Source organism: Gordonia sp. UBA7860, from assembly GCF_002500165.1.
Taxonomy (GTDB): domain Bacteria; phylum Actinomycetota; class Actinomycetes; order Mycobacteriales; family Mycobacteriaceae; genus Gordonia; species Gordonia sputi.
The window spans coordinates 1-54052 of the sequence record NZ_DLSO01000158.1 but is presented as its reverse complement, the minus strand read 5'-3'; the positions used below and the strand labels follow the sequence as shown (position 1 = coordinate 54052).

49 protein-coding genes, 1 pseudogene and 1 riboswitch are annotated in these 54052 nt (G+C 66.2%); of the genes and pseudogenes, 20 read left to right on the top strand and 30 right to left on the bottom strand.

The genetic code is table 11. The features are described 5' to 3' along the window. From B3T59_RS19955 to B3T59_RS19930, 6 genes and pseudogenes are all read right to left on the bottom strand, one after another. A pseudogene (locus tag B3T59_RS19955) lies at positions 1–647 on the bottom strand (cell division protein FtsI); the annotation flags it as partial. Between the two features lie 21 nt (positions 648–668). After that, positions 669–1544, bottom strand: coding sequence for a hypothetical protein (locus tag B3T59_RS19950; protein WP_251722502.1), 876 nt, complete (start codon positions 1542–1544; stop codon positions 669–671). Continuing rightward, complete coding sequence (gene rsmH / locus B3T59_RS19945; RefSeq protein ID WP_251722547.1) at positions 1541–2494, bottom strand: 16S rRNA (cytosine(1402)-N(4))-methyltransferase RsmH; 954 nt, start codon at positions 2492–2494, stop codon at positions 1541–1543. Before rsmH ends, B3T59_RS19950 begins: the two co-directional genes overlap by 4 nt. A 373-nt stretch (positions 2495–2867) precedes the next feature. After that, a complete protein-coding gene (gene mraZ / locus B3T59_RS19940; RefSeq protein ID WP_005176306.1) occupies positions 2868–3311 on the bottom strand; it encodes a division/cell wall cluster transcriptional repressor MraZ in 444 nt (147 codons plus the stop codon). A 690-nt stretch (positions 3312–4001) separates the two neighbouring features. Then, positions 4002–4391, bottom strand: coding sequence for a DUF3040 domain-containing protein (locus B3T59_RS19935; RefSeq protein ID WP_064861945.1), 390 nt, complete (start codon positions 4389–4391; stop codon positions 4002–4004). Between the two features lie 269 nt (positions 4392–4660). Beyond that, positions 4661–5179, bottom strand: coding sequence for an SAV_6107 family HEPN domain-containing protein (locus B3T59_RS19930; RefSeq protein ID WP_251722501.1), 519 nt, complete (start codon positions 5177–5179; stop codon positions 4661–4663). A 324-nt stretch (positions 5180–5503) separates the two neighbouring features. On the opposite strand from B3T59_RS19930, the gene B3T59_RS19925 reads away from it, so the two are divergent. The 4 genes from B3T59_RS19925 (at position 5504) to B3T59_RS19910 (ending at position 9094) form a co-directional block, all read left to right on the top strand. Continuing rightward, positions 5504–6193, top strand: a complete 690-nt coding sequence (locus B3T59_RS19925; RefSeq protein WP_251722500.1) for a GNAT family N-acetyltransferase — start codon at positions 5504–5506, stop codon at positions 6191–6193. Beyond that, positions 6190–7818, top strand: a complete 1629-nt coding sequence (locus B3T59_RS19920) for a phytoene desaturase family protein (protein WP_251722499.1) — start codon at positions 6190–6192, stop codon at positions 7816–7818. Before B3T59_RS19925 ends, B3T59_RS19920 begins: the two co-directional genes overlap by 4 nt. 35 nt (positions 7819–7853) lie before the next feature. Further along, the gene (locus B3T59_RS19915) at positions 7854–8816 is read left to right on the top strand and encodes an LppM family (lipo)protein (protein WP_287004937.1); all 963 of its coding nucleotides are present in this window, start codon (positions 7854–7856) and stop codon (positions 8814–8816) included. A 146-nt stretch (positions 8817–8962) separates the two neighbouring features. Then, the gene (locus tag B3T59_RS19910; RefSeq protein ID WP_287004936.1) at positions 8963–9094 is read left to right on the top strand and encodes a hypothetical protein; all 132 of its coding nucleotides are present in this window, start codon (positions 8963–8965) and stop codon (positions 9092–9094) included. Here B3T59_RS19910 and B3T59_RS19905 read toward each other — a convergent pair. Continuing rightward, positions 9091–10077 carry a methylenetetrahydrofolate reductase gene (locus B3T59_RS19905; RefSeq protein ID WP_376782642.1) on the bottom strand — a complete coding sequence of 329 codons (987 nt, stop codon included), beginning with the start codon at positions 10075–10077 and terminating at the stop codon, positions 9091–9093. The two genes, B3T59_RS19910 and B3T59_RS19905, sit on opposite strands and share 4 nt — an antisense overlap. On the opposite strand from B3T59_RS19905, the gene B3T59_RS19900 reads away from it, so the two are divergent. Both B3T59_RS19900 and B3T59_RS19895 read left to right on the top strand, forming a co-directional pair. Continuing rightward, the gene (locus B3T59_RS19900) at positions 10078–11229 is read left to right on the top strand and encodes a polyprenyl synthetase family protein (RefSeq protein WP_251722497.1); all 1152 of its coding nucleotides are present in this window, start codon (positions 10078–10080) and stop codon (positions 11227–11229) included. Between the two features lie 19 nt (positions 11230–11248). Further along, positions 11249–12787 carry an alpha-(1->6)-mannopyranosyltransferase A gene (locus B3T59_RS19895; RefSeq protein ID WP_287004934.1) on the top strand — a complete coding sequence of 513 codons (1539 nt, stop codon included), beginning with the start codon at positions 11249–11251 and terminating at the stop codon, positions 12785–12787. Here the strand turns inward: B3T59_RS19895 and B3T59_RS19890 are convergent. Beyond that, positions 12756–13121 (bottom strand): Rv2175c family DNA-binding protein, encoded by a 366-nt coding sequence (locus B3T59_RS19890; RefSeq protein ID WP_251722496.1) that lies wholly within the window; start codon positions 13119–13121, stop codon positions 12756–12758. The genes B3T59_RS19895 and B3T59_RS19890 overlap by 32 nt on opposite strands. A 131-nt stretch (positions 13122–13252) precedes the next feature. On the opposite strand from B3T59_RS19890, the gene B3T59_RS19885 reads away from it, so the two are divergent. Then, positions 13253–14458 (top strand): protein kinase domain-containing protein, encoded by a 1206-nt coding sequence (locus tag B3T59_RS19885; protein WP_287004933.1) that lies wholly within the window; start codon positions 13253–13255, stop codon positions 14456–14458. 35 nt (positions 14459–14493) lie between these two features. Here the strand turns inward: B3T59_RS19885 and B3T59_RS19880 are convergent, their stop codons facing one another. Together B3T59_RS19880 and B3T59_RS19875 are read right to left on the bottom strand one after the other, a co-directional pair. Further along, positions 14494–15912, bottom strand: a complete 1419-nt coding sequence (locus B3T59_RS19880) for a class II 3-deoxy-7-phosphoheptulonate synthase (protein WP_287004932.1) — start codon at positions 15910–15912, stop codon at positions 14494–14496. Between the two features lie 61 nt (positions 15913–15973). Beyond that, positions 15974–16465 (bottom strand): polyadenylate-specific 3'-exoribonuclease AS, encoded by a 492-nt coding sequence (locus B3T59_RS19875; RefSeq protein ID WP_251722493.1) that lies wholly within the window; start codon positions 16463–16465, stop codon positions 15974–15976. 86 nt (positions 16466–16551) lie between these two features. On the opposite strand from B3T59_RS19875, the gene B3T59_RS19870 reads away from it, so the two are divergent. Further along, positions 16552–17889 (top strand): glycosyltransferase 87 family protein, encoded by a 1338-nt coding sequence (locus tag B3T59_RS19870; RefSeq protein WP_287004931.1) that lies wholly within the window; start codon positions 16552–16554, stop codon positions 17887–17889. A 45-nt stretch (positions 17890–17934) separates the two neighbouring features. On the opposite strand, the gene B3T59_RS19865 is transcribed toward B3T59_RS19870, so the two are convergent. The 6 genes from B3T59_RS19865 to B3T59_RS19840 form a co-directional block, all read right to left on the bottom strand. After that, positions 17935–18654: a lysophospholipid acyltransferase family protein gene (locus B3T59_RS19865; protein ID WP_287004930.1), complete on the bottom strand. Its 720-nt coding sequence runs from the start codon at positions 18652–18654 to the stop codon at positions 17935–17937. Positions 18655–18815: 161 nt separating this feature from the next. Continuing rightward, complete coding sequence (locus B3T59_RS19860; RefSeq protein WP_287004929.1) at positions 18816–19811, bottom strand: ROK family protein; 996 nt, start codon at positions 19809–19811, stop codon at positions 18816–18818. A gap of 16 nt (positions 19812–19827) precedes the next feature. Beyond that, positions 19828–20409 carry a hypothetical protein gene (locus tag B3T59_RS19855; RefSeq protein WP_064861956.1) on the bottom strand — a complete coding sequence of 194 codons (582 nt, stop codon included), beginning with the start codon at positions 20407–20409 and terminating at the stop codon, positions 19828–19830. 79 nt (positions 20410–20488) lie between these two features. Continuing rightward, the gene (locus tag B3T59_RS19850; protein WP_064861957.1) at positions 20489–21670 is read right to left on the bottom strand and encodes an ArsA-related P-loop ATPase; all 1182 of its coding nucleotides are present in this window, start codon (positions 21668–21670) and stop codon (positions 20489–20491) included. 20 nt (positions 21671–21690) lie between these two features. Then, on the bottom strand, positions 21691–22128 hold the full coding sequence (locus tag B3T59_RS19845) for an SRPBCC family protein (protein WP_005205555.1): 438 nt from the start codon (positions 22126–22128) through the stop codon (positions 21691–21693). Then, positions 22128–22520 (bottom strand): hypothetical protein, encoded by a 393-nt coding sequence (locus tag B3T59_RS19840; RefSeq protein ID WP_064861958.1) that lies wholly within the window; start codon positions 22518–22520, stop codon positions 22128–22130. The genes B3T59_RS19845 and B3T59_RS19840 overlap by 1 nt, the downstream gene beginning before the upstream one ends. Positions 22521–22668: 148 nt before the next feature. On the opposite strand from B3T59_RS19840, the gene B3T59_RS19835 reads away from it, so the two are divergent. Then, on the top strand, positions 22669–24483 hold the full coding sequence (locus B3T59_RS19835) for an AMP-dependent synthetase/ligase (RefSeq protein ID WP_231894743.1): 1815 nt from the start codon (positions 22669–22671) through the stop codon (positions 24481–24483). A gap of 33 nt (positions 24484–24516) precedes the next feature. Here B3T59_RS19835 and B3T59_RS19830 read toward each other — a convergent pair whose 3' ends face one another. From B3T59_RS19830 to B3T59_RS19815, 4 genes are all read right to left on the bottom strand, one after another. Next, positions 24517–25635 (bottom strand): glycosyltransferase family 4 protein, encoded by a 1119-nt coding sequence (locus B3T59_RS19830; protein WP_064861959.1) that lies wholly within the window; start codon positions 25633–25635, stop codon positions 24517–24519. Between the two features lie 12 nt (positions 25636–25647). Then, positions 25648–27198 carry a peptidase MA family metallohydrolase gene (locus B3T59_RS19825; RefSeq protein WP_064861960.1) on the bottom strand — a complete coding sequence of 517 codons (1551 nt, stop codon included), beginning with the start codon at positions 27196–27198 and terminating at the stop codon, positions 25648–25650. A 12-nt stretch (positions 27199–27210) separates the two neighbouring features. Continuing rightward, positions 27211–28182 carry a C40 family peptidase gene (locus B3T59_RS19820; RefSeq protein WP_376782644.1) on the bottom strand — a complete coding sequence of 324 codons (972 nt, stop codon included), beginning with the start codon at positions 28180–28182 and terminating at the stop codon, positions 27211–27213. Between the two features lie 263 nt (positions 28183–28445). Next, positions 28446–29147, bottom strand: coding sequence for an NlpC/P60 family protein (locus B3T59_RS19815; protein WP_064861416.1), 702 nt, complete (start codon positions 29145–29147; stop codon positions 28446–28448). Between the two features lie 16 nt (positions 29148–29163). Next, a riboswitch (cyclic di-AMP (ydaO/yuaA leader) is annotated at positions 29164–29348 on the bottom strand. Positions 29349–29977: 629 nt separating this feature from the next. Between B3T59_RS19815 and B3T59_RS19810 the strand changes: the two genes are divergently transcribed. After that, a complete protein-coding gene (locus tag B3T59_RS19810) occupies positions 29978–31831 on the top strand; it encodes a DEDD exonuclease domain-containing protein (protein ID WP_064861418.1) in 1854 nt (617 codons plus the stop codon). After that, positions 31828–32106, top strand: coding sequence for an Lrp/AsnC family transcriptional regulator (locus B3T59_RS19805; protein WP_005176218.1), 279 nt, complete (start codon positions 31828–31830; stop codon positions 32104–32106). The genes B3T59_RS19810 and B3T59_RS19805 overlap by 4 nt, the downstream gene beginning before the upstream one ends. Before the next feature lie 21 nt (positions 32107–32127). On the opposite strand, the gene trpD is transcribed toward B3T59_RS19805, so the two are convergent. Together trpD and B3T59_RS19795 are read right to left on the bottom strand one after the other, a co-directional pair. Next, a complete protein-coding gene (gene trpD / locus B3T59_RS19800) occupies positions 32128–33192 on the bottom strand; it encodes an anthranilate phosphoribosyltransferase (protein WP_064861419.1) in 1065 nt (354 codons plus the stop codon). 91 nt (positions 33193–33283) lie between these two features. Continuing rightward, positions 33284–33796: a hypothetical protein gene (locus tag B3T59_RS19795; RefSeq protein ID WP_064861420.1), complete on the bottom strand. Its 513-nt coding sequence runs from the start codon at positions 33794–33796 to the stop codon at positions 33284–33286. 160 nt (positions 33797–33956) lie between these two features. Here B3T59_RS19795 and B3T59_RS19790 point away from each other — a divergent pair, with 160 nt between their 5' ends. The 5 genes from B3T59_RS19790 to B3T59_RS19770 all read left to right on the top strand — a co-directional run bounded on the left by B3T59_RS19790 (position 33957) and on the right by B3T59_RS19770 (position 40079). Beyond that, positions 33957–34571 carry a cytochrome c oxidase subunit 3 gene (locus B3T59_RS19790; protein ID WP_174273044.1) on the top strand — a complete coding sequence of 205 codons (615 nt, stop codon included), beginning with the start codon at positions 33957–33959 and terminating at the stop codon, positions 34569–34571. Between the two features lie 118 nt (positions 34572–34689). Next, positions 34690–35658: a cytochrome c gene (locus B3T59_RS19785; protein WP_064861421.1), complete on the top strand. Its 969-nt coding sequence runs from the start codon at positions 34690–34692 to the stop codon at positions 35656–35658. Further along, on the top strand, positions 35655–36815 hold the full coding sequence (locus tag B3T59_RS19780) for a ubiquinol-cytochrome c reductase iron-sulfur subunit (protein ID WP_064861422.1): 1161 nt from the start codon (positions 35655–35657) through the stop codon (positions 36813–36815). The genes B3T59_RS19785 and B3T59_RS19780 overlap by 4 nt, the downstream gene beginning before the upstream one ends. Then, positions 36812–38425, top strand: a complete 1614-nt coding sequence (locus B3T59_RS19775; protein WP_064861423.1) for a cytochrome b — start codon at positions 36812–36814, stop codon at positions 38423–38425. Before B3T59_RS19780 ends, B3T59_RS19775 begins: the two co-directional genes overlap by 4 nt. 145 nt (positions 38426–38570) lie before the next feature. Then, positions 38571–40079, top strand: coding sequence for a bifunctional phosphatase PAP2/diacylglycerol kinase family protein (locus B3T59_RS19770; RefSeq protein ID WP_064861424.1), 1509 nt, complete (start codon positions 38571–38573; stop codon positions 40077–40079). 317 nt (positions 40080–40396) lie between these two features. Here B3T59_RS19770 and B3T59_RS19765 read toward each other — a convergent pair whose 3' ends face one another. Both B3T59_RS19765 and B3T59_RS19760 read right to left on the bottom strand, forming a co-directional pair. After that, positions 40397–40813 carry a cytochrome c oxidase subunit 4 gene (locus tag B3T59_RS19765; RefSeq protein ID WP_064861425.1) on the bottom strand — a complete coding sequence of 139 codons (417 nt, stop codon included), beginning with the start codon at positions 40811–40813 and terminating at the stop codon, positions 40397–40399. After that, on the bottom strand, positions 40810–41907 hold the full coding sequence (locus tag B3T59_RS19760) for a cytochrome c oxidase subunit II (protein ID WP_005205517.1): 1098 nt from the start codon (positions 41905–41907) through the stop codon (positions 40810–40812). The genes B3T59_RS19765 and B3T59_RS19760 overlap by 4 nt, the downstream gene beginning before the upstream one ends. Positions 41908–42323: 416 nt before the next feature. On the opposite strand from B3T59_RS19760, the gene asnB reads away from it, so the two are divergent. Then, positions 42324–44249, top strand: coding sequence for an asparagine synthase (glutamine-hydrolyzing) (gene asnB / locus B3T59_RS19755; protein ID WP_287004928.1), 1926 nt, complete (start codon positions 42324–42326; stop codon positions 44247–44249). A 183-nt stretch (positions 44250–44432) separates the two neighbouring features. On the opposite strand, the gene B3T59_RS19750 is transcribed toward asnB, so the two are convergent. From B3T59_RS19750 to B3T59_RS19740, 3 genes are all read right to left on the bottom strand, one after another. After that, entirely contained in the window at positions 44433–45404 is a 972-nt protein-coding gene (locus tag B3T59_RS19750) for a carbohydrate kinase family protein (protein WP_197501409.1), read from the bottom strand. Between the two features lie 175 nt (positions 45405–45579). Next, positions 45580–45939 (bottom strand): HesB/IscA family protein, encoded by a 360-nt coding sequence (locus B3T59_RS19745; RefSeq protein ID WP_005209017.1) that lies wholly within the window; start codon positions 45937–45939, stop codon positions 45580–45582. A 212-nt stretch (positions 45940–46151) separates the two neighbouring features. Continuing rightward, the gene (locus tag B3T59_RS19740) at positions 46152–47222 is read right to left on the bottom strand and encodes a glycerate kinase (RefSeq protein WP_251722543.1); all 1071 of its coding nucleotides are present in this window, start codon (positions 47220–47222) and stop codon (positions 46152–46154) included. A 145-nt stretch (positions 47223–47367) separates the two neighbouring features. Here B3T59_RS19740 and B3T59_RS19735 point away from each other — a divergent pair, with 145 nt between their 5' ends. From B3T59_RS19735 to B3T59_RS19725, 3 genes are read left to right on the top strand one after another with little or no spacing between them, the layout of a single operon-like run. Continuing rightward, on the top strand, positions 47368–48054 hold the full coding sequence (locus tag B3T59_RS19735) for a DUF3043 domain-containing protein (protein ID WP_064861429.1): 687 nt from the start codon (positions 47368–47370) through the stop codon (positions 48052–48054). A 7-nt stretch (positions 48055–48061) separates the two neighbouring features. Then, positions 48062–49885: a nicotinate-nucleotide--dimethylbenzimidazole phosphoribosyltransferase gene (gene cobT / locus B3T59_RS19730; protein WP_287004927.1), complete on the top strand. Its 1824-nt coding sequence runs from the start codon at positions 48062–48064 to the stop codon at positions 49883–49885. 7 nt (positions 49886–49892) lie between these two features. Then, positions 49893–50690 carry an adenosylcobinamide-GDP ribazoletransferase gene (locus tag B3T59_RS19725; RefSeq protein WP_197502267.1) on the top strand — a complete coding sequence of 266 codons (798 nt, stop codon included), beginning with the start codon at positions 49893–49895 and terminating at the stop codon, positions 50688–50690. 113 nt (positions 50691–50803) lie between these two features. On the opposite strand, the gene B3T59_RS19720 is transcribed toward B3T59_RS19725, so the two are convergent. From B3T59_RS19720 to B3T59_RS19710, 3 genes are all read right to left on the bottom strand, one after another. Further along, the gene (locus tag B3T59_RS19720; RefSeq protein ID WP_064904581.1) at positions 50804–51910 is read right to left on the bottom strand and encodes a branched-chain amino acid aminotransferase; all 1107 of its coding nucleotides are present in this window, start codon (positions 51908–51910) and stop codon (positions 50804–50806) included. 148 nt (positions 51911–52058) lie between these two features. After that, positions 52059–53168 (bottom strand): glycine cleavage system aminomethyltransferase GcvT, encoded by a 1110-nt coding sequence (gcvT, locus tag B3T59_RS19715; protein ID WP_251722474.1) that lies wholly within the window; start codon positions 53166–53168, stop codon positions 52059–52061. Positions 53169–53226: 58 nt separating this feature from the next. Further along, the gene (locus B3T59_RS19710) at positions 53227–53877 is read right to left on the bottom strand and encodes a CHAP domain-containing protein (protein ID WP_251722473.1); all 651 of its coding nucleotides are present in this window, start codon (positions 53875–53877) and stop codon (positions 53227–53229) included. Positions 53878–54052: the final 175 nt, after the last annotated feature.

Genomic DNA, 54052 nt, shown 5'->3' with positions numbered 1-54052 from the left:
CCCGGATAGAGACGGATCGCCTGCGGGTCGGCACCCACCTCGGGATAGTCGGCGACGATCCGTGCCGCGACCTCGGGACTGACCGACCGCGCGAGATAGACGAAGCCGTCGTCGCTTGTCAGCTTCTTGTGCAGATCGTCGGAACTGATCGACCCACCGAGCGCCGACGACACGCCGTCGGCGATCTCCTTGAGCCGCTTGTCGACGTCGGGGTACTCCGGATTCTTTTTGTGCTCGGCCTCGATCGACTTGCGAACTGCCTTGGGCAGGAACGTGAGTGACCGCGCTTCGTCGGTATAGGCGAGAGGACGTCCGTTGCGGTCGAGGATCGCTCCGCGCTTGGCCGTCAGCACCTGGGTGTACTCACGTTGCTGGGCCGCTTCTGCCGAGATCGACGACGCCTCGATGGTGTGCACGACGATCATCCGGATCGCCACCGCCAACACCACGAGGAGGATGACGACTCCCACAGCGCGACTACGGAATTCGAAGGTGCGGGGACCTCGTCCCGGACCTCCACCGCGGCCCCCGGTGCCCGATCTCCCACTCCCCGATCCGCCCGCGGATGTGGGACGTCGTCCCGACCGGGACTGCGCAGCGGGCGGGTCGAAACGCTTACCGATCCGCTGAAAACTGGCGCGTGTCATGGTTGTCAATTGTCCACCGCCCTAGCGGGCTCCCGCCGAATTTGCGCTCGGCGGGTTGCCATTGGTCGGAGCCGTGGGTGCGACATTCGGATTGGGCGCGGCGGCGGCTCCCGGCGCCGGAGCATCGGCACGCACGGGCGCATTGGCACCCTGGTTCCGGCTCGGCGCAGTGTTCTGCCCGGGAGTCGTATTCTGGTTCGGCGCTGGCGAATTGGCCGAGCCGGAGGGGTTCGTATCAGCAGACGGGGTGGCATTCGAGTCCGAAACGCCTGCGTCCCCGAGACCCATCGAATCGCTGACCTTGCTCTTGTCGATCTTGCTGGTGGGATCGGGCTTGTCGTCGGGGTTGATCGTCCCCATCGGCTTGCCGGATGCGGGTTCGGGATCGCCGAGCACCTTGGGCTTGCCGTTGGCGCCGACCACCATCCGGGCCGGATTCTGAACCGGGATCATTCCCAATTTCGCTGCCTTGTCGGACAATTCGGGCGCAGAGTCGCCCGACTCGTAGCTGCGCTTGAGACTGTCACGGCGGTCGACGAGCGACTGATTGGCCTTGCGCTCGATTCCGAGTCGGTAAGAATCCTGAGCGGCCTTCGTCGACAACCACAGGCTCAACCCCAAACCGACGACAAGCAGCGCGAGGACGGGCACCACGAACGGAACCGACCGTGCGCGGCTGAACAACGAGCCACGTCGTACACCCGAATCGAGGCCACCACGCGTCGACGTAGAGCCCTGCGCCACAACGCGATTGCGACGCCGATCGAGTGCGCGCTGCGCCGCTCGCGAGCGGTTAGCTCGCTCCGATTCGAGATTCTCCCGACGTGGACGACGGGTTGGCGTTGCGGTGCCTGTACCTGCACTGTCGGCGACGGTGCGGTCGTCGAGCACTGTCATGACCGATTCCTCTCGACACGTTCGATGGCGCGGACCCGGACGGGGGCCGACCTCGGATTCTCGGCGAGCTCGGCCTCGCCTGCCTGCTCGGCACCTCGGGTGATGAGCTTGAATTCCGGTGCGGTTCCGGGCAGTTCGACCGGAAGCCCGGGAGGCGACGTCGAGGTGGTGCGAGACGCGAACTCACGCTTGACGATCCGGTCTTCGAGCGACTGGTAGCTCATCACCACCACACGTCCGCCCACCGCAAGCGCATCGAGTGCCGCAGGCAACGCCAGGCGCAGGGCGTCGAGTTCGTGGTTCACCTCGATCCGCAAAGCCTGGAACGTGCGTTTCGCGGGATGCCCACCCGTCCGACGTGTGGCCGCAGGGATTGCGGCATAAAGCAATTCGACGAGCCGCCCACTTGTGGTGAAGGGTTCGGTCTCACGGGCCCGCAGGACGGCGGATGCAATCTTGCCTGCGAAGCGTTCTTCGCCGTACTCCGACAGCACGCGCGCGAGGTCGCCGTGCGAATACGTGTTGAGCACGTCCGCCGCGGTCAGGTCGTCGTCGGGATTCATCCGCATGTCCAGCGGGGCGTCGACGGCGTAGGCGAATCCGCGATCGGCGCGGTCGAGTTGCATCGACGACACACCGAGATCGAAGAGCGCACCGTCGATGTGGTCGACGCCCGCGGCCGCGAGGACGTCGTCGATGCCGTCGAATCGAGACTGGTGAAACGAGATCCGGTCGCCGAATCGGGCGAGGCGATCACGCGCGATGTTCAAGGCTGACTCGTCACGGTCGATGCCGATGACACGTGCGTCGTCGAACTCGGTGAGGATCAGCTCGCTGTGGCCGCCCGCCCCCAGTGTCGCGTCGACGAACACCGGACGTTCGATATCCGAGACGTCGTCACCAGTGGCCGTCAATGCCGGCGCGAGAAGTTCGGTGATCCGCCGTGCCATGACGGGCACGTGGCCGAACTCTCCGGAACGACGTTCGCCATCGTGTGGCGCGTTCACCGAATCACCTCCCGACGCGTGCTGTCTGCACGCCCCGACCCGTTGCGGCCACGCACACTCATCTCGAATCCCTGACACAGACGCTGGTTGCCCCGCTCGGGCTCGCCATGCGTCACGGTGCCGGGGTTGCCCCTCCCATGACTGCGAACTACGCACATACGAATGCCGTGCGTCGCAGGCTGTGTCGGGTTGTCTCGCCGGGTGAAGCGAGGTCCCGGTCCGGTCGCGCACCTGGCGTTGGGGAAGTACGCCAGGGTCGTTCCGGACCGGGGCCTCGATCCACCCGAAGCCCTGTCCATCGTGTGCCATTCCTCGGCTACAAGACCGCGTTCAGTGCGGCCGAGTTGGCTGCCGAGAAGTTCTCCTCGTGCTCGTTCTGGTACTCGCGCCACTTCTGCGCGTCCCAGATCTCGAGGTGATCGAAACTGCCGAACACCACGCATTCCTTGGTCAGCTCCGCGTACTCCCGATGATCGGGAGACAAGCTGATCCGACCCTGCCCATCCGGACGCTGCTCCTCGGTGCTGGCGAAGAAGTAGCGCTGGAAGGCCCGCGCCTGCGGATCGTTACGGGATGCCTCCACGATGCGGGCGGCGATCTCGTCGAACTCCTCGGCTCGGAACACCGACAGGCTGTGGTCTTGGCCTTTTGTGACCATCACGCCTCCTGCCAGTGCGTCGCGGAACTTTGCGGGCAACGTCAGTCGCCCTTTGTCGTCCAACTTGGGTGTGTAGGTGCCGACAAATCGAACGGACGACATGTCGACACCTCCTGCCCCCTGAGCGATCCGTTCCGGTCCGTCTCACCCAGTGCTGCCACAGTACCCCACTTTCCACCACTTTCCACCCCTTCCACCCCCTGAAGTCGGCGCAGACAACTATTGATGCAGGTCAGCGAAGAGAAATGTGGTGGTGCATGTCGCGACCTACCGCGTGTCCTCGCCGCCGACAGGCGTGTCCAGAAGGACATAAGAGCACCAAAGTGACTGATGGGAGCAGATTTCGCGTGCCTGTGGGGCGTTGTGGGGCGACCGGTGGGGCGGTGTGGGGAGCCAGGGTGGGGCGTCGTGGGGATATCGGGTGGGGATATCGGTGGGGAAACCCGCGGGCGGCGTGAGAACCAGGGTGTGGATGGCGAGAGAAGCGGCGCACGGCAGCCCTGTGGGATCCAGAGAGCCCCGACGATGAGGCAGTCACGACATACGACAGCAGGGCAACACATCGGTGCGATGTGTTGCCCTGCTGGTCTGAGAAGTGGCTCTGCGGTACGGCTCGGCGGGCGGTGGTGGACTCGTAGATGTCTGTCTTGTCGAATGCCGTGGGTGCTGCAGCATACAAATTTTTAGATGCGGCACACATGTAACCGCTGAATGCGGCTAGGCCTGACTCTCGAGCACCACGAAGGCCAGGAGGCGAGAGAAGTGAGGCGCCTGATCAGTCAGGCGGCTCGGTCACTCTTGGTCGAAGCGGCGGTTGAACCGTTCTTCCATGCGCTCGGTGAACTTGCGCTTGTTGCCTGCCGGACGGGCGGTGTCGGCGGGTGCCGAACCCTCGGAAGCCGAACGTCCACCACCCCAGAGAGCAAGAAGACCCGCGCCGAACATCACGAGAAAACCGATCAGACTGACGACAGGAAGGCCGGCGATGCTCAGACCCACCAGAGGACCGACGATGAGCAGCACAAGACCGACGGCGAAGATCGCCGCCGCCTGAAGACGACGACGACCCGACGATCGGCCCAGCCGTCGACGCTTCACGCTGGACGCGAACTTCGGGTCCTCGGCGTATAGAGCACTTTCGATTTGTTCGAGCATGCGCTGCTCGTGCTCCGAGAGTGGCACCGACCCTCCTTACTACGTTGCCGATTCACACTTCAACGAGATTGTGGCGACCGCGGACGCCCGTCTCGTGACATGTGTTCGCGGCTTACAGCTTCCATGATACGAGGTGATCGCAAGCCCGACCACCATAACCATCCGACGGTCACCTCAAGTGCGCCGATAGACACAAATTGAGACCAAGGATCACGCCGAGCGAAACCGCCTGGCATGCCCACAGAAGCCTCCGACCACCGGTCAGCGCGTGGGCCGCGGTCTCGAGCGATGTGTTCTCAGGCGATGTGGTCGAAGCCGTAGTCGGACCTGTCGACCGACTGGTGTGCGAGCTTTCCCTGTTCGTAGCCGACGATGATGTCCTCGACGGCATCGAGGAACGACAGCACGCGGGAACGGAGCGCGGCGACCGCCGAGCCCTCGACCGAGCGGCGCAAACCTGACTCGATCTCCATACGAACAGCCGACAGCCGAGCAAATGCCTCGGCGAACTCGGCGAGATCAGGAACAGCCGACGAGATGCGCGACCACGCGTTCGGCGATACACGGCGGGAAACACGCTTGGTCGGCGGTTCATACACCGCGAGCGCGGCACCCGCCGCGCGCAGTGCCGCGAGGTAGTACTGGCGGAAACGCTCGGCGTCGTCTGGCACACCGTCGGCGTTCTCCACCAGGATCTCCGCGCGTTCGAGGAGGTCACGAGCGCGGACGACAACCACGGGGTCGATCTCTGGACGCACCACCGCACCTCGCCGTGCGTGGCGCACTGTGCCGCGCGTCGGCCTGTTGACTGCCATGTCGCGCTCCCTTCGGTGTTGCGTCTTCTCGAACGACCCGGGGATGTGACCGAGTCCCGGTGCGGTCCGACGATGCACGCTTCCCTCGTCCGTCGCCGGACCGCCCGGACTGTCGTGGGTGAAGCAGAACGGCTTGCGGAGGCACGTTCATCGAACACCCGTTCGACATATTCAATATAGCTAGAACGGCGACACTCTTCAAGTGGAGATGTGGCCCCAATCCAGACAGCAGAAGCGTAGAACTCGGTACCGACATTCCCGATCCGCCGCGGCCTGCCACGGACTCGACGCGCGGCTTGGTGTAGAAGGAAGGACGACGAGCAGTTGGCGACCCGACTCGTTCGGTTGACCGGGCAGGACGCCCCGGCCTGGCTCGACGCTGCCCTGAACGTCTACGTGACCGCGATGGACTACCCACGCGGTACCGAACACCACCGGGTTCCGCTTTGGCGTGAGCACATCGCCCGTCGCGGGTGGACCGCATACGCCGCGCTGACGGCCGTTCCCCCCGACCTCCGGCTCGACCCCGACACACAGCGTCGACTCATCGGCCCTCCGGTCTCGCCGTCGGGGCACGAGATCATGGTCGGCATCGCCTACGGCTATCGCGGTGCCGACGACCAGTGGTGGAATCACCAGCTCAGAACAGGGCTCCGACTCTCGGGTTGCAGCCGTGAGACCATCGAGCGCGTCGCCACGAACTACTTCGAACTCACCGAGCTGCACGTTCACCCGACCGCCCAGGGCCACGGCATCGGCGAGTGGTTGCTGACCGCGCTGCTGAGCGACCGCGAAGAAGACCATGTCCTGCTGTCCACCCCGGAGATTCCCGCCGAACAGAATCGAGCGTGGTCGCTCTATCGCAGGATGGGCTTCGACGATGTGCTGCGGCACTTCACCTTCACCGGCGACCCACGCCCCTTCGCCTTCCTCGGTCGACGACTCCCGCTCGACGCCGCGCCGGAACCGATCGTGGGCACACCACGCACACCACCGCCGGCAGCGGCGCGGTGAGCCGCTTGACCCGCTCCGGCCACCAGCCCCGGCACGACGCCGTTGTCGTTGGCGCGGGTCACAACGGCCTCATCGCGGCCGCTTACCTCGCCCGCGCCGGACGCTCCGTTCTCGTCGTCGAACGCGACGACATTCCGGGCGGTGCCGTCTCGACCGTCGAACGTTTTCCGGGCTATCGCGTCGATCGCGGGTCGTCGGCGCATCTGATGATCCGACACTCCCCGATCATCGACGAGCTCGACCTCTCCGCCCACGGGCTGCGCTATATCGACTGCGACCCTTGGGGTTTCGCACCCGCGACGCAGGACGGACCACCGCTGGTGTTCCGCACCGACCTCGACGCGACCTGTGCGTCGATCGCCGCGGCGTGCTCGGACGCCGACGCGGACGCCTACCGACAATTCGTCGGCGTGTGGGGACCGCGGTCGAGGGCTGTGCTCGATGCGTTCAACTCCCCGTCGACACTCCCCCGCTTCGGACGAGCATTCGCCGGCATCGGACACACCGCCCACACCGCGCGCACCGGGTTCATCGGTCGACGTGCGGGGTCGCTCATGTCGGCGACCCAGGAACTGATGATGTCCGGCGACGCGCTTCTCGATCGCTGGTTCACCTCCGAACGACTCAAAGCGGCTCTCGCGTGGTTCGGCGCGCAATCGGGTCCGCCCATGAATGCACCGGGAACCGCGCCCATGGTCGGGTTTGCAGCGCTCATGCACCGGATTCCCCCTGGCAGGTCCGTCGGCGGCAGCGGCGCGCTCACCGAATCCCTTCTGCACCGGCTCGACGCCGACGGCGCGCAGGTGCTCACCGGATCGCCCGCGACGTCGATCAGCCGGTGTGGCGATCATTGGTGCGTGCAGACCGCCGGGGACAGCCACTGCTCCCGTCAGGTAATCGCCGCCTGCCACATTTTCGCGACACTCGACATGCTCGACGCCGGGCGAGCTGCTCCACCAGCGGAGATCGGCCGATGGCGTCGCGAGATCGATATCGGTTCCGGTATCGGGATGGCGGTCCGGCTCGGCACGCGTGCCCTGCCCGCCTACCGCGACCTGCCGTCGGACCTCCCGCCGCACGGCGTGCATTCGGCGCTGGGACTTCTCGTCACCGACCGCGCGCAACTTCGTCGCGCGTATACCGCGGCCACAGTCGGCGAGTTACCACCACGCCCACCGTGCGTCGTGATGAGTTTCTCGGCGATCGATCCGACACTTGCTCCCGCACAACGGCATTCGATCACGGTGTGGTCGCAGTGGCACCCGCGACAGCTGCGTGACGGCCAGTGGTCGACGTCCGGCTCGGTCGCCGCGGACGAGATCCTGGCCGAAGTCGATCGCCATGCGCCGGGATTCAGCGCGTCGGTCGACCACCGTTACGTCCAGACGCCCGCCGATCTGGAATCGGAGCTCGGGTTGGTCGGCGGCAACATCATGCACGTCGAGATGACGATCGATCAGATGTTCACCTATCGGCCGCACCCCGACCTCGCCGGGCATCGGATACCGGGCGCGGCCGGACTCTTCCTCGCAGGGGCGTCGACGCATCCCGGAGGCGGGGTGACCGGTGCCAGCGGACGGATCGCAGGACAGCTCGCGATCGCGGCGAGTCGGCGGCGGCACTGACAGTCCGACACAACTTCATCTGGCACGATGAGCACGTGCAACCGGCTACCACGCGACGCCCCACCGATCCGACGAGCCGACGTACCGTGCGAACCACGATCGCGTCGCTGTTGATCCTGCTCACGGCAATTCCGCTGCTGTCGGGGTGCCTGACCCGCTCGACAACTGTCGGCGACCGGTATGCCGGCACGATCATCGTCGCGACCTCGCCCGACAATCCCAGCGGCGCGCCGCGACTCGACATTCCCGAGTCGATGCACAACAACGTGTCGACCTCCGACTACCGCGAGGGCCCGCGCACCGGCCAGGGCGGCGACTCGGCGAACCCGTCCGCCTCCGCTTCTGCGGGTGCCCCCTCCGCGAGCGCCTCGTCCACGGCCGCACAGCCCGGAGCGACAGGGCAGGGCGCGAGCCGGGTCGGTACCAGGGCCACATTCTCCGATCTGACGGCCGGTCAGCTCAGTCAGCTCGGAGACATCGTCGCCAACGCGTTCGGCGACACGTCGATGACGATGGAATTGAACGCCAAGCGCAGCGGCGACGTCGTCCGCTTTCGCGGCAGCGCCGATCTCAACGGACTCGATGAACGCGACTACCTGAAGTTCACCCTGGCGTTCGCGGGTCCGATCACCGCGAGCAACGTCCCGAAGCAGGATTCCGAGACCTCCGTCACGTGGACGCCCGAACCGGGCAAGGTCACCGAGTTCATCGCCGACGCGACCTACCCCGACCCCGCGACCGCGGCGTTCACCGGGTGGACGTGGCTCCTCGTGGTCGTGTGCCTGCTCGTCGTCGCACTCGTCATCTGGTTGGCGTACTCGCACCGCGACACCAGCCCGCGCCCAGGACGGCCGCGGCCGGTGCGTCGAACCGCACCCGCCCAAAAGGCGACGACACCGCGGGCCACCGCATCGTCGACGACGACCTCCTCCGGCGCAGGCGCAGATGCCTCCGCGGCGGGTGGCCAGAAGCCGGAGAGCGGCGGCCCCACCGGCTAAGCGCTGTGTAGTCCGGCGATTATTCAACCGGCGATTATTCAACCGGCGATTATTCAACCGGCGATTATTCAAGGGGCAGTGCGCGTTGTCGCTACCCCTACAGCGCTGACGTGCCACGATCAGAGCTTGTGAGATCGGCTATCGAAGTGACCGTGGACACACACTGGATCAACTCCTGGTTTGTCCGCGCCGTCGCACTCCCGATACTTACCGTCGATGGCGCCGCGCACACCCTGGCCTGGCGACAGCCGTTCCGCATCGCCGTCGCGGGTAGCTAGTTCGACGAGACGAGCGGCAGGGCGTCGGAGGTGTCGACGCCGAGGCGGTCGAGCACCTCGCAGGTGGCCTTGGCGAAGTTGAGGCTGATGAAATGCAGCCCTGGGACGCCCTCGGCGATGAGACGTTGCGACATCTCGGTGGCGATGTCGATGCCGACAGCGCGCACCGCTGCTCGATCCTCTTGTTCACCCGAGCCCGCAGCGTCGATCAACCGTCGCTCGACGCTGTCGGGCAGCACAGACCCGGACAGCTCGACCATCCGTCGAACCGAGGCCAGCGACGTGATCGGCATGATCTCGGGGATGATCGGCTTGGCTCCCTGCTCCGCGTCGGCCGCGGCGACGCGGTCGCGCAGGCGGAGGTAGAACTCGACGTCGAAGAACAGTTGGGTGACCGAGTATTCGGCGCCCGCGCGAAGCTTGCTCACCAGGACGCGGGTGTCGTGGTCGAGATCGGGAGCGCGGTGATGGCCCTCGGGGAACGAGGCGACACCGACGTGGAACTGGCCGAGTTCGCCGATGAGGTCGACGAGTTCTTCGGCGTACGAGACGCCCTCGGGATGCTTGACCCACTCACCGAGCGGATCTCCCGGCGGATCACCGCGCAGCGCAAGGATATTGGTGATGCCCTTGTCGGCGTACGCACCGACCAACGAGCGCAATTCGGCGATCGAGTGGTTCACCGCGGTCAGGTGCGCAACCGGCACCAGCGTGGTCTCGGTGGCGAGTTGTCCCGCGATCCGCACGGTGCGGTCACGGGTGCTACCGCCCGCGCCGTACGTCAGCGACACGAACGCCGGATTGAGCCGCTCGAAGACACGGACCGCGCGCCACAGGCGCGCCTCGCCCTCGGCGTCTTTGGGCGGGAGGAACTCGACGGAGAAGGGCACCTGTCCCGGATGCGGCGCAGACAGACGTTCGACGACGGACGGCACCGGGGCGGATGAATTCACCGGACCAGTGTACGGGCTAGCCTGTGACACGTGACCTCGACCGCTCCCGTACCAACGCGCCTCGCCGAGGTTCCCGGCGCAGTCGAATCCGTGCTGCGCGACTTTCTCGGCACCGCGGTGTCGACCGCCGCAGCCATTTCGCCGGTCGTCGGGTCGTCGGCGCAGGTCGTCGCCGATTTCGTACTGTCGGGCGGCAAGCGCATCCGCCCCGTCTTCGCGTACGCGGGTTGGCAGGCGGGCCGCGGCGACACCAACGGGATACCGACCGGCCTCACCGACTCCGACGCACTGCGAATCTGTGCCGCCCTCGAACTCGTGCAGGGGTGCGCGCTCATTCACGACGACATCATCGACGCCTCCGACACACGGCGCGGTCGACCAACGGTGCACCGGGTGTTCGAGCGCGTCCATCGCGACGCGGGATGGCGCGGAGACGCGGCCGAACACGGCGTCGCGTCGGCTGTTCTGGCAGGCGATTTCGCGCTCGCATGGGCCGACGATCTCGTCCACGGGTACGCCCCCGCGACCGTGTCGCCCGCGGGCAGGCCGGTTGAAGGTCCGCCCGTTGCACCCCTGCCACCGGGAGTGATCGCGACGTGGGCGGCGATGCGCACGGAGGTGCTCGGAGGCCAGGTCCTCGACATCGTCAACGAGGTCAGTGGCGAGGAATCGACGGAAGCCGCCTATCGGGTGATGGAGTTCAAGACCGCCGCCTATACGGTCGCCCGGCCACTCGAGCTCGGTGCCCGCGCCGCGGGCGCCTCCGAGCAACTCGTCGACCACCTACGTTCGGTCGGCCACGATCTGGGCATCGCGTTCCAGTTGCAGGACGATCTGCTCGGTGTGTTCGGCGACCCTGCCCGTACCGGCAAGCCCTCGGGTGACGATCTCGTCGCAGGCAAGCGGACGGCCCTTCTCGGGCTGGGACTCTCCCGCGCCGACGCTCACGATCCCGCACTCGGCGACACATTGCGTTCGGTGATCGGAACCGAACTGTCGGCGGACGAATTGGCCACTGCGCGTGGGATTCTCACCGACGTGGGCGCCGTCGCCGACGTCGAGCGCACCATCGACACGCTGCTCGACTCCGCCGTTACGACACTCGAGAGCACCGACATCGACGATGCCGTGTACACCGACCTCGTCGCCGTCGCGCGTCGTATGGCGCATCGCGACGCCTGAACATGGACGACGCCTGAGTATGGACACCGACGTGAAGGTGGACGCCGACGCGAGCGCCGGCGGCACATCGACGACGACGACGCGACGCACCCTCATCGCGGGCCTGATCGGCTCGATCATGGTGTGCCTCGGCGGTTTCGGCATTGCCGACATACCCCGCAACCATCCGATCCTGACCGATACCGGACTGAGCTGGCTCACCTACGGACACGGTAAATCGCTGTGCGGCATCACATTCTGGGTCGGCGTGACGCTGATGGTCATCGCGTGGATACGCCTGGGGCGCATCCTGTGCGACAGCAACAGTGATCACAGCGGCCTCCACCTGGGCGGGTGGGTGCTGGCGTGGGCTGCGCCGTTGATGGTGACCGTGCCGCTCTACAGTCGCGACGTCTATGCCTACCTCGGCCAGGGCGCCCTGTTCGGCGCGAGCTTCTCGCCGTACGCCGACGGCCCGGCCCACAACCCGGGACCACTCGTCGACAGCATGGCGCAGGTCTGGGCGTCGACCACGGCGCCCTACGGCCCGCTCTTCGTGTGGGTGACGCACCTGGTCGTCGCGGTGACCGGCGATCACGTCATCCTGGGCGTACTCGCCATGCGACTGGTGCTGCTGCCAGGACTCCTGTTGTCTCTCTGGGCAATTCCGCGCCTCGCCCGCCACTTCGGGGCGTCGCCCGCCGCGGGACTGTGGCTGGTGCTGTTCAACCCGCTCGTCCTGATCCACCTGGTGGGCGGACCGCACGTCGAACTACTCATGATGGGTGTGTTGTCCGCGGGGATGGCGCTGGTCGTCACCGGGCGACACGTCGGCGGGCTCGTGCTGCTCGGGTGTGCGGTCTCGATCAAGATCACCGCGGGGATCGCGGTCCCCTTCGTGCTGTGGATCTGGTTGGCGCACATCCGACAACGGCGCCAGGTGGGCGGGCGCGACGTGGCAGTCGTGCTCGCCGCGATCGTGGGCATCACCGTCGCCGTGTTCGCGACGTGGACCGCGCTCGTCGGGCTCGGCCTGGGTTGGCTCACTGGTTTGGGCTGGGCGGATCGGATCGTGAACTGGTTTACGTTGCCGACGGTTGTCGCTCACCTCGTGACGCTCGTCGCCGCGCCGTTCACACCACTCAACCTGCAGACCGTGCTGCCGATCACCCGGCTCGTCGGCGAGGTTCTGCTCGCGATCATCCTCGTCGTGTTGTGGTGGCGGCAGCGGCATTCCGAGCGCGACGCGATGGCGGGCATCGTGCTCGCCATGCTGGCCGTCGTGATCCTCGAACCGTCGACGCTCCCCTGGTACTACACGTGGGTGCTGTGCCTGGCCGTCGCGTTCACACTCCCGACATGGGTGCGCTCGCTGGTCGTCGGCATCTCGACGTTCATGCTGATCGTCTTTCAGCCCGACGACTCGATCTTGTTCTACAAGCTGCCCGAGACCCTGCTGGCGCTGGCGCTCGGTGGCCTCGCGGCAGCGTCGGTGATGCGGACCGATCCACTACGGATCGGCGCACTCGGACGTCGTATGTGGGGCGTCAGAACGCCTGTGCCTGCGCGCGACGGATGACTTCGCGCGCGGAGTGGGTGTGCAGCGCGTCCGCGGGTGTCAGGCCGAGGTCGTCCTGTTCGGTGAACAGCCACGTCATGATCTCGTCGCGCGTGTAGCCGCCGTCGAACAACACGTCGACGAGTCCGGTGAAGTGCTTCGCGATGCCTTCGTCGTCGAAGAACACGCGCGGCACCGCGGGCTGACCGTTACGCGAGATCGCGAGCAGATGATGGTCCCGGATGAGGTTGCGCACCTTGTTCGTAGAGACGTGCAGGCGTGCGGCGACGTCGTCGAGCGAATAGGTGGGGGTGTCGGCGGGGAGGTTGTCGGTCGAGAGGGGCAGAGAACTCACCCGCCTGAGATTACCGTTTCGCCGTGCATGCCGACAGGCGGTCATCACGCTGTGTACAACTCGTCATCCAGCACACGCCGCGGCGTGTACGTACGGGCCCGCGGTCGGTGGTGCCGGGTAGATTCGACGTCGTGAACAGCCCGGCCGACACCCTGCTCGGTGCGGTCCTCGAGGACCGCTATCGCCTCGACGCGCCGATCGCGCGCGGCGGAATGTCGGCGGTCTATCTGGGCGCCGATCTCCGGTTGGGCCGCGACGTCGCGGTCAAGGTGATGGATCGACGCTACTCGGGCGACCCACAGTTCGTGCGCCGCTTCGAGTTCGAGGCGCGGGCGGTCGCGGGCCTCAAGCATCCCGGTCTCGTCGCGGTCTACGACCAGGGCATCGACGACGGTACGGCGTTTCTCGTGATGGAACTCGTCGAGGGCGGCAGCCTGCGCGAACTGCTGCGCGAGCGCGGTCCCATGCCGCCGCACGCCGTCGTCGCGGTCGCCGATCCCGTCCTCGGCGGTCTCGGCACCGCGCATCGAGCCGGCCTCGTCCACCGCGACGTCAAACCCGAGAATGTGTTGATCTCCGACGCGGGCGAGGTCAAGGTCGCCGACTTCGGACTGGTGCGCGCGGTCGCCGAGGCCGGCGTCACGTCGGCGAGCGTCATCCTGGGTACTGCGGCGTACCTGTCTCCCGAGCAGGTCGAGTCTGCCGACGCCGACGCCAGGAGCGACGTCTACTCCATGGGCGTCATGATGTTCGAATTGCTCACCGGCAGAACGCCTTTCCACGGCGACTCGCCTCTGGCACTCGCCTACCAACGACTCTCCTACGACGTCCCGGCGCCCGGCGACGTCATCGACGGCGTACCCGAGGAAATCGACGAGGTGATCCTTCGCGCGACCGAGCGTCGGCCGCGCGACCGCTACGTCGACGCCTTCGAGATGCGCGACGCCCTGCTCGCCGCGGCCGACGACCTCGACCTGCCGCCATTCACCGTTCCCGCACCGCGCCGCTCGGCGGAGCGGGAGACGATGCTCCGGATACGCGCGGCACAGGCAGCCGCGGTGCGTCCACAACCGCGCCCCGTTGCGCCACGCGCTGTCGGTGAGACCGCACAGCAACCGGTCGCGGAGTCGCTCGTTGCGCGTCCGCAACCGACCACAGCACCACCCGCGACGACCAAGCGCCCCACGGTGATTCCCGATCAGCAAACCGACGACACACCGACCCACGACCCGGGGCGCGGAAGACTGCAGGCGCTGATCTGGCTGACCGTCGTCCTGCTGGTGGCCGCGGGCGTCGGCTCGACCGGCTGGTGGGTCGGCGCGCTGATCGTCGGCTGAAACAACTGTCGGCTGGCGGCCAGGTGCCGAGATGCTCAGCCGCGCAGCATCTCCGCAACGAGGAACGCCAGTTCCAGCGATTGCTGGGTGTTCAAGCGCGGATCGCACGCGGTCTCGTATCGGCCCGCCAGGTCGACGTCGGAGATGTCCTGTGCGCCACCGAGACACTCGGTCACGTTCTCACCGGTGAGCTCGATGTGGATACCACCCGGGTGCGTACCGAGCGCGTGATGGACCTCGAAGAAGCCCTGCACCTCGTCGACGACGCGGTCGAAGTGCCTGGTCTTGTACCCGGTCGGCGAGGTGTGGGTGTTCCCGTGCATCGGATCGGACTGCCAGATCACCTTGTGGCCGGTAGCCTCCACCGCGCTCACGATCGGCGGGAGTACCTCGCGCACCTTCGAGTTGCCCATGCGGGCAACGAAGGTCAGCCGTCCGGGACGCTTGTGCGGGTCGAGCCGTTCGACGTATTCGACGGCCTGCTCCGGGGTCGTCGTCGGTCCGATCTTGACCCCGATGGGGTTACGGATCAGCTCGGCGAATGCGATGTGCGCACCGTCGAGTTGGCGGGTGCGCTCGCCGATCCAGAGGAAGTGCGCCGAAAGGTCGTAGAGCACCTTCTCGTCGAGTTCGGAGGCATTGCCGGAACCGTCGAGGTCGGGATTGTCGGCCAGGCGCAGCATCGCGCGTTCGTAGTCGAGCACGAGCGCTTCGTGTGAAGCGAAGATCGCGGCGGACTTCAGGCTCGAATCGGTGACGCCGCAGGCGTCCATGAATTTCAGGCCGCGGTCGATCTCGCCTGCGAGAGCCTCATACCGCGCGCCGGCGGGTGACGTCCGGACGAACTCCCGATTCCAGTCGTGCACCCGACGCAGGTCGGCTTCGGCGCCGGTCAGCGCGCGCACCAGGTTCATCGCTGCCGAGGCATTGGCATAGGCCCGGACGAGCCGCGACGGATCGTGGACGCGAGCCGACTCGACAGGAGGGAATCCGTTGACCATGTCGCCGCGATACGACTTGAGGCCGAGTGCGTCGACGTCGGCCGAGCGCGGCTTGGCGTACTGCCCCGCGATGCGGGCCACCTTGACCACGGGCAGGCTCGCGCCGTAGGTCAGCACGACGGCCATCTGCAACAGCGTGCGGATGTTGCCCTTGATGTGCGGTTCGGTGTTGTCGGCGAATGTCTCGGCACAGTCACCGCCCTGGAGCAGGAAGGCGCGACCCTCGGCGACATCGGCGAGCTGCGACGACAGCGCCTCGACCTCTGCCGGCATGCAGATCGGCGGCACACTCTCGAGCACCGTGCGCATCCGGTGGGCGTCTTCGGGATCCCAGCTCGGCTGCTGGAGTGCCGGCCTGTTCATGGCGTCGGCAAAGCGCGCCTGCAGGTCGCCGGGAAGCGGGGGCAGTTCGGGAAGTTCGTCGATTGGAACGTCTACGGTCCAGTTCACCACCCCTCCAGCGTAATAGGCGGCGACGACGCCCCCGCAGGTCGGCCCCGTCGGCTAGCCGGGCTCACGCACGCACACCGCCGGCACTCTCGATGGCCTCCCACTTGCGCAGGTTGTGTCGAGCATCACTGAGGGCGTCGTGAGCGTCGTCGGGCGCGGAGGGCAGAGGCGGGCGACCGGCAGCCTCCCAGTGCTGTTTGAGCTCACGCGTGAAACGCGGAACAGCGCGGGGCAGCTCGGTCATCGGCCCCCACAACTGACACAGAACAACGTGGTCATAGGCACCCACCCACGCCCACAACTCGATGTCGTTGCCCTTTTCCGTCAGGAACTCCAGCAGGCCTTCGCGGATCTGCGCCCGCGACCTCCACAGCGACGACGAGGGGGACGGAAGCTTGGGTAGCACGTTGGCGCGCACCCAACTACCGGCGCGCCCGGGATCGAATTCGGTCGACACCGCATAATATTCACGACCGTCCTCTGCGACGACACCGATCGATATGAGATCGATCGTGCGGCCGTCCTCGATAAACTCCGAGTCGTAGAAGAAACGCATACCGCCAAGTATTCGCCACCGAGCGCGCACACCGACACCCGACCGACCCACATGCCCCCGACGTGGGGCCTACACAAAGGCCATCGATGCCCACATTCTGCAGCGCCGCGGACGCCCGGCTCCGTCGGTGGGTTCCGACGCGGTGGGCGCGCGCGCTCATCGTCGTCGCATTCGCGGCGTCGTCGCTACTCCAGATGATCGGTGTGCCTTTCACCAGCAGTTTCGGTACCAGAACGCGCATCGACCTCGACGTCTACCGGCTCGGGGCACAGATCTGGCAGCAGGGCCAGAGCCTTTACGCCGACGGCTCGATGCCGTTCACCAGCGACGGCATCTGGCTACCGTTCACCTACCCGCCGTTCGCCGCGATGGCTTTCGTGCCGCTGGGCGCAATGACGCTCACCATCGCGGGTGTCGTGATGTCACTGATCACGATCGGACTCCTCGTCGTCGTCGTGCACATCGTGCTGACGGTGCTCTCCGTCGGGCGCATCGGCAACCGATGGTGGCTCGCTCTTGTGGTCTCCACTGCCGCGCTCTGGCTCAATCCGATGTGGATGACGCTCGGCTTCGGTCAGATCAACGTGATTCTCATGGCGATGATCGTCGTCGACATCTTTCTCGTCGGCCGGGGACGCCGCCGTGCCTTCGGACCCCTACAAGGCGTGCTGGTCGGGCTCGCGGCGGCGATCAAGCTGACCCCGCTCGTCTTCATCGTGCTGTTCGCATCGGCTCGACGCTGGCGCGCGGTCGTCACGGCTGCCGCGACGTTCGTCGCCGCGGCGGCGCTGGCATGGATCTGGATGCCGTCGGACTCGTGGGGCTACTGGACCCACACCTTGTTCCACACCACGCGCATCGGTGATCCGTCAGGTCGGATCAACCAGAACCTGAATGCAATGTGGATTCGACTCCTCCCGGAGGCCAGCGCGGCACAACTCGCGTGGGTGCTGAGTTCACTCGTGGCAACGGTGCTGGCCGGCGCAGCGCTGTTCGCCTGCAAGCCCGCTGCGGCATTCGGTCGGGGTGCGGGTCGGAGCGGGCGCGTCAACGCGCTCCTGGCGACCTGCGTCGTCGCGGTCTGGGGGCTTCTCGTCTCGCCGACATCGTGGGCACACCACTGGGTGTGGTCGATTCCCCTGATCCTGACGAGCCTTGTGGTGGCCGCGCGCACCGACTCACGGCGCGCGTACGTCGCCTACAACGCGATCGCCGTCAGCGGCGTCCTGATCTTCGCCGTCGGCCCGTACCAGTTCCTGCCGATGGTGGCCCGACACTGGACCGTATTCGACCACATCGTCGGAAACGCGTTCTCGCTGTGGGGAATCGCCGCTCTGGTCGTGATCTGGCTGCTTCCGTTCTCCCCCGCGCGGGCCGCCACTCGGGCAGCCGATCAGCCGCTCGCCGAGATCCGATCCGTTTGAGCGGCATGGCCCGCGTGGCGCCTGCGCCCGACCGGCCGATGTGAGTCAGGCAGCCGATGCCTCGCCCGGCTGCGCAGGCTCCTGCACTTCGGGCTTCGGCTCCTTGAGCGAGGCGGCGTAGATGTCGACGTACTGCTGACCGGAGAGCCGCATCAGCTCGTACATGATCTCGTCGGTCACGGCACGCTCGATGAAGCGGTTGCCCTGCATGCCCTCGTAGCGGGCGAAGTTCAGCGGCTTGCCGATCTTCACCTTGACCCTGGTCGGGCGCGGCAGCACGGTTCCGGGCGGGTTGAAGGTGTCAGTACCGATCATGGCGACGGGGATCACCGGCACCCCGGTGTCGAGCGCGACTCGGGCCAGCCCCGTCTTGCCCTTGTAGAGATTGCCGTCGGGCGACCGGGTGCCCTCCGGGTACATGCCCATCAGGTTGCCTGCCTCGAGCTGGCCCCGCGCGGCCTTGAGCGCATCGGCAGCCGCCTCCGCACCGGTCCGGTCGATCGGGATCTGACCGACGGCGGTGTAGAACCACGCCTGGAAACGACCCTTGATCCCGGTGCCGTTGAAGTACTCGGCCTTGGCGAGGAAGTAGATCCGACGGGGCACCATCAGCGGCAGGAAGAAGCTGTCCATCACGGCCAGGTGGTTGCTGGCGAGAATCGCCGGTCCGCGTTCGGGGAGGTTCTCGAGGCCTTCGATCTCAGGACGTCCGAGTACCCGCAGAAGCGGTCCGAGGAGAACGTACTTGAACAGGTAGTACCACATTGAGACTCACTCCATCATCGCCGCGTCGCCACTGGTGAAGTCGTCGCCGGACAGAGCACCGTGAGAACTCGAGGAGGGGTGAGTCTCGCAGTGAGCCGACGGGACGTTGTGAGATGACTCTACTCAAGCGCCCACACCTGCGTGGGCCATAGGGCGTGCTCTCAGTGTGCCGTCGACCACCCTGCATCGCCGAGCGCCACATCCTCGGACCGTAGTGCCGCGCGCGCCACCTCCGCGGCGCCGATGACGCCCGCACTCTCGCCGAGCTGGGTGCCTCGAATGCGCGCGAGTTGCCGGTGCCCCGAACCGGTGATCAATCTGGCGTAGTGCTCGCGCGCCTCGTCGAGGAACAGACCCGACGCCGCGCCGACGCCGCCGGCGAGGACGATCAGGTCGGGGTCGAAGATGTCGGCGATCATCGCCAGGCCCTGACCGAGCGACGCTGCGAACGCCGCGAACGCCGCAATTGCCACCGCGTCACCGTCGGCGGCCGCACCCGCGACACGACGCCCCGTCAGTGAACCGGGATCGGCTGCGACGTCGGCGGCGAGCTGGCTTCTCCCCCAATCGCCATCGGCGAGCAATTCGACGACGGTGTCGACCAAAGCGGTTCCGCTGCAATACCTTTCCCAGCAACCACGCTTGCCGCACGAGCAGGGCCTACCGTCGGGGACGACCGTCAGATGTCCGAGCTCCGGCGCCACACCGAAGCTTCCGCGATAGATCTCGTCCTCGATGAGCAACCCGGCACCGATGCCCGTCCCGATGGCCAGGACCAGCGAGTTGTGTCCGCGCGCCGCAGCACCGAATCGGAACTCGGCGACGGCCGCGGCGTTGGCGTCGTGCTCGGTGACCACCGGCAGACCGATACGCGCGCTCATGTCCTCTGCGACTCGCGCCTCACGCCACGGCAGGTGCGGCGCGAACCGGACAACCTGACGATCAGGGGTCAGAAAACCCGCCACCGCGAGTCCGACGGCGCGCGCCGCCCACCGTGACGTGAGCTCGCCGACGAGCCGATCGAGGCAGTGCTCGAGCGCGAGCGCCGTGCCCGGCGTCGCGGCCCGCAGGGTGTCGAGCATCCGCCCGCGTTCGTCGACCACCGAGGCGCGGACGCTGGTGCCGCCGATGTCGATGCCAATCGTCAACTCGCCCATTATTTCTCAGTTCTCATCACGTCTCGGTCTCGCCATCGAGGTGCCTGCGGTCAACGAAGGAACGGGAGGGATCGGGTAAATAGGAGCCTGGGTCATGCATGTCGTGCGTGCTGGGTTCCTGCCCGGCGGGGCTCTGTCGCGCCGGGCCGTGCTGGTCGCCCTGCTCGCGCGTCGTCTGGCGTGGGGCCGTCCGGTGCGACGTCGACGTACCGATCCGTACCGAGATCGGTTGGTACTGCGCGGTCGGTGAGGCGTGTGTGGCAGGGGTTGCGCGTAGCGCGTTCGCGACGGCTTCGAGTACCGCGATGAGCGCGGCTATCAGCCTGGAGACGAGATCGCCGATCTCGGCCACGAGTGAACTGATCTCGCCTGCGACGTCGCCGAATGCCTGATGTCGCGCGCCCGCTCCCCGAGTCGCCCCGCTCGACGCCGACTGTCCCCCTCCGCCGATGATGGCGGCGAGTTGGTCGATCTGCGCCGCGATGCCCAGCACGAAGTCGCGGACAGGGTCACCGATGGGGTCTCCGGTGAACGCGTCGTCGCGGTCTCCCGGCGTCTGCCGTCCCCCCGACGGATTGCCACGGTCGTCGCTGCTCATCTCGGGCGGCTGGTCCTTTGCTGCTCGCGGGCCCCGAGACTCAACCGGGGACATGTGCACGGAAACGGTACCCGCAACCTCACCGTCGAGGCCATACCGCCGGGTCGGGACGGAACCGGATGTGCACCTGTTCACCATCCCAGTCGGCATCGTCGACGACGCACCGCCGCAACACCGACGGCAACGGCAGGCAGTGACGCAGACCGTCGACGGTGACGAGCAGGTCGTCGCCCGAGCGTCCGAGCATGAACCGACCGGGGTCGGGAAGCGTTTGCGGCCAAGACAATTCGTACGTGGTGTCGAGACCGTCTGCGGCGTCGCCGACCACCGACAGCGCCGACGAGCCGCGCGCGCGACCCGACGGTGCGAGCAGCGTCACCCCGAGCTTCTTCAGACGTGCCGGCCGGTCGAGCGGCGCATCGAGCGCCGTGACACCACGGATCTCGACGCCGGGGACGCCGTCGATCTCGTCGGGCACCAGCTCCCGACGCCCCGATTCGGCGGTGGCGTCGTCGAGATAGATGGTGCGCAGCGGAAGTCCGAGCAGGTCGATGGACGCGAGTTGATGCGGTAGCGACCGCGCTCCGCGATGCCCGCTCCCGACCACGAGGTGGGCCGCGGTGGTATCGGCGTCACGCAGTAGTTCTGCGACGTCGGCGCAGTCGCGGTCGATGGTGTCGACCGCGGTGGTCAGTTGCGCGACCGCGGGACGGTCGGCCGCGGCCGCGAGCCTGCGATGCCTCGGCCACAAACGATCGAGCATGTGCCTGAGCTTCGACGGTGCGTCGAGCAACTCATACGGGTCGCCCGCCCCGGACAGGTCGACGACGATGCGCTGCCACTGACCGCTGACCGCCTCGTCACGAATCCGCCGCAGCAACAACGCATCCTCGACCCCGGGCAGCGATGTCACCTCCGCCTGGTCGATTCCGGCGAGCGTGTCGACGAACGGCAACGAGATCTTGGAGCGTCGCACGGTGTCGGCGAGGAGTTCGGCGAAGAGCGCCCACGACGTCGTCGCCGACGTCAGTCGTTCGAGACAGAGCAGGTGCAGATGTGCCGACACCGCGACGACCTCGCTGGGTGACCGGAACACACCGAGCACGTCGGGAACCGGCGAGCAGCGGTCGACCGTGATCAGGAGCGTGTGCCGATCTGCGGCCAGCGGTGAACGCACCTCTGGTCTCCGTGTCCGGGGTCGGCTGACCGCGCCCGCGGTCGCGATCGCGGTCACCCCGGATCCCCCCGGACCGAAGACGATGTGAATGGGCGTCAGGTCGATCAGCCTTCGACCCTCTTCTTGAGATCGTTGAGTGCTGCGTCAGTGATGGCCTTCTCGGCACGTCGCTTGAGCTGACCGATCATCGGAACCTGCAGGTCGACCATCAACTCGTAGGTGACCTTGGTCGAACCGGGGACCTGCCGGCTGAGCACGTACCGGCCGCGCTGGTCCTTCTGCAGATCACTCGACACCAGCACCCACGAGACCTCATCGCCGTCTGCACCCCACGTGTAGCGCAGTACGTAGGTGTCCTGGAGTACGCCCGCATCGAGGAGGAAGCGCACCTGCGACGCCCTGCCCGCCGAGTCGCGTTCGGTGACCTCGACCTCCCGCGCGGCCGTGACCCACTCCGGGTAGTGCTCGAAGTCGGAGATGACAGCCATCACCTCTGCGGCGTCGGCGTTGATGACGATCGAACGCTCGGTATGGTCGGCCATCAGCTCGCCACACTTTCACTGATCGCGGGATCGCCTGGGGCGCGACCTGATTCGAGACGATCCTTGATCTCGAACGTCACCCGCTTCCCGATCACGCGGTAACCATGGTTGAGCGCTGCCACGTCGACTCCTGTCGAATCACCGGTGGGTTCTGCATGCAGGAAATAGTGCAGCACGAACCCGTCGAGTACCGGCTCGCACCAGAACTCCATCGTTCCTCTCACCGGACCGTCGACCCGCCAACGCATACCCGCGGCACCCCGATCCTCGGCCACCTCCATGCGCAGATCGGGCCACCAGGATCGCCATCGTCCGCGATCACCCACCACGGCTGCCACCAGCGCGGGCGCCGCAGCGACGAATGTCTCATCCGCCACTTGAATGCTCGTCACGCCTCTTAGCTTCACATACTCCCGACGGGAGCGGATAGACCCCTCACACGTCACACAACTTTGGCGCGGTTGTGGGTCGTGAAAAGTCCGGGGATACGATTGGCGACGAGTGTCAATTGCCAACGATGGCGAAAGGTCGTCGATACGAATGAGTGCTGCGTTGAACGAGTACAGCGTCCCCGCCGATTTCACGATCGAGGAGGACGAGAACTGTACTGACATCTTGTTCGGTCTCGCCGAGCGCACTCCCGCCTCGACGGTCTTCCGACGCGAAGAAGGCGGCGAGTGGCTTCCGGTGCGGGCAGACGACGCCGCCAAGCAGATCACGGCAATAGCCAAGGGACTGATCGCCTCCGGTGTGGCTCCCGGTGACCGCGTCGCGGTCTTGTCACGCACGCGGCTCGAGTGGATCCTGGTGGATTTCGCGATCTGGTGCGCGGGCGCGACAACCGTTCCGATCTACGACTCGTCGTCATCAGGCCAGATCGACTGGATCATGCGGGATTCCGGCGCCTCCGCCATCATCGTCGAGGACGACGGACATCGTGCAGAGTTCGAGGCTGTCGGCGATCTGCCCACAGCCGTCCAGGTATTCCAGATCGATCCGAAGACCGGTCCCGGTGCCGTCGAACTGCTCATCGAGGCGGGCAAGGATGTCTCGGACGACGAGATCACCAAGCGGCGTGCAGCTCTCAAGGCTTCCGACCCTGCGACGCTGATCTACACCTCGGGAACCACCGGCCGCCCCAAGGGGTGCGAGCTGACGCACTCCAACATGCTCTCGGAGGTCCGAGGTGTGCTGCAGGGCAACCTGAGCACCCTGCTCGCCCCGGGCAAGCGACTGCTGATGTTCTTGCCTCTCGCGCACGTTCTGGCACACGCGATCACCCTCGTCGCGATCGAGGCCCAGGTCGAGGTCGGTTTCACCGGCGACACCAAGAACATCGTCGCCACGTTCGGCCAGTTCAGGCCGTCACTGATCCTCTCGGTCCCCCGCGTCTTCGAGAAGGTGTACAACTCTGCCCGCCAATCGGCCGCCGACGGCGGCAAGGGCAAGATCTTCGACGCCGCGAGCGCGACTGCCATCGAGTACTCGGTGAAGTCGGAGCAAGGCAGCGTCCCACTGCTCCTCAAGGTCAAGCACGCCGTGTTCGACCGCCTCGTCTACAGCAAGCTGCGCTCGGCGCTGGGTGGGCAGTGCGAGCTCGCCATCTCCGGTGGCGCGCCCCTCGGTGCGATGCTCGGGCACTTCTTCAACGGAATCGGTATCCCGGTGTATGAGGGATACGGACTGACCGAGACCACTGCGGCCTTCAGCGTGAACACACCGGGTGAATTCAAGATCGGGACCGTCGGAAAGCCTGTGGCCGGCAACGCCGTTCGCCTCGGCGAGGATGGCGAGGTGCTGCTGAGTGGCGGCGTGGTCTTCCACGGCTATTGGAACAACCCGGACGCCACGGCTCAGGCACTCGAAGACGGCTGGTTCCACACCGGCGACCTCGGCACCATCGATTCCGAGGGCTTCATCACCATCACCGGTCGCAAGAAAGAACTGATCGTCACCGCGGGCGGCAAGAACGTCTCGCCGTCGGGTCTCGAGGATGTATTGCGCTCGGCCCCTCTGGTGTCGCAGGCGGTTGTCGTCGGCGATCAGAAGCCGTTCATCTCGGCGCTCATCACGATCGACCCCGAGGCCTTCCCTGGATGGAAGGAGCGGATGGGTCTGCCGGCCGACGCCGACGTCGCCTCCCTCATGAACGATCCCAAGCTGCGCGGCGAGGTCCAAGCCGCTGTTGACGAGGCGAACAAGACGGTCTCACACGCAGAGGCGATCAAGAAGTTCCGCATCCTGCCGTCCGACTTCTCCGAGGAAACCGGCGAGATGACTCCGACCCTGAAGGTGAAGCGCAACGTGGTCGTCGACAAGTTCTCCGACGACATCGACGCGCTCTACTCCAAGTAGCGGCGTACAGCCACTGAGATCACGCAGGCGCGCCTACAGCAGTTGCTGTAGGCGCGCTGCCATATGTCGCCACTGCCACCTGTCCTGCGCGACAACGCGCCCGGTGGCGCCCATCGCGGCAGCCGCTGAACGATCGGCGAGCATCGCCAGTGCTGCCAACGCGATCGCCGGAACGTCGCGGCCGTCGACAACGGTGCCCGTCTCACCCTCGACGACGGTCTCCGGAGCACCACCGGAGCGTCCCGCGATGACGGGCACACCCGTCGCCGACGCCTCGAGGTAGACGATTCCGAATCCCTCGACGTCGAGGCCTCCGCCGCGTGTGCGCGCAGGCATGGCGAAGACGTCGGCGATGTTGTGGTAGTCCGGAAGTTCTTCTGCCGGAACAGAACCGGTGAAGATCACGTGATCAGCCACTCCCTCCTCGCGGGCGAGGCGGTGCAGTGTGTCGGCGTATGGCCCACCACCGACGATGACCAGCACGACGTCGGGCATCTCTTTGCGGATCAACGGCAGGGCACGGATGAGCATGTCCTGCCCCTTCCGCGGCACCAACCGCGACAGACACAAGATGGTCGGAGCGTCGCCGAGCCCCAACCGTGCGCGAACCTCTTCGCGGGCAACAGGATTCGGCGCGAAACGATCGGTGTCGACGCCGGGGGGAAGGTACTCGAGTGAGGCAGCGCGGCCGAAGGCCGAAGCGAAGCGATCCCTGGTGTACCTACTGACGTAGGTGATCGCGTCGGTGTGGTTTCCGATGTGGCGCAGCACTTGTCGAGCAACGGGCAGCATCGACCACCCCACCTCGTGGCCATGCGTGCTGGCGATGACGCGCTCAGCTCCCGCCCTACGCATCGCGGGAGCCATCACCGCGAGCGGTGCCGCGGCACCGAACCACACGGTCTCGATGCCCTCACTGCGGATGATCTCTGCGGCGCGACGCGCGACGAATGGCGTGGGCAGCATCAACGTCGTCCGGTGCCGGTAGACGCGATACGGTTGTCGCGCATCGAATTCCACGCTGCCCTTCCATCGGGGCGCGTAGACCACGACATCTTCGGGCGGCAACCTGTCGACGAGATTCTGCAGATACGACTGGATCCCACCGGCCCGTGGCGGAAAGTCGTTGGTCACCAACAGGGTTCGACGCACGGACCGTACTCCTTATCTCGGAACCTGTTCCGCGAGCCATCTGCGCCAGTCGGCGATCAGACGGTTGCGATCGACACCGAGAGCAGTCGCGATCGCGTTGTCTTGTCGGCCGACGTCTCCCGACGCCGCCACCCCGCGATAGAGGGCCTTCAGACGTGTTTCACCGTAGCGGTCGGCGACGTAGGCCGCGAGCGCCCACGCGGACTGGTACGCCAGAGCCGACTTGTCAGTCGCCACACCGAAATCCTCGTCCGACGGCAGCGCATCGGGACTCTGCCCCGCCCGCACCTGCGCGGCGAGATCCGGGGCGGCGTCGTCGAGACGCACGTAGGTTCCCTTACGGCCGACGTATTCGGCAACACCCTCGGTGATCCACAGCGGCGCGTCCTTTGCAGTCACCGAGCGCGTCGCGACGTGCGTGAGCTCGTGCCGCAAGACCACGGCGAGAGCCGGGGCGGGTAGGTCGTTGGCGGACGGAGCGAGCACGACGCGCTGACCGATCACCGTGTCACCGTCGACTCGATCGAACACGGTGGCCGCCGCGGCGGCGGAGGTGTCGGTCGCAGAACTGTGCGCGATCGCGGAGAACTCCTCCGGGGTCGCCGTTGCGACGACGACGGCCCGCCGCGGCCACTCCGAACCCCAGAACGCGGTGACGGCCGATACCGCCTGGCGCAGCGAGCGTCGCGTCCGATCCACTGTGACGGCGGTACCCGGGTACGACACCACTGCTGACGGCCCTCCCCCGGTGAGCACGTCCGTGGCCTCGAGACCCGGCAGGTTCCAGAGCTGGGTTGCCGGGGCGTCGTCGCCGAGAAGCGTTGCGTCGCCGACCAGTTTCCAGCTGTCCCCGTATCGCGCCACCACGAGCTCGCGATCCAGCGTGACCGTCGGCTCGTCGACTCCCGGCGTGCCGGCACCGCCCAGCGCATAACGCAACTGCACCGGCGCCACCCACGAGTCGGTGCTGCCCTGCGCTTCGAGTCGCGCGGCAAGCTCTGCTGGCATCTGGACCTCCGCGCCCTGCGTCGACGCGAGCTGGTAGCCGAACTCCTTGAGCTTCAGAGCGGTTCCGCGCGCGGGCACCGTGGTCGGTGAAGGCTGGGACTCCGAAGACGGCGACTGGGGGCTTGTCGACTGAGGTACTACCGACTGGGGTACTACCGACTGGGGTACTACCGACTGGCGTTCTGCCGATTGGGGGTTCGCCACCGACGGCGTCGCTGCGGCCGACGACGCTGCGGGGGTGCCTGTTCCGGAGAGGTTCTGGGCCGCGACATTCAGAGAATCGCGGAACGTCGGAGACGTCGAGGAGTCGAGGAGTCCGTCGAGGCGAGCACGATCCCCGTCCGTCAGAGCGCGGGTGAGGTCGTCGAGGAGTCGCGCGACGCCCTCCGAGCGCTCCTGCAGGTAGATGTTGGGGTTCGTGGTCGTCGTCGTGACCGACGACGACGTCGCTTGCTGCGGTTGACTATCCGACGAGCAGGCCGACACACCCGCTGCGAGTGTCGCGGCAGCGAGGATCACACACGCGACGCGCGCAGCCGAGGCCTCAGCGTGCACGCTGTCCGCGCATCAGGCGTATCGCCGCGCGGCCGCGTACGGCCCGGCTTGGTCGATCGGCACCACCTTGACAGGCACGCCGAACGTCGACGCGTGGATCACGTAGCCGTCGCCGACGTACATGCCGACATGGTGAGCATCCGGGTAGTAGATGATCAGGTCGCCGGGCTGAAGGTTGCCGCGGTCGACGGCCGTTCCGGAGCCCATCTGTGCCTCGCTCGAGCGCGGAAGCGTTTTACCCGCCTGCTGGTAGGCCCACACCATCAACCCGGAGCAGTCGAAGGAGTCGGGTCCGGTGGCGCCCCAGACGTAGGGATCGCCGATGCGGGTGAGCGCAGCCTGCACGGCAGCGAGCGCGGCGGACGTTCCCTTCGGCACCGCCCGGGGATCGAAGTCGAACTTGGGGCCGCGAAGTGCGCCGAGTTGCTTGCCGGTCATCGACTCGTACACGGCACGCACCTGGACCGCCTGCAGCTGCAGGTTTGCCTGCTTGGCCTGGAGGTCGCCGCGCACACGCTCGGCAGCGGAGACGGCAGTCGTCGCCTCTGCGGCGGTGCGGTCGGACTTCGCCTTCGCTGCGGCCATCTGGGCGCGTGCCTTCTTGAGCCCCTTGAGATCAGCCGACGCCTGACGGGAGATCACCTCGAGGCCCGACATCTGGTCGAGCAATGACTGTGGCGAGTCGCTGACCAGCACCGCATAGAGACGGTTGACCCGCGCACCCTTGTAGCTGGCGCGCACGATGGTGTCGACGCGCTTCTGATATGAGCTGAGCGTTTTGCGCGAGGTCTCGAGACTCTTCTGGGCCTCGGCCGAGTCTTTACGAGCCGCTGTGACGATGCCACGCTGCTTGTCGTACTCGATCTGAGCGTTGTGCATCGCCTCCGACGACTTCTCGGCGTCGGTGCTCAATTTCTTGTACTGGGCGAGGAGCTGGTCGGGTGTGCGAGTCGGTTCCGCGTTCGACGGACCTGCTGTCGCCATCGAAAAGACTTGTGCAACAGCGATGATCACCGCTGTCACGACAACGACGTATACCGCTCGCGATCGATGCGTCATTGCCTGCGATCCCGCAACCACTTCTGTGTTCACTCCCCTCACCGCCTGCAGCCTCGGATCTCCGCAGAGGAGGCCCGAACGCCGCGCTCCACCCTAACGTGAGTGTCGCGGGCAGCGACTACGGATCGGGCAGATCACGCGTTCCTGCGTGATCTGCCCGACCTCACGAACTCGATCGATCTCGCCGCTCAGTAGCGACGGATACCGACCAGACTCCAATTCTTCACGACGTCCTTCTTCACGGGGACGCCGTAGGTCGATGCGTGGATGAACTGTCCGTTGCCGATGTAGAGGCCAACGTGTCCGCCACCGTTGAACACCAGGATGTCGCCCGGCTTCGCGTCGGCGAGCGAGGCAACCGCGGTGCCGCCGCCGAGCTGTCCATAGCTGTCGCGCGGAATCGTCAGACCCGCCTGACGGAATGCCCAGCTGGTGAGGCCCGAGCAATCGAAGGCATTGGGGCCGGAGGCACCGTAAGAGTAGGGCGAGCCGATCTTGGTCTCGGCAGCGCGCACGGCCTTCTCACCGGCGGTCTGCGTCGGCGCGAGCAGCGGAGCTCCGCCGCGCGGGCGCAGTTGCTGCGGGATCTGGTTGTCGCTGATGCCCGGAAGCGTGAACTTGCCGACGTTGGGGATCTCGACCGTGGCGTCGGGTGCCTTCGCGACGTCCTGCTTCTTGACGACCGGCGCCTTCTGCTGCTGGAACTGTGCCGGAATCTGCTTGGTGTCGACGCCCGGAAGCTCGAACGTGCCGACATTGGGCACGGTGACCGGCGCTGCCAGAGCGGGACCTGCGGCAGCGGCAAGCGAGCCGAAGGTGATCGACCCGGCGATTACCGCCTTCTTTGCAACCTTGCCGCGGTCGGGCTGTTCCAAACGATGTTTGGCCACGAAGGGTGTTCTCCTTTTGTTCTCCCTCTACCGCCGACCGGGTTAGCTGTCGGGTTCGGGCCGGAAGAAATGGCCCTACGCGCATGCGATTCGAGTGCGAGCACCCGGATCGAGAGCGCGATTCACCCCCATTCGGAAAGCTCCGAAAAAATGAGTGGTTCCCCGGTACGCCAAGATTCATAGCCTTGGCGATTGAGCGGTGACCCCCGCGAACCTCTCCTGTTGGAGCGGGACGCTTCGCAAAGGTCTCGGAAAGGTTACGAAACCGGATGCGTGTCTGTCCACTAACCGACAAACAGCGTGTTCGACCCCCGCACCTCAGCCAGCACGCAATGTAGGCGATCCAGACGACGAATTGGCCGCTTGAACTGCACAGATGCTTGCTCTTGCAGATCGTGCATCGGCGTTGGAGGCCATTGCAGCATGCGTGAATGTATCGATGGCGGCATGGATCTCGGCGTCGTTATCTCGGGCCTCTCTCTTCCATCCGCGCCGTACGCCAGCGGCGGCATCCTGGCTGTTCAGCGGGCCGAAAAGCACTGTCATCACACAGCCGTCGCATGCGTGGTCGCGACCGGGGCAGGTGCTGCAATCGATGTCCATGATGTGATCTCCGTCTCAGTGGGGTGAAATCCTCGGGGATGCGCATGCCGTCGGGAGGCTTCCCCTCCTCCCGCCGGCATCGCGCACCACTGACTCCTTCTGACGGCGAGACTAGGCACCCCCACCGACAAGTCCGGTCGACCGCGTCGAGCAGATGGCGCGCCTACAGGTGGCCGAGGGCAAGTCGCCACATCCGGGACACCTGCCTCACCAGCAACGAACCATCGATGTCGGTGGTTCGAACTACTGTTCGCGACGTGACGTCCTTTGGTGACCAGCTCTCGTTCTCTGACCTCGCGAGCTCCGACCTCGAGGGCTCTGATGTCGAGAACGCTCTCGACAACGAGTTCTCCGATCGGTCCCTGTTCGACACCACGCTCGTCGTGGTCGACCTCGAGACCACCGGCGGCAGTGCGACGAACGACCGCATCACCGAGATCGGCGCGGTGAAGATCCGCGGCGGTGAGGTACTCGGCGAGTTCGCGACTCTCGTCGATCCGGGACTACCGATTCCCCCGCAGATCGTGGCGCTGACCGGGATCACCGAGGCGATGGTCTACGACGCACCGTGTATCGACGAGGTCTTGCCGTCGTTCATCGAATTCGCGCGCGGATCGATTCTCGTCGCCCACAACGCCCGGTTCGACATGTCGTTCCTGCGGCAGAACGCCCTGCGCCTACACCTGCAGTGGCCGTTCAGCGCAACGCTGTGCACGGTCACCATGGCCCGACGCATCCTCGGACGCGACGAGGCGCCGACGGTGCGCCTGTCAGCCCTGGCCGATCTGTTCGACGTCACCGTCCGCCCCACGCACCGCGCCCTCGACGACGCCCGCGCGACCGTCGAGGTCTTTCACCATCTCCTCGAGCGCGTCGGGAATCAGGGCGTGCAGAGCTATCGCGAACTCACCCGCTACCTGCCCCGCACCGATCCCCGACTGCGCGCCAAGCGGCATCTGGCCGACCGCATCCCCGCGCGCCCGGGCGTCTATCTGTTCCGCGGGCCGAGCGACGAGGTCCTCTACGTCGGCACGGCATCGGATCTACGTCGACGTGTGAGGTCCTATTTCTCGGGAGCCGATCCCCGACGCAGGATCGGTGAGATGGTGATGCTTGCCGAACGCGTCGATCACGTCGAGTGCGCGCACGCGCTAGAGGCGGGAGTTCGCGAGCTCCGATTGCTCGCCGCGCACGCCCCCGCGTACAACCGACGCTCGACACAACCCCACCGCGGCTGGTGGGTGACGCTGAGTAACGAGCGGTTCGCGCGGCTGCGTATCGCCCGCACCCCGGGAGAGGTGGGCATCGGGCCGATCGGTAAGCGCTCCACGGCGACCGCGATCGCCGACCTCATCGCTCACGCTGCAGGGTTGCGCACCTGCACAACCCGTCTCGGCGCGACCGCCAGCCATCATTGGTGTCGCCTCCCCGACGACGGCGGTCAAGTCGTCGGTGGATGTGCCGCCGCCTCGACACGCCCCCAGACGCTTCCCGACTACCTACCCGCGGTCACATCCGTCGTCGATCTGCTGCTCGGTCGATCCGACACCATCCTCACGCGGCTCTCACACCGGCTCGACGTGGTCGCCGGAGCCCAGATGTACGAGACCGCCGCGCGCCATCGGGACCGGATGGCCGCAACCATCGATCATCTCGCACGGAGTCAGCGTCTGAGTTCCCTCTGCGCGATCACCGAGCTGGTCGTGGCACGCTCGGACGGCGCAGGCGGCTGGGAGTTGGCGGTCATTCGGCACGGACGCCTCGCTGCGGCGGGCACCGCTCCCCGGGGACACGCACCGATGCCGGTCGTCGCGGCGCTGGTCTCGGCGGCCGAGACAGTGCTGCCGGACGACACCCCGCTTCGAGGCGCCTCGCCGGAGGAGGCAGGTCTGCTCTATCGCTGGGTGTCCGACCCCGCCACGCGCATCGTCGACGCAAGCGACGCGCTCACCACGCCGGTCGGATCGGCGCAGCGCTGGCTGGAGTGGTCGCAGACAGCCCACAACGCGCGGGACATCCGCACGTCGGGTCACCGGTCACGCCCGCGCACCGATGGTGGCCGACTACGCTTGCCCGCATGATCACCGCCATCGTCCTGATCGACGCCGACGTCCACCAGATCCCCGAAACGGCACAGGCCGTTGCCGATATCCCGGGCGTCGAAGAGGTGTACTCATGTGCGGGCGATGTCGATCTGATCGCGAAGATCCGCGTACGCGACCACGAGCAGATCGCCGAGGTCGTGACCGGAAAGATCAATCGGCTGCCGGGAGTACGACACAGCGCGACCCACATCGCGTTCCGCAGCTATTCGTCGAGCGCGGTCGAGGGGGGCTTCTCCATCGGCGAGGAGTGACCCGCACCGAGCAGTCGGTACCTACTTGTTGGCCAGTTCTCCGCTGACTTGAGCCCACCGGTCGAGCAGCCGCGCGGCAGCGCCCGAATCGATCGACTCCGCGGCGCGCTCGGTTGCCGCAGCGAATGCCGCGGTGAGCCCGGCGCTGTCGGTGGCGGACGTCTGCTCGTTGGCGACGAGTGCCCCCGCAGCGTTGAGGAGCACCGCGTCGCGTACCGGACCCGTCGTTCCCGACAGCAGTTTCCGCGCGATGGCGGCGTTCACCGTCGCGTCGCCGCCCTGCAGCGCCGAGAGGTCGACGTAGTCGATCCCGAGGTCGCGCGGATCGATCGTCAGCTCGGTGACCGTGCCGTCGACGACCTGCCACACCGACGACGTGGTGGTCGTCGTGATTTCGTCGAGGCCGTCGTCGCCACGCACCACGAGTACGGAACCACCGCGCTCTGCGAATGCACGAGCGAGAACCGGAGCGAGATCGTCGAACGCACACCCGATCAATCCCGCACGCGGTTGCGCCGGGTTGGTCAACGGGCCGAGCACGTTGAACACAGTCGGTATACCGATCTGCTGGCGTGCGGGAGCGGTGAAACGGAACGCGGGGTGAAAGACCGGGGCGAAGCAGAATCCGATGCCGATCTGGTCGATGCACGCGGCAACCTCGGTGGCACCGAGCGAGATCGTCACGCCCAGGGCCTCCAACACGTCGGCTCCGCCGCTCTTCGACGACGCCGCGCGATTACCGTGCTTGACCACCGGCACGCCTGCAGCGGCGACGACGATCGACGTCATCGTCGAGATGTTCACGGTGTGCGAGCGGTCGCCTCCCGTTCCGACGATGTCGATCGCCGCACGGTCGGTGTCGACGAGGGTGGCGTGGTCGAGCATCGCCTGCGACAGGCCTGCGAGTTCTGCCGGCGCAGCGCCCTTCATCTTCACGCCGACGCCGAACGCGGCGATCTGCGCCGACGTCGCGCTGTCGGTCATGACCTCGTTCATGGCCCATCGTGCCTGGTCGACGGTCAGGTCGATGCCGTCGGTGACGGCCCCGAGGACCTGCGGCCAGGTGTAGCTCTGCTCGCTGCTCACCCCAAGCACCTTAGTTGACCTGCGCACACGACCTGCTTGCGGTCACACTCCACGTCGTGCGATGCGCATGAAGCGAAGCCCGCGGTGCGATTCATCCCGGCCGCTGGACTATCTGCCAGCCCACCGCGACCCCGGCGTGCCTCGACGCCAAGCTCGCCATCCGGGAGCGCTCCTGCGAGAGGTGCAGCGCGTCGACGAGCTGTACGCGCGCAAGAACCACCGGCGCCAACCCAGCCGGAATCGCGAACCGGTCGGCGACGACGTCGACGGGTATCGCCTCGTACCCATCGAGCGCAGCCAGGCCCACTGCCGCCTCGACACTCTGCTCCGGCAGCGCCAGGACATGCCTCACCACGGCCTGAGCGTCGGGACGCAGCGTCGAAGTCTCGAGGATCGATGAGCTTGATGCTGCCTCGTCGTCGGACTCACCGACCACGACGACGTCGCGCTCGGTCACCGTGAGGACGTCGCGCGGCGTAGCTCTGCCTCCGATCATCGCGCGCCGCAACGTTTCCCAGCGTCGCGGCGCCATCGGCCGACCGTTGAGATCGAACTGTCGGCCGTCGCGCCGCGACTCCGGATCGTCGTGGTCGGAGGTACCCATGGAATCGAGCAAAGCACGGCGCCGACCCCTGGGTCCACCGGCACCGCTAACACGCCGAAAGACACCTCCGACCGGCGCCTACCAGCGGGAAGAGAAATAGTTCCCACGAATATCCGACCCGAGTGGTCAGGGCGTACTACGAACCGTCATACTTCAACCTGTGACTAGCGCTGTAGGTACCTCGGGAACAGCCATCACCTCGCGCGTGCACTCGCTCAACCGCCCCAACATGGTGAGTGTCGGCACGATCGTGTGGCTGTCCAGTGAGCTGATGTTCTTCGCTGGACTCTTTGCGATGTATTTCGTCGCACGCGCCAACGCCGGCCCAGCCGGTTGGCCGCCGGAGCCCACCGAACTGAATCTGAAACTGGCCATCCCGGTCACCACCGTCCTCATCTTGTCGTCGGTGACCTGTCAGATGGGCGTGTTCGCCGCCGAGCGCGGCGACGTCTTCGGGCTGCGTCGCTGGTACATCCTCACGTTCGTGATGGGCGCCTTCTTCGTCTGCGGCCAGGCCTACGAGTACTACCACCTGGTCGCCGAGGGCACGACCCTGTCGTCGAGCGCCTACGGCTCGGTCTTCTACATGGCGACCGGCTTCCACGGCCTGCACGTGATCGGTGGTCTCGTCGCCTTCATCTTCCTGTTGGTCCGCACCAAGCTCGCCAAGTTCACTCCGAACCAGGCAACTGCTGCGATCGTCGTGTCCTACTACTGGCACTTCGTCGACATCGTGTGGATCGCCCTGTTCGTCACCATCTACTTCATCCGATGAGCACTTCATCCGATGACACCGATCGCAACGAATAACTGACATGAGGCGAGAACGGTTCCATCCCGAACCACGCTCTCGCCAACAGCTGAGAAGTCCGTCCGCTAGTAGAGAGACCACGATGAGTTCATCTCCACCGGGACCGTCGGATAGCCCTTCCGACGTCGGTCAGGTCGACACAGTTACCTCGAGCAAGGCGCCGAACGCCGCGAAGAAGGCTCGTTCGCGTCGCAAGTTGCGCCGCCGCGCCAGTGGCGCGCTGCTGCTGCTCGCCGGCCTCATGATGGCAGGCGTTCTCGCGTCGTTGCTGTCGCCCAAGCCCCAGGTCGCCGTCGCAGATACCAACGACGCCGCTCTGATCCAGGACGGCAAGAAGCTCTACGAGAGCTCATGCATCACCTGCCACGGCGCCAATCTGCAGGGTGTGGCCGACCGCGGCCCCTCGCTGATCGGCGTCGGCGATGCAGCCGTCTACTTCCAGGTTTCCACCGGCCGTATGCCCGCCGCACGTGGTGAGGCACAGGCCCAGCGCAAGCCACCGAAGTTCGACACCGCGCAGATCGACCAGCTCGGCGCCTACATCCAGTCGCAGGGCGGCGGTCCGCGTCCGCTGTTCGAGAAGAATCCGGATGGCACCCGCAAGACCGAGAAGGTCATGCAGCGTCAAGCCGACGGTTCGATGAAGGAAGTCGTCCTGCCGGTCCTCGCTCAGGACTCGCTGCGCGGCGACAACCTTGGCCGCGGTAGCGAACTGTTCCGTCTGAACTGCGCGTCGTGCCACAACTTCACCGGACGCGGCGGTGCGCTGTCGTCGGGTAAGTACGCGCCGACGCTCAGCAACGTCAAGGAACAGCAGATCTACACGGCGATGCTCACCGGACCGCAGAACATGCCGAAGTTCTCCAATCGCCAGCTCTCGCTGGACGAGAAGAAGGACATCATCGGCTTCATCAAGTACGTCACCGAATCCAAGCCCCAGGGCGGACTTAGCCTCGGCGGCTTCGGCCCGGTCAGTGAGGGCATGGTGATGTGGTTTGTCGGAGTTGTGGCGGTCGTCGCCGCCGCGATGTGGATGGGATCACGAACATGAGCACCACGGACAAGGACGCTCCGTCCGCTGATGAGCTTGACCAGATGACCAACGATGAGTTGGTCAAGCTCGGTACCAACCTCGACGGCGTCGAGATCATCCATCGCGGTGAGCGCTTTCCCGAGCCGGGCACGAAGGCCGAGAAGCGCGCAGAACGCCAGATCGCCGTCTGGCTGATCATCGCAGGCATCTCCGCGCTGGCCTGCTTCGTGATCTTCCTGTGGAACCACTGGGAGTTCGCGCTGCCGGGGACCTCCGACTACTGGCGCTACACCCTCAACACACCGCTGCTCGGTGTGACGTTCGGTCTGTCGATCCTGTCGATCGGCGTTGCGCTCGTCCTCATCACGAAGAAGTTCATCCCGTCCGAGATCGCGGTCCAGGACCGTCACGACGGTCCGGGATCGACCGAGGTCGACAAGAAGACCATCGTCGCCGAACTCGTCGACTCGGGATCGAAGTCGACGCTCGGCCGTCGCAAGATGCTGATCGGCTCCGGCCTCTTCGCATTCGGTGCGCTCGCGCTGACCGGCGTCGTCGCAGGCCTGGGTGGATTCATCAAGAACCCGTGGGCCAAGCGCGAGGACGCACCCCTGTGGCATACCGGTTGGTCGCCGATCTACAACCCCAAATCGCAGCCCAACGAGACCGTCTTCCTTCGTCGCGATACCGGCAACCCGCACCAGGTGGCCCTGGTCCGGCCCGAGGACCTCGACGCAGGCGGCATGGAGACCGTGTTCCCGTGGCGCGTCTCCGATGGATATGGCGAGACCGAGGAGTCGCGCGAGAAGCTGCTCTGGGGACTGCGCTACGTCTCCAACCCTGTGATGCTCATCCGCCTGCGTCCCGAGGACGCAGCCCGGGCGATCAAGCGCAAGGGCCAGGAGAGCTTCAACTACGGCGACTACTTCGCCTACACGAAGGTCTGCAGCCACCTCGGTTGCCCGACCTCGCTGTACGAGCAGCGGACCAACCGCATCCTCTGCCCGTGCCATCAGTCGCAGTTCAACGCACTCGAGTACGCCAAGCCGGTGTTCGGTCCGGCCGCGCGTGCACTGGCGCAGCTGCCGCTGACGGTCAATGATCAGGGGTACATGGTCGCCGCAGGCGACTTCATCGAACCCGTCGGACCCGCATTCTGGGAGCGCAAGTCATGAGCAATCGTCTCGCGAAGCAGGCCGAAGAGGTCGATTCCCGGTACCACCTCGCCGCAGGCATGCGGCGCCAGATCAACAAGGTGTTCCCGACCCACTGGTCGTTCATGCTCGGTGAGGTCGCGCTCTACAGCTTCGTCATCCTGCTGATCTCCGGTGTGTACCTGACCTTCTTCTTCGATCCGTCGATGTCCGAGGTCACCTACCACGGCGCATACCAGCCGCTCAACGGCGTCATGATGACCCGCGCGTACGAGACCACCCTGAACATCTCCTTCGAGGTGCGCGGCGGTCTGTTCGTACGTCAGATCCACCACTGGGCAGCGCTGCTGTTCGCGGCGTCGATCATCATCCACATGGCCCGCATCTTCTTCACCGGCGCGTTCCGTCGCCCGCGTGAGGCCAACTGGATCATCGGCTGCCTGCTGCTGGTCCTGGCGATGTTCGAGGGCTTCTTCGGCTACTCACTGCCCGACGACCTACTTTCGGGCACTGGCGTTCGCGCCGCGATGAGTGGCATCGTGCTGGGAATTCCGTTGGTCGGTACCTGGATTCACTGGGCACTCTTCGGTGGGCAGTTCCCCGGCGACATCATCATCCCGCGCCTGTACGTGCTGCACATCTTGCTGTTCCCCGGCATCATCCTCGCGCTGATCGGTGCCCACCTGGCGCTGGTGTGGTACCAGAAGCACACCCAGTTCCCCGGCCCGGGACGCACCGAGAAGAACGTTGTCGGCGTGCGTATTCTGCCGGTGTTCGCGGCCAAGGGTGGTGCGATGTTCGCATTCACCGCGGGCATCCTCGCGATCATGGCGGGCATCTTCCAGATCAACCCGGTGTGGGTGATCGGCCCGTACAACCCCGCGCACGTGTCGGCCGGTTCGCAGCCCGACATCTACATGATGTGGACGGACGGTCTAGCCCGTCTGATGCCTGCGTGGGAGCTGTATCTGGGTAACTACACGATTCCCGCGATCTTCTGGGTCGTCGTGATCATCACGCTCATGTTCGTCGTGATGTTCGCCTACCCCTGGATCGAGAAGAAGTTCACCGGCGACGACGCTCACCACAACCTGCTGCAGCGTCCGCGCGACACCCCGGTGCGCACGGCTATCGGCGCGATGGCGTTCTCGTTTTACATCATCTTGACGTTGAGCTGCATGAACGACATCATCGCCCTGAAGTTCCACATCTCGCTGAACGCGACGACGTGGATGGGTCGTATCGGTCTCATCATTGTGCCGCCGATCGCCTACTTCATCGCGTACCGGTGGGCAATCGGCCTGCAACGCAGCGACCGCGCGGTGCTCGAGCACGGCATCGAGACCGGCATCATCAAGCGTCTACCTCAGGGCGAGTACATCGAGATCCACCAGCCGCTCGGCCCGGTCGACGATCACGGTCACGCGATCCCGTTGCCGTACGAGGGCGCTGCAGTTCCGAAACGAATGAACAAACTCGGGCAGTCCGGCGCGCCGGGCACCGGTTCGGTGCTTGTCGCCGACCCGCCCGAGCAGCAGAAGCGCAACGTCGAGTTCGAGCACGAGCAGGAACGCGAAGAGATCGACGCCCTGCGCGGGCTGCAGGCCAAGGGCGGCAACCCGCTCGACTGACCAGCTCTCGAAAACAGCAGTCTCCACACGGCTGCCGTCGCACCCCGCGACGGCAGCCGTGTGTTCTTGTCTGCCGTGTCGCTGTGGGCCGTGTGTTGTTGTGGGACAAGCACTCCCCTCCCCCACCGACCGCTACGGTTGAACGATGACACGATTGCGACACATCGGACAGCGCAAGAAGAATCCACGCCATGAGATCGCGAAGGAGCTCGGCACCCTCGACGCGAACCTCTTCCAGGCGATCGCGCGTTCACCGAGTCCGCTGCTCGACCGCACAATGCCGCCCCTCACCGAAGCCGCCAACTATTCGAAACTGTGGATGGGCATCGGCGCCGGACTCATCCTCAGCGGACGTCCTCGCTGGCAGCGAGCTGCGGTCCGCGGACTCGCATCGCTGGCCGTGTCCAGTCTCCTCACCAATCAGGGCGCCAAGCGGATCCGACAACGCAAGCGCCCCTCACCCTCGGTCGTACCACTCGTGCGCAGGGGTTCTCACCAACCGACGTCGAACTCTCTACCGTCAGGCCATTCAGCAAGTGCCGCAGCCTTTTCCGTCGGTGTGGCGCTCGAGTCCCCGCCACTGGGCCTGGTCATGTCTGCGCTCGCAGGCCTTGTCGGACTGTCCCGCGTCGCCACCGGAGCGCACTATCCGGGCGACGTGTTCATCGGGTTCGGGATCGGCGCAGCGGTGGCCACGCTCGGCGGCAAGATCGCTCCGCCGATCATCCCGCACAACATCTCGATTCCCACCCCCACCACCGAGGCTGCGCCGCTTCCTGTCGACGGTTCGGGTCTGGTGGTCCTCGGTAATCCGGCGTCGGGAGACGGCAACAGCGAGAAAGTGCTTGCGGCCGTCCGGACGGAGCTGCCGGGCGCCGAGATCATTGAACTCGGGCCGGACGACGACTACGCGTCAGTCGCGCGTGACGCCGCGCAACGAGCCACCGCGCTCGGGGTGTGCGGCGGCGACGGCACGGTGGCCACCGTCGCGGCAGCGGCGCACGCAGCCGACCTCCCGCTCGCCGTCTTCCCCGGTGGCACGTTCAACCACTTCGCACGCGACATCGGGTGCGACACCGTCGATTCAGCGTTGGCCAAGATACGTGCGGGCGTCGCGACCTCCGTCGACGCGGCAACACTCAACGACGAACGGCTCATCCTCAACACTGCGAGCATCGGTGCGTACCCACACTTCGTGCGCGCCAGGACCAAGTGGGAGCACCGTGTGGGCAAGGGGGCTGCCAGTGCACTGGCGATGCTCCAGGTCGCCCGACACTCCACACCGGTCGAGATCACCATCGACGGCAAGACCGTCAAGACATCGCTGTTCCTCGTCGGAACGTCGATGTACGGCTCGGCAGGGTTTGCACCCGCACGGCGCGAACGACTCGACGACGGCCTCCTCGACGTTCGCTTCCTCGAGGCAGGCAAGCGGCTGGCGACCGTACGGGTACTGGCGAGCCTCGTGACCGGGCTGCTGCAGCGATCGAAGCTCTACCACGAGATGCAGGTGCCCGAGTTCGCCTTCACCACCGACGAACCCACCACCATCGCCCACGACGGCGAGGTCGGCGAGTCGTATACCTCCGCGCGTTTTCGCGCCGAGTACCGAACCCTGAAGGTCTACGGCCACAGCATCGTCGACAAGGACTGAGCCTTACGCGGCGGGCCGCACCACCCACGAGACGAGACCGCCGGATCACCCGACCGCCGCATCACCAGACGTCCCCGGCTCTCCACTCGCAGGAGAGCCGGGCGGCGGTTGAGGCAATCTCGACGTTGCGAATCAGAACCGCGCCTTCGTTGCACCGAGCGCGTGGTCGAGGTCGGTGTTGTCGAAGTCACCGTCGAACGTGGCGTCGAGTAGGCGCATCAGTTGGGGCATCCGCCCCGGCTCGAGGTATGCGGTATGACAAAGCCGCACCCGAGGGTCGGATGCGGCTGTCACGGAATGCGAAATGGGTTGGTGTATCAGTGCTTTTCGGGTCCGACGATGTACTCGAAGACGAGACCTGCCGCTGTGCCGATGATGCAGGCCGCGGCGAAGATCGCCAGCCAGATGTTGCCCGTCGCGAAAGCGATGGCGAACAGTGCAGCGCTCGCCGCGATCAGGATCGGCCACCAGGAACCCGGGCTGAAGAAGCCCAGCTCGCCCGCGCCGTCCTCGATCTCGGCGTCTTCGTAATCCTCGGGGCGGATCTCGACGCGTCGTGAGACGAACCGGAAGTAGGTACCGGCGATCAGGGTCAGACCGGCGCTGAAGAACATGCCGACGACGCCGACCCATTCAACGCCGTTGTCGGTGAGCGCGGTCAGCACTGTGTAGATGACACCGGCGCCTGCGAAGAAGAGCGTGAGCAGCTCGAAGAGTCTCGCTTCGATTTTCACTGGAGTGCTCCGATCGTGCAGTTCGCAAGCTTCGTGTTGCCGGCGTCACCGGACGCTCCGACGGACCCGTCTGTGGCCCGACGCGTATCGAACGGAACGGTCACAACCGACTCGGGCTGCTGGCAGATGTGCTGCAGCGCCTGCGCGTTCGTCTTGCCGGGATTCTCCTGCCGGTACTTGATGTACGCGTCGAAGTCCTGTGGCGACACTGCACGAACCTCGAAGTTCATCATCGAGTGGTACGTGCCGCACATTTCCGCGCAGCGACCGACAAATGCACCTTCACGGTCGATCGAAGAGATCTGGAAGCGGTTGTCGGTGTGGTTCTGCTTCGGGAACGGCATGACGTCGCGCTTGAACAGGAACTCCGGAACCCAGAACGAGTGGATGACGTCGGCAGACGCCAGATCGAACTCGATCCGCTTGCTCGTCGGCAGCACCAGAACGGGGATCGTCGCCGACGATCCGACAGTCTCGATCTGGTTGAACTTCAGGTAGTCCCGCACGTCGTTGCTACGGCCACCGTCGGGGCCGGGGAGCTCGATGGTCTCGCCGTCGTGGATCTGACGGGTGTTCGCGGTCTCGAGATCGAACGGGTTACCGTCGCGGACGAAACCGTTGTACTTACTACCGTCGTCGAATGTGACGTCGCGGTAGCCGAACTTCCAGTTCCACTGGAACGCGGTGACGTCGACGACGACCTTCGAATCGTCGGTCTTCTTCTCGACGTTGGTCTGCACGATGACCGTGAAGTAGAAGAGCACCGCGATGATCACGAACGGGATGGCCGTATATGCCAGCTCGAGCGGCACGTTGTAGGCGGTCTGACGAGGGAACTCGTCCTTGCCCTTACCCGGCTTGTAGCGGTGGAAGGTGATCGTCCAGAAGATCAGAGCCCAGACGATGATGCCCATCACGAGTGCCGCGATGACCGACCAGCTCCACAGGTTGCCCATGTCAGTGGCCTCGGGGGTCACACCGTGCGGCCAGCCGAACCGCATCGCGGTTCGTCCGTCGCAACCCGACATCAACAGTGCGCCGACGCCAAGCGCCGCGACAGCTCCGACCCGCTTGAGGCCGACCCGGTTGGCCATCCGCGACGCCGACGTGGCACGCCGTACGCGGGGCCGTTCACCGTGTGCCAATTTCACGCCTTCCTGCCAGCTCGGAACCGTCGATCAGACGTCCGAGTCGCATCCCACCTGACCTGCAATGACACGCTTGGCGACATCGAACCCGCAGGCAACTGTCACCGTGCAGCGGGCACCGAAGCGCAGCCTTCGCGCCATGTACTACGCAGCGTAGACCAACTCGCGGGAACTTTTTCGGTTGGGGTGACTTCGCGCGTCGAAATCGTTTTCCGGCCCAGGTAATCCCCTCCCGACCGCGTGTTTCGACGACCCGCGAGCCCTATCCGGAAGGGTGCGCCGACCCCGCATACGGCATACTCGTCACCGCGGCGGTGACGTCATCGCCGCCCCTGTTTTCCACGTCGAAAGAGGCTTTACTGGTGTGTGGCTTGCTCGGTCTGCTGACCTCCGATGAGACGGCGGCTGGTGCCGTCGACCTCGTCGCCAACGCCTCGCACTGCATGCGCCACCGCGGCCCGGACGAGCCCGGCACGTGGAACGACGCCGACATCGTGCTCGGCTTCAATCGCCTGTCGATCATCGACATCGATCATTCGCATCAGCCGCTGCGCTGGGGACCGCCGGAGAACCCCGACCGTTACGCGCTCGTCTTCAACGGCGAGATCTACAACTACCTCGAGATCCGCGCGCAGCTCGCCGCGGACGAAGGCGCGACCTTCCGCACCGAGGGCGACGGCGAGGCGATCGTCGCGGCCTTCCATCACTGGGGACCCGACGCCGTCCGACGTCTTCGTGGCATGTTCGCCTTCGCGATCTGGGACACCGAGACACGCTCGCTGTTCCTCGCCCGCGATCCGTTCGGTATCAAGCCGATGTTCATCGCGACCGGCCCCGGCGGGACCGCGTTCGGGAGCGAGAAGAAGAGCCTCCTGGAGCTGATCGGGCGCCTCGGCCTGCCCGACACGCTCGACGAGCGCGCACTCGAGCACTACGTCGTGCTGCAGTACGTTCCAGAGCCCGAGTCACTGCACTCGTCGATCCGTCGGCTCGAGTCGGGTTCGTACGCGACGGTCCGTCCGAGCGGCGCGCCGTCGGTCACCCGGTATTTCAGCCCGCAGTTCTCGGTCCGCCCCTTCACCGACGCCACACGTCAGAAGCGCTACGACGAGATCGCCGACGTCCTCTCCGACTCCGTCGCCAAGCACATGCGCGCCGACGTCACCGTCGGATCGTTCCTGTCCGGCGGTATCGATTCGACGGCCATCGCTGCGCTCGCGATCCAGCACAACCCCGATCTGATCACCTTCACCGCGGCGTTCGAGCGCGAAGGCTATTCGGAGGCCGACGTCGCAGCCGAGTCTGCGGCCGCCATCGGGGCCCGGCACATCGTGCGGACCGTGACCCCCGAGGAGTACATCGCCGCGATCCCGGAGATCATCTGGTACCTCGACGATCCGGTCGCCGACCCCGCACTCGTCCCGCTGTACTTCGTGGCCCAGACCGCTCGCGAGCACGTCAAGGTGGTGCTCTCGGGCGAGGGCGCCGACGAACTCTTCGGCGGGTACACCATCTACAAGGAGCCACTCTCCCTGAAGGGCTTCGACCACCTGCCCTCCACGCTTCGACGCCTCGCGGGCAAGGTCTCCGACCGCATCCCCGAGGGCACCCGCGGCAAGAGTCTGTTGCATCGCGGATCGCTGACGCTCGAAGAGCGCTACTACGGGAACGCACGGAGCTTCGACGACGCCCGGCTGCGCGCCGTGCTGCGCGACTACCGTCCCGAGTGGACCCACACCGACGTGACCGAACCCGTCTACGCGCGCAGCGAGGGCTGGGACCCTGTCGCGCGGATGCAGCACATCGATCTCTACACATGGCTGCGCGGCGACATCCTGGTCAAGGCCGACAAGATGACGATGGCCAACTCACTGGAACTGCGCGTGCCGTTCCTGGACAACGAGGTCTTCAAGGTCGCCGAAGCATTGCCGTTCGACGAGAAGATCAGCCATGGCACCACCAAATACGCTCTCCGCAAGGCACTTGAGCAGATCGTCCCGGCGCACGTGCTGCATCGCAAGAAGCTCGGATTCCCCGTCCCCATCCGCCACTGGCTTGCAGGCCCGGAGATGTACGACTGGGCGCGCGAGACGATCGAGAAGTCGCAGACCGACTATCTGCTGAACAAGCAGCCGATCCTCGACATGCTCGACGAGCACCGCGCAGGCACCGTCGACAACAGCCGACGCCTCTGGACGCTCCTGATGTTCATGATCTGGCACGCGATCTTCGTCGAGAAGACGCTCATCCCCAACATCACCGACCACAGCTACCCCGTGCGGCTGTAGTGATCTCGACAAGCTCGATCAGCGGAGGTGGCTCGCCCCGCTGGTTGAGCCGGCCGCAAACAACCGCTGGTTGAGCAGGCTGCCCCCCGCTGGTTGAGCAGGCTGGCCCCCGCTGGTTGAGCCGGCCGCGAGCGCAGCGAGCGGCCGTAGTCGAAACCACCCCACGCCGCGCGGAAGCCCCGCTCAGATCGCGGCGGCGATCTCCTTCGCGGCGTCGGCGCCATAGGCGCCCTCGATCCGAGTGAGCGCGGCGTCGCGGTCCCACGACCAATCCTGCGTCGACACCGTTTCGAGGACCAGTACGGCGACCATCGAACCGACCTGTGCGGCGCGCTCGAAGCCGAGGCCCGCCGACAGCGACGAGAGGAATCCCGCGCGGAAGCCGTCGCCGACGCCGGTCGGGTCGACCTTCTCCGTCTCCGGAACAACGGCCACATGCGTGCGCGTGCCGTCGCGGTCGACAATTTCGACACCGCCGGAACCGAGGGTCGTGACGCGCACGCCGATCAACTCGGCGACCTGCGCCTCCGACAGCCCGGTCTTCTGACGCAGCAGACCCCACTCGTACTCGTTGGTGAACAGGTAGGCGGCGCCGTCGATGAGCTCCCGTGCCTGCTCACCGTCGAGTCGCGCGAGCTGCTGCGACGGGTCGGCGGCGAATGGGATGCCGAGACGTCGACATTCCCTGGTGTGCCGCAGCATCGCTGCCGGATCGTCGGCACCGATCAATACGATCTCGGGTGCACCGACGCGTTCGACGACCCCGCCGAGATCGATCTCGCGCGCCTCACTCATCGCTCCCGCATAGAACGTCGCGAGCTGCGCCATCGTCTCGTCCGTGGTGCACATGAAGCGAGCCGTGTGGTGCGTCTCGGAGATGCGTACTCCGCGGCAGTCGACGCCGTGCGCCTCGAGCCACTGGCGATAGTCGTGAAAGTCCGATCCCACAGATCCGACGAGCACCGGCGACTGCCCCAGCTCGCCCATCGCATACGTGATGTTGCCTGCGACACCGCCGCGTCGGACCACGAGATCCTCGACAAGGAAGCTGAGCGAAATGTGCTCGAGATGATCGGCGAGAATCTGCTCCGAGAACTTCCCCGGGAACTTCATCAGATGATCTGTCGCGATGGAACCACATACAACGATTGCCACGTACTCTCCAAGCCTCTCAGCGTTGTGATGGCCCGCCGCGCGAGCCGGCGTTCGAGATGGCCCGCCGCGCGAGCCGACCATGAACCGCATCACACGCTACCGAAAGCCCCGGAAAAGACTGACCGCACCCCGGCGTCGCCGAGGTGCGGTCAGAAATACAGGCGTACTGCAGCCGTCAGTTGAACGAGTCGCCGCAGGCGCAGCTACCCGTCGCGTTGGGGTTGTCGATGGTGAAACCCTGCTTCTCGATGGTGTCGACGAAGTCGATCGTGGCGCCCTGCACGTACGGCGAGCTCATCCGGTCGACAGCCAGCTTGACGCCACCGAAGTCTGCGGTGAGGTCGCCGTCGAGTGAACGGTCGTCGAAGAAGAGCTGGTAGCGCAGGCCTGCGCAGCCTCCAGGCTGCACTGCGATACGCAGCGCCAGGTCGTCGCGACCCTCTTGGTCGAGCAGCGCCTTGGCCTTGGCGGCTGCAGCGTCGGTCAGGATGACGCCGGTGGTGGTCGCGGTTCCGGATTCGTTCTGAACGGTCATCGATGCTCCTCGTACTGTGATGGCGCCGTTAATGCTCGGCCCCGGTCGTGCTGCCATGTGTCACACAGCTCTGATGTACGCCGCGCTGTGGCAGCGACTCGAACGCGTCGGCTGACGATGCAGGCCTTTTGTTCGTCTGTTGTCAACGGTACCCCCTATGTGCATATTCCCGGAGTGTGCACACACCTGTGGGTCGTCGATCGCAGGCTTTCTCACCCACTCGGGAGCCACGACGCCGCGGCGCGCGCCGCAAGAGCGGTGAGTTGATTTCGTGCGTCGCTCATCGCGAGTTCGACCGATCCCGCCTGGTCGACGATCGAGTGGGCGCCGGCAATCCCGGCCTCGGCGATCTCGTCCGGAGTCAACGCCACCTGACCCGCGAACACGACCGTCGGCGCACCCACCTCGGTTGCCGCGGCATTCAGCGCCGACACGACCTTCCCGCGCAGCGTCTGGGAATCGAACTTCCCCTCACCGGTCAGCACCAGATCCGTACGAGCGATCGCAGTGGCCTGATCGGTCGCCTCTCCCACAACCGTCGCACCGGACACGCGACGCGCACCCAGTGCGAGCAATGCCGCCCCGAGCCCACCAGCGGCCCCGGCTCCCGGCTCACCACTGACGTCACGACCAGCGATCGATGCCAGCACCCGCGACCACTGCGTGAGTCGCTCTTCGAGACGCCCGACGGTCTCGGGGTCCGCACCCTTCTGCGGACCGAACACAGACGCAGCTCCCAGCGGTCCCAGCAGGGGATTCTCGACGTCGGACGCAGCGATCAGCGCGACGTCGGCGAAACGCTCCGCTGCCCGCGCCGACCCACCCAGGGCGTCGATCAACCCGTGGCCGCCGTCGGTGGTGGCACTCCCACCCAGACCAACGACCACTTCGCGGACTCCGGCCTGTAATGCAGCGTCGACGAGCAGCCCGACACCGTAGGTGTCTGCTGACTGCGCGGTGCGCGGCGTCGGCCCACCACCGAGTTGATGCAGGCCGCACGCCTGCGCGCACTCGATGTAGGCGACGAGCCGCTCGGGCTCCCTGTCGTCGAGCAACCACTGTGCCGTGATCGCGGCGCCGAGTGGACCGACGACCCGCTCGGTCACGGTGCGTCCGAAGCGTGCTGCGAGGACGTCGACGAATCCCGGTCCGCCGTCGGACTGCGGCGCGAGTGTGATCTCGTCGTCGGGCCTGCCCGCCGACCATCCTTCGCCGATGGCGTTCGCGGCCTCGACCGCCGTGAGCGTGTCGCCGAACGAATCCGGCGCTATCAGGACTCGCATTCGCCCCACCTCTGCTCGCTCGACACCCGGGCGTCGACGCAGGTGCTCGCGGTCGTCTCCCACGCTCGTCTCCTCGGGCCCATGCCCGGGAAGTATAGGGAGGTCGACGAACCGCGGCAGCGCTAGATCGCCTACCCTCGAAGACGTGAGACTGCCATGGAACAAGGACGACGACACCGCCGACGAGGGCACCCTGTCGCTCAAAAAAGCGCCGACGACGACCGTCGACGACACGGAGACCGAGTCCGAGACCAAGGGCAGCGCATACACAGCGGGTAAGGGACGCCCGACACCGTCGCGTCGCGAGGCAGAAGGCCGACGACGTGGCCCGGTCGCGCCTCCGCCGACGACCCGCGCCGAGGCACGTGCGCGCAAGAAGCAGCTCAAGAGCTCGATGTCGCGTGAGGATCGTCGCAAACTCAACGACGATCGCCGCAACCAGCGAGCCGAGCAGCGCGAAAAGATGATGGCAGGCGACGAGCGCTACCTGATGCCCCGTGACAAGGGGCCGGTGCGGCGCTACACCCGCGACCTCGTCGACTCGCGACGCAACTTCGCAGGACTGTTCATGCCTTTCGCGGTGGTGCTGATCGTGGTGATGTTCCTCCCGTCGATCGCCGCGTACGCGAACTTCGTGTTGCTGGCATTCGTGGTGCTGATGGCCGTCGACGCCGTCATCCTGGGCAGGCTGGTCAACAAGCGCGTCCGTGAGCGCTTCCCCGACACCGACGACACCGGCTTCCGCCTCGGCTGGTACGCCTTCACCCGCGCCATGCAGCTCCGCCGGATGCGCGCACCCAAGCCGCAGGTGTCTGCGGGCGACGAGGTCTGAACCGGCAATGACCACGAGGGGCACCCGCACACTGGTGCTCGGGGGCGTGCGGTCGGGCAAATCGGGGGTCGGCGAGGCACTGCTCGCCGAGCACTCTGAGGTCCGCTACATCGCGACCGGGCCGACACTGACCTCCGATGCGGAGTGGGTCGCGCGAGTCGAGGAACATCGACGACGCCGCGACGAGCGGTACACGACAGTCGAGACCACCGATCTCACCGCCGAGCTGTCGACAACGCCCGATGTCGCCACACTGGTCGACGACCTCGGCAACTGGCTCGCCGCCGACATCGACGCCACCAACGGCTGGGAATCTCCGATCGACCGCTCCGACCGCACGGCGCAACTATGTGCGGCGATCAGCGACGTCACCTCGGATCTGGTGATCATCAGCCCCGAGGTCGGGCTCGCTCCGGTCCCACCGAACCCCGCCGGCCGCGCATTCCAGGACGAACTGGGCGCAGTGAACTCGGCCGTGGCAGCCGTCTGCGATCGCGTCCTGCTCGTCGTAGCCGGCCGCGTCGTCGAACTCCCAGCTGAATTCCCAGCCGGACTCCCCTCCGCCGTTGCTCAGAAGGCACAGCAGGAAGCGGCACCAGCGGCGGCAACACAGAAACCGGCAGCGACACCGGACGTCGCACCGGCAGCAGCCGTGCTCGCACCGGCAGCCGCAGATACGCCACCGACGGCCCCCGAAACCACACCGGCGGCATCCGGCAACGTTCCGAAGACCAGCGACATCGTCGCGACCGACGCCGAGGTCTTCGACCACATCGACCGTCCCGACGAGTCCGTCGCGCAGGCGGCACGCGAGCGTCAGCTCACGTTGACCAAGCCCGCAGGTTCGCTCGGCAGGCTCGAAGACCTCAGCGTGTGGATCGCCGCATGCCAGGGCGTGTGTCCGCCCCGCTCGATCGAGCAGGCGAACGTGGTGGTGTTCGCGGGCGATCACGGTGTGGCGCAGGCGGGCGTCTCCGCCTACCCACCCGAGGTGACCGCCCAGATGGTCGCCAACATCGCCTCGGGTGGGGCCGCGGTCAACGTCCTCGCCCGCCAAAGTGGCGCGACGGTGCATGTCGTCGACATGTCGGTCGACGCCGACACCGCACCCGGGGTCTCGCGCTACAAGGTACGACGCAGCAGCGGCGACCTCCGAGCCACCGATGCGCTGACCATCGCGGAGGCTCGCAAGGCCATCGCGGCGGGACGCGCAATCGTCGACGACTTGGTCGACTCTGGCGCCGACCTTCTCATCGCGGGTGAGATGGGCATCGGAAACACCACTCCCGCAGCGATTCTCGTCGGTACCCTGACTCGTCACGAGCCTGTCGAAGTCGTCGGCCGTGGCACCGGCATCGACGACTCCGGCTGGATGCGAAAGACCGCAGCCATCCGTGACGGCATGCGACGCGGCCGACGCTACATCCACGATCCCCTCGCACTCGTCGCGGCCGTCGGCGGCGCCGACATCGCCGCGATGGCCGGGTTCCTGGCCCAGGCCGCCGTGCGTCGCACACCGGTGATCCTCGACGGTGTGGTGGTCACGGCGGCGGCACTCGTCGCGGCCGAACTGGCGCCCGGCGCCGTGAGCTGGTGGGTTGCCGGTCACCGGTCGGTCGAACCCGCGCACACCTTCGCGCTCGAACACCTCGACCTCGAGCCCATCCTCGACCTGCGGATGCGCCTCGGCGAAGGCAGCGGCGCACTGATGGCGCTGCCCGTCGTCTCCTCGTCTGTGGAGATCCTGCGAGGCATGTCGACGTTCGACGAGGCGGGAATCAGCGATTCCGACTCGTCAGCGGCCCTGACCACCAGCGACGCGGGGGTCTGACCCGGGCGTGGGCGGCAGGATATCGCCGGCCGACGCACTCGCGGGCGCGTTCTCATGGCTGACTGTCGTGCCGATCCCATTGCGCAACAACACTTTTGATCGACGATTCGGTGGCGCCTCGATCGCCGCGGTCCCGGTTGTCGGCCTCGCCCTCGGCGCTCTTGTCGCTGTCGTGGCGTGGGCACTGAGCCTGACCGACCTCTCCACCGCCTTGATCGGCATTCTGCTCGTCGTCGTCCTCGGTGTCGGGACACGGGGCATGCATCTCGACGGCTTGGCCGACACTGCGGATGGCCTCGGATGCTACGGCCCGCCCGACCGGGTCGCCGAGGTGATGCACAGCGGCTCAGCGGGGCCGTTCGGGGTTGCGACGATCGCGGCAGTGATGATCATCGACACCGCGGGATTCGCTGCGCTGTGCGGTGATTCACGATGGCTTGCGATCGCCGCAGCGGTGTTCGTCGGACGCGTGGCCGTAGTGATCGCCTGTCGACGGTCACTTCCGCCGGCACATTCCACCGGGTTCGGCGCACTCGTCGCGGGCACCCAACGGGCATCGGTCGTCGTGTGGTCGGTGTCGGCGATCGTCGCGATGGTGTTCGCGGGCGGTTGGCAGTCGTTGTCACCCAACGGATTCGACGTCGGATCGGCGTTGCGTGCGGCCATCACCGCCGTGATCGTACTGGGCTTCGCATGGTTGTTCACCCGGCACTGCGCGCGCCGCATGGGCGGGATCAACGGCGACGTCCTCGGCGCGGTGATCGAGCTGTCGACAGCCATAGCCCTTGTGGGACTACTGATCTGACGTCGGAGTCCGCCCCGCTACCGACCCGGCGGATTCTGACCCGGATACACCGCGGGCCCCCGAAACCTGAGTGTCGGGGGCCCATCGGATGTCTGCATCACACCAGATCTGGATCAGGCGGGGTACAGGGTCGTCATCCATCCGTGGGTGTCGGCGAACGTACCGCGCTGGATGCCGGTGAGTGTGTCGCGAAGCGCCTGCGTGACCTCACCGGTGGTGCCGTTGCCGATCGTGTAGTCGTCGGTCTCGCTCTTCACGTGGCCGACCGGCGTGATGACTGCAGCGGTACCGCACGCGAAGACCTCGGTGATGTCGCCCGACGTGACGCCCTTGCGGAGTTCCTCGGTGGAGATGCGTCGTTCCTCGACGGAGAACCCGGCGTCGATCGCAAGGGTGAGCAGCGATTCACGCGTGATACCCGGCAGCAACGAACCGGACAGTTCCGGGGTGACCAACCGCGCGTCGGCTCCCGAACCGAACACGAAGAACAGGTTCATGCCGCCCATCTCCTCGATGAAGCGACGCTCCACCGCGTCGAGCCAGACCACCTGGTCGCAGCCCTGCGCGGTGGCCTGCGCCTGCGCCAGGAAGGCCGCGGCGTAGTTGCCGCCGCACTTCGCGGCGCCGGTGCCACCGGGTGCTGCGCGGACGTATTCGGTCGACAGCCACACGCTCACCGGCTTGATCCCGCCGGAGAAGTAGGCGCCCGCGGGCGAGCCGATCACCGAGTAGACATACTGCGACGACGGAGCGTTGACTCCAAGCCCCGCCTGCGAGGCGAACATGAACGGGCGCAGGTACAGCGATTCCTCGCCGCCGGCGGGCGGAACCCATGCGTTGTCGGCGTCCAACAGCGCGCGCAGCGATTCGATGAAGTCGTCGACCGGAAGTGGCGGCATCGCGAGGCGTTCAGCGGAACGCTGCAGCCGCAGGGCGTTGGCCTCAGGACGGAACGCGGCGATCGAACCGTCGGGCTGCCGGTACGCCTTCAGACCCTCGAAGACTTCCTGTCCGTAATGCAGAACCATCGCCGACGGATCGAGCGCGATCGGTCCGTAGGGCGTGACCTTCGCACTGTGCCAACCGCGATCTACGTCGTAGTCCACCAGCACCATGTTGTCGGTGAAGTACTTGCCGAATCCCGGCGCGGAGAGGATCTCTGCCCGACGGGACTCCGACACCGGATGGGGATGCTCGGTACGGGTGAACTGCAAGGTCATTGGCCTATGGTAACGCCGCGAAGAAAAGCAACCCTCACCGACCACCCACGCTGATCGAGGCGCCTCATTGTCGAGATCCGCCGGATCGAGCTTGTCGAGGTCCGCCGGATCGAGCTTGTCGAGATCCGCCGGATCGAGCTTGTCGAGATCACACGTGCGACTCGACGAACGGCGGGATCACCACCTCGCAGGTCAGCTCACGCCCGCGGACGTCGATCACGACCTCCGCACCTTTCTTGATGCCCGACGCCGTGTCGATCAGCGCGAGCGCGATGCCCTGCTTGAGGGTCGGAGAGAACGTCCCGGAGGTCGTCTCGCCGACAGTCTCGCCGCCCGGCCCGGCCAGCACCGTCAGTCCCGCGCGCGGAACGCCGCGGCCGGTGGCCTTGAGTCCGTAGAGACGCCGGGCAGGTCCGGCCTCCTTCTCCGCCACGAGGGCGTCGCGACCGAAGAACGCGGGCTTGCCCCACCCGACCGCCCATCCGCTGCGTGCCTGGTTGGGCGTGATCTGCTCGGTGAGTTCGTGACCGTGCAGCGCGTAGCCCATCTCCGTGCGCAGGGTGTCGCGAGCACCGAGTCCGGCGGGCTGGCCCCCGGCGTTGGTCACCTCGGTCAGCAGCGCGTCGAAGACGGGCCCGGCATCGCTCCATCGCGGGAGGATCTCGTACCCACGCTCGCCGGTGTATCCGGTACGGCACACTCGCACCGGATACGACGCATCGTCGGTCTTGAGGTCGGCGTCCGCGTACGCCATGTACTCCATGTCGGTCGGAAGACCAACGGCGGCAAGCACATCGGGGCTCTTCGGTCCCTGGACGGCAAAGACCGCGTAGTCACGATGCGCGTCGGTGATCTCGATACCGTCGGGCGCGACGGCCTGCAGCGCGGCGACGACCTTCGCGGTGTTCGCGGCGTTGGGAACCAGGAACACTTCGTCGTCGGAGACGAGGTAGGCGATGAGGTCGTCGACCACTCCCCCGGACTCGTTGCAGCACAGTGTGTACTGCGCCTTGCCCGCGTGGATCTTCCCGAGGTCGTTCGTGAGTGTCGAGTTGACGAAATCTGCTGCGCCAGAACCCTTCACGAGCGCCTTGCCGAGATGACTCACATCGAAGATCCCGACGGCCTCGCGAACGGCGTTGTGTTCCGCGACGGTGCCCGCATATGAGACGGGCATGTGCCATCCACCGAATTCGGCGAAGGTGGCACCGAGTGCGTAGTGGCGGTCGGCGATGGGTCCGGCGAGCAATTCGGTCATGCGGGCAGATTACCGATCCACGTCGAGCCCGCGCACCTCGCACGACACGACGGCCGACTCAAGGGACGCCATAGCCCTGCACGCCCTCGACCGTCCGCAGATCGAAGTGGTCGACCGTGATCCCCTGCGCTTCGGCACCGCCCACCGTCGTCACGACGTTGCCGTCACGCGCGACGACGATGTTCGTGTGCTGACGAAAGTGACTGGGCTTGTCGTAGAGCACGATGTCGCCCGCGGCGGGCACCCGCGAGGCCGCACGCCACCGCCCGCTCGCGTGCAGATAATCGGTCAGCGTCGCGACGCCGGGGATTCGCCATGATCCGGAGATCGGATTGTCAAACGGCACACCGGCTTTGCGCATCACCGTGCTGACGAAGTCGGCGCACCACGATTCGTCGACTCCCTCGGAGTACGTCGTGCCCGCCGCGTTGCGGTCGTACTCGGAGTGCACGACGTCGACGATCCGCGCGCGCACCGGGTCCGCTCCGCTGGTGTCGACCGCGGGGAACGCCTGCCGTGACGAACCCACGCCGACCTTCGCGTCGGCACGCGAGAGCGGATCGTCGTCGCCGGAAGCGGCGCGTAGTCCGACCACCGCCCCGGCAACGATCACCACCACGACCACCGCGACGAACCACCATCGACGACGACGTGTGGCAACCCCGGCCGTCGCGCGCTGCCCGGTGCGCCTCGTCGTACCCACGCTCATCGGGTCACTCTAAGCAGGGTTGCCGGTGTCGGACCCGCTCTGGGGAGATCGTGTCGGTCCGCGGAATGACGTGGCAGAGTTGAGCGGGTGAGTAAGAACGAGAGCGTCGACCGGACACGCGGTCCCAAGATCCAACTGGCAACCTCCCTCGACAAGAACGACGAGGTGCTCGTCA

Bases quoted from the DNA above. Each gene is read 5' to 3' on its own strand.
- B3T59_RS19870 (WP_287004931.1), top strand. From the start codon at position 16,552: ATGCCCACATTCTGCAGCGCCGCGGACGCCCGGCTCCGTCGGTGGGTT.
- B3T59_RS19820 (WP_376782644.1), bottom strand. From the start codon at position 28,182: ATGGCGACAGCAGGTCCGTCGAACGCGGAACCGACTCGCACACCCGAC.
- B3T59_RS19775 (WP_064861423.1), top strand. From the start codon at position 36,812: ATGAGCAATCGTCTCGCGAAGCAGGCCGAAGAGGTCGATTCCCGGTAC.
- B3T59_RS19855 (WP_064861956.1), bottom strand. From the start codon at position 20,409: ATGAGCAGCGACGACCGTGGCAATCCGTCGGGGGGACGGCAGACGCCG.
- B3T59_RS19805 (WP_005176218.1), top strand. From the start codon at position 31,828: ATGATCACCGCCATCGTCCTGATCGACGCCGACGTCCACCAGATCCCC.
- rsmH (WP_251722547.1), bottom strand. From the start codon at position 2,494: ATGGCACGGCGGATCACCGAACTTCTCGCGCCGGCATTGACGGCCACT.
- B3T59_RS19770 (WP_064861424.1), top strand. From the start codon at position 38,571: ATGACACGATTGCGACACATCGGACAGCGCAAGAAGAATCCACGCCAT.
- mraZ (WP_005176306.1), bottom strand. From the start codon at position 3,311: ATGTCGTCCGTTCGATTTGTCGGCACCTACACACCCAAGTTGGACGAC.
- B3T59_RS19710 (WP_251722473.1), bottom strand. From the start codon at position 53,877: ATGAGCGTGGGTACGACGAGGCGCACCGGGCAGCGCGCGACGGCCGGG.
- B3T59_RS19865 (WP_287004930.1), bottom strand. From the start codon at position 18,654: ATGTGGTACTACCTGTTCAAGTACGTTCTCCTCGGACCGCTTCTGCGG.
- B3T59_RS19720 (WP_064904581.1), bottom strand. From the start codon at position 51,910: ATGACCTTGCAGTTCACCCGTACCGAGCATCCCCATCCGGTGTCGGAG.
- B3T59_RS19810 (WP_064861418.1), top strand. From the start codon at position 29,978: ATGTCGGTGGTTCGAACTACTGTTCGCGACGTGACGTCCTTTGGTGAC.
- B3T59_RS19785 (WP_064861421.1), top strand. From the start codon at position 34,690: ATGAGTTCATCTCCACCGGGACCGTCGGATAGCCCTTCCGACGTCGGT.
- B3T59_RS19780 (WP_064861422.1), top strand. From the start codon at position 35,655: ATGAGCACCACGGACAAGGACGCTCCGTCCGCTGATGAGCTTGACCAG.
- cobT (WP_287004927.1), top strand. From the start codon at position 48,062: ATGACCACGAGGGGCACCCGCACACTGGTGCTCGGGGGCGTGCGGTCG.
- B3T59_RS19930 (WP_251722501.1), bottom strand. From the start codon at position 5,179: ATGGCAGTCAACAGGCCGACGCGCGGCACAGTGCGCCACGCACGGCGA.
- B3T59_RS19760 (WP_005205517.1), bottom strand. From the start codon at position 41,907: ATGGCCAACCGGGTCGGCCTCAAGCGGGTCGGAGCTGTCGCGGCGCTT.
- B3T59_RS19875 (WP_251722493.1), bottom strand. From the start codon at position 16,465: ATGCGTTTCTTCTACGACTCGGAGTTTATCGAGGACGGCCGCACGATC.
- B3T59_RS19860 (WP_287004929.1), bottom strand. From the start codon at position 19,811: ATGGGCGAGTTGACGATTGGCATCGACATCGGCGGCACCAGCGTCCGC.
- B3T59_RS19845 (WP_005205555.1), bottom strand. From the start codon at position 22,128: ATGGCCGACCATACCGAGCGTTCGATCGTCATCAACGCCGACGCCGCA.
- gcvT (WP_251722474.1), bottom strand. From the start codon at position 53,168: ATGACCGAATTGCTCGCCGGACCCATCGCCGACCGCCACTACGCACTC.
- B3T59_RS19745 (WP_005209017.1), bottom strand. From the start codon at position 45,939: ATGACCGTTCAGAACGAATCCGGAACCGCGACCACCACCGGCGTCATC.
- B3T59_RS19835 (WP_231894743.1), top strand. From the start codon at position 22,669: ATGAGTGCTGCGTTGAACGAGTACAGCGTCCCCGCCGATTTCACGATC.
- B3T59_RS19795 (WP_064861420.1), bottom strand. From the start codon at position 33,796: ATGGGTACCTCCGACCACGACGATCCGGAGTCGCGGCGCGACGGCCGA.
- B3T59_RS19895 (WP_287004934.1), top strand. From the start codon at position 11,249: ATGGACACCGACGTGAAGGTGGACGCCGACGCGAGCGCCGGCGGCACA.
- B3T59_RS19740 (WP_251722543.1), bottom strand. From the start codon at position 47,222: ATGCGAGTCCTGATAGCGCCGGATTCGTTCGGCGACACGCTCACGGCG.
- B3T59_RS19950 (WP_251722502.1), bottom strand. From the start codon at position 1,544: ATGACAGTGCTCGACGACCGCACCGTCGCCGACAGTGCAGGTACAGGC.